58 protein-coding genes and 1 tRNA gene (2 of these 59 only partly in view) are annotated in these 55,725 nt (G+C 75.2%); 29 read left to right on the plus strand and 30 right to left on the minus strand.

The window, feature by feature from the left end:
- The 6 genes from MY526_RS10260 to MY526_RS10285 form a co-directional block, all read right to left on the minus strand.
- Positions 1-486: the 5' portion of a PEP/pyruvate-binding domain-containing protein gene (locus MY526_RS10260; RefSeq protein ID WP_436692506.1), read on the minus strand. 339 nt of this gene lie to the left of the window's left edge; 486 of the gene's 825 nt are visible here — the first part of the coding sequence; the start codon lies at positions 484-486; the stop codon falls past the left edge of the window.
- Positions 483-2,216 carry a PEP-utilizing enzyme gene (locus tag MY526_RS10265; protein ID WP_436703827.1) on the minus strand — a complete coding sequence of 578 codons (1,734 nt, stop codon included), beginning with the start codon at positions 2,214-2,216 and terminating at the stop codon, positions 483-485. Before MY526_RS10265 ends, MY526_RS10260 begins: the two co-directional genes overlap by 4 nt.
- Before the next feature lie 103 nt (positions 2,217-2,319).
- Entirely contained in the window at positions 2,320-2,793 is a 474-nt protein-coding gene (locus MY526_RS10270) for a general stress protein (protein WP_436692504.1), read from the minus strand.
- Between the two features lie 64 nt (positions 2,794-2,857).
- Entirely contained in the window at positions 2,858-3,778 is a 921-nt protein-coding gene (gene sepH / locus MY526_RS10275; protein ID WP_436703828.1) for a septation protein SepH, read from the minus strand.
- Positions 3,779-3,908: 130 nt separating this feature from the next.
- On the minus strand, positions 3,909-5,021 hold the full coding sequence (gene serC / locus MY526_RS10280) for a phosphoserine transaminase (RefSeq protein ID WP_436692502.1): 1,113 nt from the start codon (positions 5,019-5,021) through the stop codon (positions 3,909-3,911).
- A 99-nt stretch (positions 5,022-5,120) separates the two neighbouring features.
- Entirely contained in the window at positions 5,121-6,251 is a 1,131-nt protein-coding gene (locus MY526_RS10285; RefSeq protein ID WP_436692501.1) for a citrate synthase 2, read from the minus strand.
- 180 nt (positions 6,252-6,431) lie between these two features.
- Between MY526_RS10285 and pdxH the strand changes: the two genes are divergently transcribed.
- Both pdxH and MY526_RS10295 read left to right on the plus strand, forming a co-directional pair.
- A complete protein-coding gene (pdxH, locus tag MY526_RS10290; RefSeq protein ID WP_436692500.1) occupies positions 6,432-7,079 on the plus strand; it encodes a pyridoxamine 5'-phosphate oxidase in 648 nt (215 codons plus the stop codon).
- Positions 7,080-7,318: 239 nt separating this feature from the next.
- Positions 7,319-8,716, plus strand: coding sequence for an MFS transporter (locus MY526_RS10295; RefSeq protein WP_436692499.1), 1,398 nt, complete (start codon positions 7,319-7,321; stop codon positions 8,714-8,716).
- Between the two features lie 40 nt (positions 8,717-8,756).
- Here the strand turns inward: MY526_RS10295 and MY526_RS10300 are convergent, their stop codons facing one another.
- Entirely contained in the window at positions 8,757-9,431 is a 675-nt protein-coding gene (locus MY526_RS10300) for a UdgX family uracil-DNA binding protein (protein ID WP_436703829.1), read from the minus strand.
- 81 nt (positions 9,432-9,512) lie between these two features.
- Here MY526_RS10300 and MY526_RS10305 point away from each other — a divergent pair, with 81 nt between their 5' ends.
- From MY526_RS10305 to MY526_RS10320, 4 genes are all read left to right on the plus strand, one after another.
- Positions 9,513-10,430 (plus strand): ABC transporter ATP-binding protein, encoded by a 918-nt coding sequence (locus MY526_RS10305; RefSeq protein WP_436692497.1) that lies wholly within the window; start codon positions 9,513-9,515, stop codon positions 10,428-10,430.
- A complete protein-coding gene (locus MY526_RS10310) occupies positions 10,427-11,611 on the plus strand; it encodes an ABC transporter permease (RefSeq protein WP_436692496.1) in 1,185 nt (394 codons plus the stop codon). The genes MY526_RS10305 and MY526_RS10310 overlap by 4 nt, the downstream gene beginning before the upstream one ends.
- 39 nt (positions 11,612-11,650) lie before the next feature.
- On the plus strand, positions 11,651-12,628 hold the full coding sequence (locus tag MY526_RS10315; RefSeq protein ID WP_436692495.1) for a TIGR03557 family F420-dependent LLM class oxidoreductase: 978 nt from the start codon (positions 11,651-11,653) through the stop codon (positions 12,626-12,628).
- Positions 12,629-12,706: 78 nt separating this feature from the next.
- The gene (locus tag MY526_RS10320) at positions 12,707-13,564 is read left to right on the plus strand and encodes a tetratricopeptide repeat protein (protein WP_436703830.1); all 858 of its coding nucleotides are present in this window, start codon (positions 12,707-12,709) and stop codon (positions 13,562-13,564) included.
- Between the two features lie 29 nt (positions 13,565-13,593).
- On the opposite strand, the gene MY526_RS10325 is transcribed toward MY526_RS10320, so the two are convergent.
- Positions 13,594-14,523 (minus strand): SMP-30/gluconolactonase/LRE family protein, encoded by a 930-nt coding sequence (locus tag MY526_RS10325; protein WP_436692493.1) that lies wholly within the window; start codon positions 14,521-14,523, stop codon positions 13,594-13,596.
- Positions 14,524-14,580: 57 nt separating this feature from the next.
- On the opposite strand from MY526_RS10325, the gene ppc reads away from it, so the two are divergent.
- Entirely contained in the window at positions 14,581-17,388 is a 2,808-nt protein-coding gene (ppc, locus tag MY526_RS10330) for a phosphoenolpyruvate carboxylase (RefSeq protein WP_436703831.1), read from the plus strand.
- Entirely contained in the window at positions 17,381-18,490 is a 1,110-nt protein-coding gene (locus tag MY526_RS10335; protein WP_436703832.1) for an inositol monophosphatase family protein, read from the plus strand. Before ppc ends, MY526_RS10335 begins: the two co-directional genes overlap by 8 nt.
- 3 nt (positions 18,491-18,493) lie before the next feature.
- Here MY526_RS10335 and MY526_RS10340 read toward each other — a convergent pair whose 3' ends face one another.
- On the minus strand, positions 18,494-19,903 hold the full coding sequence (locus tag MY526_RS10340; protein ID WP_436703833.1) for an FAD-dependent oxidoreductase: 1,410 nt from the start codon (positions 19,901-19,903) through the stop codon (positions 18,494-18,496).
- Between the two features lie 73 nt (positions 19,904-19,976).
- Here MY526_RS10340 and MY526_RS10345 point away from each other — a divergent pair, with 73 nt between their 5' ends.
- Positions 19,977-20,288, plus strand: coding sequence for a putative quinol monooxygenase (locus tag MY526_RS10345; RefSeq protein WP_436703834.1), 312 nt, complete (start codon positions 19,977-19,979; stop codon positions 20,286-20,288).
- On the opposite strand, the gene MY526_RS10350 is transcribed toward MY526_RS10345, so the two are convergent.
- The 4 genes from MY526_RS10350 to MY526_RS10365 form a co-directional block, all read right to left on the minus strand.
- Positions 20,285-21,106 carry a hypothetical protein gene (locus MY526_RS10350; protein WP_436703835.1) on the minus strand — a complete coding sequence of 274 codons (822 nt, stop codon included), beginning with the start codon at positions 21,104-21,106 and terminating at the stop codon, positions 20,285-20,287. The two genes, MY526_RS10345 and MY526_RS10350, sit on opposite strands and share 4 nt — an antisense overlap.
- 63 nt (positions 21,107-21,169) lie before the next feature.
- Positions 21,170-21,979, minus strand: coding sequence for an Fpg/Nei family DNA glycosylase (locus MY526_RS10355; RefSeq protein ID WP_436703836.1), 810 nt, complete (start codon positions 21,977-21,979; stop codon positions 21,170-21,172).
- On the minus strand, positions 21,972-23,336 hold the full coding sequence (locus MY526_RS10360) for a cryptochrome/photolyase family protein (protein WP_436703837.1): 1,365 nt from the start codon (positions 23,334-23,336) through the stop codon (positions 21,972-21,974). The genes MY526_RS10355 and MY526_RS10360 overlap by 8 nt, the downstream gene beginning before the upstream one ends.
- A gap of 42 nt (positions 23,337-23,378) precedes the next feature.
- Positions 23,379-23,699, minus strand: coding sequence for a GNAT family N-acetyltransferase (locus MY526_RS10365; RefSeq protein WP_436703838.1), 321 nt, complete (start codon positions 23,697-23,699; stop codon positions 23,379-23,381).
- A 161-nt stretch (positions 23,700-23,860) separates the two neighbouring features.
- On the opposite strand from MY526_RS10365, the gene MY526_RS10370 reads away from it, so the two are divergent.
- A complete protein-coding gene (locus MY526_RS10370) occupies positions 23,861-24,613 on the plus strand; it encodes an amidohydrolase family protein (RefSeq protein WP_436703839.1) in 753 nt (250 codons plus the stop codon).
- A 16-nt stretch (positions 24,614-24,629) separates the two neighbouring features.
- Here MY526_RS10370 and MY526_RS10375 read toward each other — a convergent pair whose 3' ends face one another.
- The 3 genes from MY526_RS10375 to MY526_RS10385 all read right to left on the minus strand — a co-directional run bounded on the left by MY526_RS10375 (position 24,630) and on the right by MY526_RS10385 (position 27,310).
- The gene (locus tag MY526_RS10375; RefSeq protein WP_436692483.1) at positions 24,630-25,082 is read right to left on the minus strand and encodes a DUF5313 family protein; all 453 of its coding nucleotides are present in this window, start codon (positions 25,080-25,082) and stop codon (positions 24,630-24,632) included.
- Positions 25,083-25,201: 119 nt separating this feature from the next.
- A complete protein-coding gene (locus MY526_RS10380) occupies positions 25,202-25,732 on the minus strand; it encodes a MarR family winged helix-turn-helix transcriptional regulator (RefSeq protein ID WP_436703840.1) in 531 nt (176 codons plus the stop codon).
- Between the two features lie 213 nt (positions 25,733-25,945).
- Positions 25,946-27,310 (minus strand): sensor histidine kinase, encoded by a 1,365-nt coding sequence (locus tag MY526_RS10385; protein ID WP_436692481.1) that lies wholly within the window; start codon positions 27,308-27,310, stop codon positions 25,946-25,948.
- Between the two features lie 152 nt (positions 27,311-27,462).
- Here MY526_RS10385 and MY526_RS10390 point away from each other — a divergent pair, with 152 nt between their 5' ends.
- Positions 27,463-28,185 (plus strand): response regulator transcription factor, encoded by a 723-nt coding sequence (locus tag MY526_RS10390; RefSeq protein WP_436703841.1) that lies wholly within the window; start codon positions 27,463-27,465, stop codon positions 28,183-28,185.
- A 92-nt stretch (positions 28,186-28,277) separates the two neighbouring features.
- Here MY526_RS10390 and MY526_RS10395 read toward each other — a convergent pair whose 3' ends face one another.
- Positions 28,278-28,772, minus strand: a complete 495-nt coding sequence (locus MY526_RS10395; RefSeq protein WP_436703842.1) for a hypothetical protein — start codon at positions 28,770-28,772, stop codon at positions 28,278-28,280.
- Between the two features lie 213 nt (positions 28,773-28,985).
- On the opposite strand from MY526_RS10395, the gene MY526_RS10400 reads away from it, so the two are divergent.
- The 7 genes from MY526_RS10400 to MY526_RS10430 all read left to right on the plus strand — a co-directional run bounded on the left by MY526_RS10400 (position 28,986) and on the right by MY526_RS10430 (position 37,803).
- Entirely contained in the window at positions 28,986-30,149 is a 1,164-nt protein-coding gene (locus MY526_RS10400; RefSeq protein ID WP_436703843.1) for a heparan-alpha-glucosaminide N-acetyltransferase domain-containing protein, read from the plus strand.
- A gap of 278 nt (positions 30,150-30,427) precedes the next feature.
- Positions 30,428-30,955 carry a Chromate resistance protein ChrB gene (locus MY526_RS10405; protein WP_436703844.1) on the plus strand — a complete coding sequence of 176 codons (528 nt, stop codon included), beginning with the start codon at positions 30,428-30,430 and terminating at the stop codon, positions 30,953-30,955.
- Positions 30,952-31,383 (plus strand): chromate resistance protein ChrB domain-containing protein, encoded by a 432-nt coding sequence (locus MY526_RS10410; RefSeq protein WP_436692476.1) that lies wholly within the window; start codon positions 30,952-30,954, stop codon positions 31,381-31,383. The genes MY526_RS10405 and MY526_RS10410 overlap by 4 nt, the downstream gene beginning before the upstream one ends.
- A 169-nt stretch (positions 31,384-31,552) precedes the next feature.
- Positions 31,553-32,998 (plus strand): chromate efflux transporter, encoded by a 1,446-nt coding sequence (chrA, locus tag MY526_RS10415; RefSeq protein ID WP_436692475.1) that lies wholly within the window; start codon positions 31,553-31,555, stop codon positions 32,996-32,998.
- A 27-nt stretch (positions 32,999-33,025) separates the two neighbouring features.
- The gene (locus MY526_RS10420; RefSeq protein ID WP_436692474.1) at positions 33,026-33,991 is read left to right on the plus strand and encodes a phosphotransferase family protein; all 966 of its coding nucleotides are present in this window, start codon (positions 33,026-33,028) and stop codon (positions 33,989-33,991) included.
- Positions 33,992-34,054: 63 nt separating this feature from the next.
- A complete protein-coding gene (locus MY526_RS10425; RefSeq protein WP_436703845.1) occupies positions 34,055-35,944 on the plus strand; it encodes an ABC transporter ATP-binding protein in 1,890 nt (629 codons plus the stop codon).
- Positions 35,941-37,803: an ABC transporter ATP-binding protein gene (locus MY526_RS10430; RefSeq protein ID WP_436703846.1), complete on the plus strand. Its 1,863-nt coding sequence runs from the start codon at positions 35,941-35,943 to the stop codon at positions 37,801-37,803. The genes MY526_RS10425 and MY526_RS10430 overlap by 4 nt, the downstream gene beginning before the upstream one ends.
- A gap of 207 nt (positions 37,804-38,010) precedes the next feature.
- On the opposite strand, the gene MY526_RS10435 is transcribed toward MY526_RS10430, so the two are convergent.
- Positions 38,011-38,083, minus strand: a tRNA-Arg gene (locus MY526_RS10435).
- Positions 38,084-38,199: 116 nt separating this feature from the next.
- On the opposite strand from MY526_RS10435, the gene MY526_RS10440 reads away from it, so the two are divergent.
- Positions 38,200-38,565, plus strand: coding sequence for a hypothetical protein (locus MY526_RS10440; protein WP_436692471.1), 366 nt, complete (start codon positions 38,200-38,202; stop codon positions 38,563-38,565).
- Here the strand turns inward: MY526_RS10440 and MY526_RS10445 are convergent.
- On the minus strand, positions 38,498-39,349 hold the full coding sequence (locus tag MY526_RS10445) for an alpha/beta fold hydrolase (RefSeq protein WP_436703847.1): 852 nt from the start codon (positions 39,347-39,349) through the stop codon (positions 38,498-38,500). The genes MY526_RS10440 and MY526_RS10445 overlap by 68 nt on opposite strands.
- Before the next feature lie 404 nt (positions 39,350-39,753).
- On the opposite strand from MY526_RS10445, the gene MY526_RS10450 reads away from it, so the two are divergent.
- From MY526_RS10450 to MY526_RS10465, 4 genes are all read left to right on the plus strand, one after another.
- The gene (locus tag MY526_RS10450) at positions 39,754-40,200 is read left to right on the plus strand and encodes an SRPBCC family protein (RefSeq protein WP_436703848.1); all 447 of its coding nucleotides are present in this window, start codon (positions 39,754-39,756) and stop codon (positions 40,198-40,200) included.
- A gap of 76 nt (positions 40,201-40,276) precedes the next feature.
- Positions 40,277-41,146 carry an NAD-dependent protein deacetylase gene (locus MY526_RS10455; protein ID WP_436692467.1) on the plus strand — a complete coding sequence of 290 codons (870 nt, stop codon included), beginning with the start codon at positions 40,277-40,279 and terminating at the stop codon, positions 41,144-41,146.
- On the plus strand, positions 41,143-41,454 hold the full coding sequence (locus MY526_RS10460; protein ID WP_436692466.1) for a biopolymer transporter Tol: 312 nt from the start codon (positions 41,143-41,145) through the stop codon (positions 41,452-41,454). Before MY526_RS10455 ends, MY526_RS10460 begins: the two co-directional genes overlap by 4 nt.
- 39 nt (positions 41,455-41,493) lie before the next feature.
- Positions 41,494-42,405, plus strand: coding sequence for an MSMEG_6728 family protein (locus MY526_RS10465; RefSeq protein WP_436703849.1), 912 nt, complete (start codon positions 41,494-41,496; stop codon positions 42,403-42,405).
- 7 nt (positions 42,406-42,412) lie between these two features.
- On the opposite strand, the gene MY526_RS10470 is transcribed toward MY526_RS10465, so the two are convergent.
- The 3 genes from MY526_RS10470 to MY526_RS10480 are packed head-to-tail and all read right to left on the minus strand — an operon-like array spanning position 42,413 to position 44,045.
- A complete protein-coding gene (locus tag MY526_RS10470; RefSeq protein ID WP_436703850.1) occupies positions 42,413-43,261 on the minus strand; it encodes a phosphotransferase family protein in 849 nt (282 codons plus the stop codon).
- Positions 43,258-43,689, minus strand: coding sequence for a PaaI family thioesterase (locus tag MY526_RS10475; protein WP_436692463.1), 432 nt, complete (start codon positions 43,687-43,689; stop codon positions 43,258-43,260). The genes MY526_RS10470 and MY526_RS10475 overlap by 4 nt, the downstream gene beginning before the upstream one ends.
- Positions 43,686-44,045, minus strand: a complete 360-nt coding sequence (locus MY526_RS10480) for a VOC family protein (protein ID WP_436692462.1) — start codon at positions 44,043-44,045, stop codon at positions 43,686-43,688. Before MY526_RS10480 ends, MY526_RS10475 begins: the two co-directional genes overlap by 4 nt.
- Positions 44,046-44,134: 89 nt before the next feature.
- Between MY526_RS10480 and MY526_RS10485 the strand changes: the two genes are divergently transcribed.
- Positions 44,135-44,833 carry a YbaK/EbsC family protein gene (locus MY526_RS10485; RefSeq protein WP_436703851.1) on the plus strand — a complete coding sequence of 233 codons (699 nt, stop codon included), beginning with the start codon at positions 44,135-44,137 and terminating at the stop codon, positions 44,831-44,833.
- A gap of 4 nt (positions 44,834-44,837) precedes the next feature.
- Here the strand turns inward: MY526_RS10485 and mscL are convergent, their stop codons facing one another.
- The 3 genes from mscL to MY526_RS10500 form a co-directional block, all read right to left on the minus strand.
- Positions 44,838-45,287: a large conductance mechanosensitive channel protein MscL gene (gene mscL / locus MY526_RS10490; protein ID WP_436703852.1), complete on the minus strand. Its 450-nt coding sequence runs from the start codon at positions 45,285-45,287 to the stop codon at positions 44,838-44,840.
- 41 nt (positions 45,288-45,328) lie between these two features.
- Positions 45,329-45,946 carry a Flp pilus assembly protein CpaB gene (gene cpaB, locus MY526_RS10495; protein ID WP_436692459.1) on the minus strand — a complete coding sequence of 206 codons (618 nt, stop codon included), beginning with the start codon at positions 45,944-45,946 and terminating at the stop codon, positions 45,329-45,331.
- An 85-nt stretch (positions 45,947-46,031) separates the two neighbouring features.
- Positions 46,032-46,367: an FmdB family zinc ribbon protein gene (locus MY526_RS10500; protein ID WP_436703853.1), complete on the minus strand. Its 336-nt coding sequence runs from the start codon at positions 46,365-46,367 to the stop codon at positions 46,032-46,034.
- Between the two features lie 170 nt (positions 46,368-46,537).
- Between MY526_RS10500 and MY526_RS10505 the strand changes: the two genes are divergently transcribed.
- Complete coding sequence (locus MY526_RS10505; protein ID WP_436703854.1) at positions 46,538-47,275, plus strand: ankyrin repeat domain-containing protein; 738 nt, start codon at positions 46,538-46,540, stop codon at positions 47,273-47,275.
- Between the two features lie 17 nt (positions 47,276-47,292).
- Here the strand turns inward: MY526_RS10505 and MY526_RS10510 are convergent, their stop codons facing one another.
- The 3 genes from MY526_RS10510 to MY526_RS10520 all read right to left on the minus strand — a co-directional run bounded on the left by MY526_RS10510 (position 47,293) and on the right by MY526_RS10520 (position 50,678).
- Positions 47,293-49,680, minus strand: a complete 2,388-nt coding sequence (locus MY526_RS10510) for an ATP-binding cassette domain-containing protein (RefSeq protein ID WP_436692455.1) — start codon at positions 49,678-49,680, stop codon at positions 47,293-47,295.
- Positions 49,681-49,812: 132 nt separating this feature from the next.
- Complete coding sequence (locus tag MY526_RS10515; protein ID WP_436692454.1) at positions 49,813-50,223, minus strand: VOC family protein; 411 nt, start codon at positions 50,221-50,223, stop codon at positions 49,813-49,815.
- A 5-nt stretch (positions 50,224-50,228) separates the two neighbouring features.
- Positions 50,229-50,678 (minus strand): helix-turn-helix transcriptional regulator, encoded by a 450-nt coding sequence (locus tag MY526_RS10520; protein WP_436692453.1) that lies wholly within the window; start codon positions 50,676-50,678, stop codon positions 50,229-50,231.
- A gap of 142 nt (positions 50,679-50,820) precedes the next feature.
- On the opposite strand from MY526_RS10520, the gene MY526_RS10525 reads away from it, so the two are divergent.
- Genes MY526_RS10525 through MY526_RS10540 form a run of 4 tightly spaced genes read left to right on the plus strand, consistent with a single transcriptional unit; the run spans position 50,821 to position 53,917 of the window.
- Positions 50,821-51,756, plus strand: a complete 936-nt coding sequence (locus tag MY526_RS10525) for a hypothetical protein (protein ID WP_436703855.1) — start codon at positions 50,821-50,823, stop codon at positions 51,754-51,756.
- Between the two features lie 18 nt (positions 51,757-51,774).
- A complete protein-coding gene (locus tag MY526_RS10530; protein ID WP_436692451.1) occupies positions 51,775-52,368 on the plus strand; it encodes a DUF6714 family protein in 594 nt (197 codons plus the stop codon).
- A 35-nt stretch (positions 52,369-52,403) separates the two neighbouring features.
- A complete protein-coding gene (locus MY526_RS10535) occupies positions 52,404-52,895 on the plus strand; it encodes a MarR family winged helix-turn-helix transcriptional regulator (protein WP_436692450.1) in 492 nt (163 codons plus the stop codon).
- On the plus strand, positions 52,895-53,917 hold the full coding sequence (locus MY526_RS10540; protein ID WP_436703856.1) for an LLM class flavin-dependent oxidoreductase: 1,023 nt from the start codon (positions 52,895-52,897) through the stop codon (positions 53,915-53,917). The genes MY526_RS10535 and MY526_RS10540 overlap by 1 nt, the downstream gene beginning before the upstream one ends.
- Positions 53,918-53,962: 45 nt before the next feature.
- On the opposite strand, the gene MY526_RS10545 is transcribed toward MY526_RS10540, so the two are convergent.
- Both MY526_RS10545 and MY526_RS10550 read right to left on the minus strand, forming a co-directional pair.
- Positions 53,963-55,483: a carboxyl transferase domain-containing protein gene (locus tag MY526_RS10545; RefSeq protein WP_436692448.1), complete on the minus strand. Its 1,521-nt coding sequence runs from the start codon at positions 55,481-55,483 to the stop codon at positions 53,963-53,965.
- On the minus strand, positions 55,480-55,725 hold the 3' portion of the coding sequence (locus tag MY526_RS10550) for a CaiB/BaiF CoA transferase family protein (protein WP_436692447.1). 933 nt of this gene lie beyond the right edge of the window; 246 of the gene's 1,179 nt are visible here — the last part of the coding sequence; its start codon lies beyond the right edge, outside the window — the gene reads right to left on this strand; the stop codon is at positions 55,480-55,482. Before MY526_RS10550 ends, MY526_RS10545 begins: the two co-directional genes overlap by 4 nt.

The raw sequence follows: 55,725 nt of genomic DNA on the forward strand, positions 1-55,725 counted from the left end.
CAGCTCGTCGGCGCCGGTGACCGGGTGCCGGGAGAAGAGCACCCCGGCCGCCAGCGCGCTGACCTGCCGTTGCAGCACCACGCCGCACCGCGGGGTCGAGTCGTCGCCCCCCGCTCCGCGGTAGGCAAGTGCCGACGGCGACCGCGACGAGAGGGCGACGTCGGCGACCGCCCGGGCCACGGCGTCGGGCCGGACGACGTTGAGCACGGTCAGGTGCTGGCCGGCGAAACTGCGCCGCTCGCCGTCCTCGCCGACCACCGAGGACCGGACCGCCACCGGCCCGCCCTCCCGGGCGACCGTGCGGACGGCGTCCGCGACGGCCGCGGCGAGCCCGTCGCGGCCGGCGTCGGCGACCAGGTCGGCCGGCAGGGCCACGCCCGGCGGCACCGGCAGGCCGGCGCGGATCGCGGCCCCCAGCGCCGCCGCCTTGCCACCGTACGCGTCCTCGTCGTCCACCTCGGCCAGCGGCAGGCAGCCGGGGCTCACAGCACGGTGACGGTGCCGGTGGCCCCGTCGACGTGGACCCGGGCGCCGTCCGGGATGCGCACGGTCGCGTCCTGGCACCCGACGACCGCGGGGACGCCGAACTCGCGGGCCACGATCGCGGCGTGCGACAGCAGCCCGCCGCGGTCGGTGACGATCGCCCCGAGACGGGGGAGCACGAGGTTGAACGCCGGGCCGGTGGCGGCGGTGACCAGGACGTCGCCGGTCTGCACCCGGGCGAGCTCACCGCTGCCGGTCAGCACGCGGGCGGTGCCCTCGTAACTGCCGGCGCTCACACCGAGGCCGTGCACGGTCCGGTCGCCGGGGGGCTGCCCCGCGTCCCGCAGCATGGCGGTCAGCGCGAAGCCCACCGCCTCCTGCACCCGGGCCGCCTCGGGCGGGAGCCACCGGGCGGGCACCAGGCCGACGGGCGGCGGACCGAAGGCTGCGGGCACGTCGCGGTAGGTCGCCGTCCGCCGCCAGTGCACCCGGCGGGCCACCTCGTCCCGGGTCGGGCCGCGGCCGTCCAGCAGCAGCATGCGGAGCTCGTCCGGGGCGAGGTCGACCGCGTCGTCCGGCGCGTCGAGCGCCCCCCGCTCGTGCAGCCGGTGGCCGGCCTCGAGCACCGCCGCACGGGTGACGCTGCCCAGCAGGCGGTCGGCGTGGACGGTGCGCTCGTCGCGCAGCCGGTAGACCAGGCGGGCCTCGGCGAGCAGGTCGTCGAACTCGGCCCGCCACTCGGCGGGCACCGCGGCCCGGACCCGTGCGGTGATCTCGGCCGCGGCGTCGCCGGGTGCCTGCCGCCCGGACTCGAGCGCCGCGCGCACGCGGGCCAGCACCAGCTCCGGGGCCTCCAGCGAGCCGGGCTCCGCGACGGGGTCCTGGCCGTCGACCGGCAGCGCCGCCAGGGCGGCCAGGTAGCTGCCGGTGCGGCTCCCCACCGGCTCCGGCCAGCCGATCAGCCGGCTCAGCGCCTCCTCCGCCGGGAGCCACTCGTCGAGGACCGGCGCGGCCGCGGCGCCGTCCTCCCGGAGGGCGGCGACCAGGTCGTCCAGCTCCTCGGGCGCGCCCTCGGTCACCGGGCTGGCGCCGGCCAGGCAACCGAGCACGTCGGCCGGGGCCATGCCGGTCCAGCGCACGGTGTGCACCACGAGGTCGCCCACGGGCAGCAGCGCGGCGGCGTCGAAGCGGTGGTGCTGGAAGTAGGCCTCGGTCATGGCCTCCCCGCACCGGTCGACCAGGTGGCACAGGCCCGCGTCGTCGACGGTGCGCACGTTGACCTCGGCGAGCGCCTGGTGCAGCCCGCGCAGCGCCGGCTTCACCGCGGTGTCCCACTCGTGCAGGTCCGCCCGCCAGCGGCGCTCGGCGAGGGCGGCCCGCGCGGTCGCCATCCGCTCCCGCAGGACGGGGTCGTCGGCGAGCAGCCGGCGGAACTCCTCCTCCGTCGGGCGGTCGTCGGCGTCCGGCGGGGTGCCCAGCGTGCGCAACCGGTTGTAGAGGAAGCAGCCGACGAGGGCGACGTCGGTGGCCTCGATCAACGTGCCGTACCGGGCGTAGCCGGCGCGGAAGCCCTGCATGAACGCGTCCGGGAAGACGGCCGCGGTGAAGCGGCACAGGGGGCGGGGGAAGTGGCTGGAGTCCAGGAGCCAGGTCCCCGGTCCCGGAGGCGACCACCGGCGGTGCGGCGACGCCCCGGGCGGTGCCAGCCGGTGCCCGGACCGGACGTCGTCCATGTGACCTCCTGCAGCAGTGGGGCCGCGAAGGTATCGGTACGTTCCGTTTCCGGACAGTGCCGGAGTGCTCCTCGCCCGACCCCCCGACTGCGGGGGCGTGGCGTCAGCCGCGGAGGGCGAACCGGGCGAGCAGGGCGCGGGCGTCCTCGGCGCGGGCCGGGTTGCACATGACGTCGTAGCGGCCGGCGATGATCGCACTGGTGCTGGTGAAGTCGCGCCGCCCCCGGGTGGCCGCGTAGCCCATGACGCCGAAGAGCGCGCCGAACAGCAGGCCGAAGAGCAGCCCCAGGAGCACCGAGCCCAGCCAGTCGTCGCCGTCGACGGTGAAGATCCCGAGCAGCAGCCCGACGAACAGGCCCCACCACGCGCCGCCGGCCGCGCCCGCTGCCAGCGCCCGTCCCAGGGTGAGCCGCCCGGTCACCCGCTCGACCTGCTTGAGGTCCGAGCCGATGATCGTGACGTTCTCGACCGCGAACTTCTCGTCGGACAGGTAGTCGACGGCGGCCTGCGCCTGCTCGTAGCTGTCGTAGGACCCGACCTGCACGCCGCCGAGCGGCATGGACACCGATGCGGCCATGAGTACCTCCCACCCCGAGGGAGCGCCGGACACCTCCGGGCGTTCCCGCCGGTCAGCATAGGGGTCAGCGGTGCCGGCGGACCCCGAACACGATGTCCTCCCAGGCCGGGATGCGCGCCCGCGGGTCCTCGTCGTCGCCGCCCTCCCCGTCGCCGCCGGGGCGGCCGAGGACCACGGTGTCGTGCTCGGCGATGTCGTCGTCGAAGTCCACGGGAGGGTCGGTGCGGCGCTCGGCCGGCAGGACGTCGACCGGCGGTGCCGGGGTGGCGTCCTCGTCGTCGGCCGCCAGCCGGGAGGAGGCGGGGGCCGCCAGGCCGTCGTCGTCGGGGACGACGGCGACCGGCCGGCGGTACGCCGGCACCGGCCGCTCGCTGGGCACGTGCGGGACGACGCGGACCAGGCGGGTGCCCTCCGCGAAGTCGGTGGTGGCGGCGTCGACCGGGGTGACGGTGCGGGCCGGGAGGTCGTAGGCCCAGCGGGTGACGCCGGACTTGGCGCCGGCCTGCCACGCCGCGGTGACCTGCCAGCCGTCGGCGGAGCGGTGCGCGTCCCAGCGGACGGCGTCCAGGTCGGCGCCGAGCAGCCGCAGGCGCTCGGACATGAACTGCTGCAGCGGCACCGACGGCGTGCCCTCGGAGAGCCGCACCCGGGCCTCGCGGGCCTGCTCGGCGACCCGCTCGCGCTCCTGGAGGACGGGGTGGGCGAACCGCATGATCCGCTCGACCCGGATCCCGGAGGCCGCGGCGACCTGCTCGGGCGTCTCGCCGGCGCGGATGCGGGCCTGGATCACCCGCGGCGGGAGGCTGACGCCGATCTCCACGTCGATCTGGCCGAGCCGGCGGGCGTCGCCGCGGGCGGCAGCGCGGACCCGGTCGTCGATCGGCAGCTCGAAGCGCTCGCCCTCCTCACCGGACTCGGGGGTGTCCACGGTGAGGACGAGGCTCTGCCCGTCGTCGGAGAGTGCCACGAGGCGCAGCGTGCGCATGGGCGACCTCCTGGGGGCTGCACGTGTCGGACGGGGAGCCGGCTCGGGGGAGACAGCCCGGACGCGAGGCTATCCGCGGGCGGGGGAGCGGCTGCGCAGGCTGCCCGGCGTGGCGCGAACGGCCCCTCCCTCAGAGCTTCCCGACCACGTGGTCGATGCAGGCGGTGAGGGCGCTCACGTCGTCCGGGTCGACGGCGGGGAACATGCCCACGCGCAGCTGGTTGCGGCCGAGCTTCCGGTAGGGCTCGACGTCGACCACCCCGTTGGCCCGCAGCACCGTCGCCACCTGCGCGGCGTCCACCGAGTCGTCGAAGTCGACGGTCCCCACGACGTAGGACCGGTGGTCGGGGTCCTTGACGAACGGGGTCGCGTACGGCGACTGCTCGGCCCAGCCGTAGAGCCGGGACGAGGACTCCCGCGTGCGCGCCACGGCGCCCGAGAGCCCGCCGAGCGAGAGCAGCCAGCGGATCTGGTCGGCCAGCAGGAACAGCGTCCCGACCGCGGGGGTGTTGTAGGTCTGGTCCTTGCCGGAGTTGTCCACGGCGATCGACAGGTCCAGGAAACCCGGGATCCACCGCCCCGACGCCTTGATCTCGGCCACCCGCTCCAGCGCGTCCCCGGACATCAGCGCGATCCACAGCCCGCCGTCGGCGGCGAAGCACTTCTGCGGCGCGAAGTAGTAGACGTCGGTCTGCGAGACGTCGACCGGCAGCCCGCCGGCACCGCTGGTCGCGTCGATCAGCACCAGGGCGTCGTCCGTGCCGGACGGCCGCTGCACCGGGGCCATGACGCCGGTCGAGGTCTCGTTCTGCGCCCAGGCGTAGGCGTCGACGCCCTTGGCGGCCGTCGGCAGCGCCAGCGACCCCGGGTCGGCCTTCGCGACGACCGGGTCGGCGAGGAACGGCGCCTCGGCCACGCCGGAGGCGAACTTCGCGGAGAACTCCCCGTACGTGCCGTGCGCGCTGCGCTCCCGGATGAGGCCGATGATCGCCGCGTCCCAGAACGCGGTCGTCCCGCCGTTGCCGAGCACGACCTCGTACCCGTCGGGCAGGTCGAAGAGCTGGGTCAGCCCCTCGCGCACCTGCCGGACCAGGCCCTTCACCGGCGACTGTCGGTGCGAGGTCCCCATGAGCGAGGCGCCGCTGCTCGCCAGCGCCTCCAGCGCCTCGGGGCGGACCTTCGACGGGCCGCAGCCGAAGCGGCCGTCGGCAGGCAGGAGGTCGGCGGGGATGGTGATGCTCATCCGGGGGGACTGCCTTCTACGTGGGGTGGGGATGACGGGCGGCCTCCCTGCACGGGCCCGCCACGAGCGTGCGAGTGGCGGGGGCAGGGAGGCCCTCTCTCAGGCCGGCGTGGGCTGGTTGATGGCCTTGGTGGTGATGGTGTCGAAGCCCTCGACGTCCTCGGGCCGGCGCGCGTCCGGGCCGATGTAGCGCGCCGACGGGCGGACCAGCCGGCCGGTCTTCTTCTGCTCGAGGATGTGCGCGCACCACCCGGCGGTGCGGGCGCAGGTGAACATCGAGGTGAACATGTGGCTGGGCACCTCGGCGAAGTCGAGGACGATCGCCGCCCAGAACTCCACGTTGGTCTCGATCGGCCGGTCGGGACGGCGCTCGCGCAGCTCCGTCAGCGCGGCCTGCTCCAGGGCCAGCGCGGCCTGGAACCGCGGTGCGCCCAGCTCCTCGGCGGCGCGGCGCAGCACCCGGGCGCGGGGATCCTCGGCGCGGTAGACGCGGTGGCCGAAGCCCATCAGCCGCTCGCCCCGGTCGAGCAGGTCCTTCACGTACCGCTCGGCACTGTCGGACTGCTCGACGCCGTCGAGCATGTGCAGCACGCGGGACGGCGCACCGCCGTGCAGCGGCCCGGACATCGCGCCGATCGCCCCGGACAGGGCGGCCGCCACGTCGGCGCCGGTGGAGGCGATGACCCGGGCGGTGAACGTCGAGGCGTTCATGCCGTGCTCGGCGGCCGACGTCCAGTAGGCGTCGACGGCGGCGACGTGGCGGGGGTCGGGCTCGCCGCGCCAGCGGACCATGAACCGCTCGACGATGGTCGAGGCCTCGTCGATCCGCTTCTGCGGCACCGCGGGGATGCCGATGCCGCGGGCGGACTGGGCGACGTAGGACAGCGCCATGACGGCGGCCCGCGCCAGCTCCTCCCGCGCCTCGTCGGGGTCGATGTCCAGCAGCGGCTTGTAGCCCCAGATCGGGGTGAGCATCGCCAGCGCGGCCTGCACGTCGACGCGCACGTCGCCGGTGTGCACCGGGATCGGGAACGGCTCGGCCGGCGGCAGGCCGGGGCCGAACTTGCCGTCGACCAGGAGCGCCCAGACGTTGCCGAAGGTGACCTTGCCGACCAGGTCCTCGATGTCGACGCCGCGGTACCGGAGCGCCCCGCCGTCCTTGTCGGGTTCGGCGATCTCGGTCTCGAAGGCGATGACACCCTCCAGGCCGGGTACGAAGTCGTCGGCCATCTCGCATGCTCCTCTGCGCGCGGGACTCGTGCGTCCGTGGGAACGGCGCACGACTGCGACCAGACCCTAGGCCGTGCGAACGGGCCCGGAACAGCCGGGGCGGGGGAGGACGGCCCGCCCCGGCAGGGGGTTCGACGGCGGGGTCGCACCGCCGTCGGTGGCCGGTGACAGCATGGGTTCGTGCCCGACCTCTCCCGCATGCGCAGGGACTACGACCAGGAGGGTCTCCGGGAGGAGGACCTCGCCCCCAGCTGGGTCGAGCAGTTCGACCGCTGGTTCGGCGACGCCGTGGCGGCCGAGCTCCCGGAGCCCAACGCCGCGGTGGTCGCCACCGCCGACGCCGACGGCGCCCCGGACGCCCGCATCGTGCTCGTCAAGGGCTACGACGAGTACGGCTTCGTCTTCGGCACCAGCTACGCCTCGGCCAAGGGCGCCCAGCTCGCGGTCAACCCCCGGGCGGCGCTGGTCTTCCCCTGGCACGCCCTCCAGCGCCAGGTGCGGGTGGCCGGCCGGGTCGAGCGGGTGGGCGCCGCGGCGTCCGACGACCTGTGGGACCCCCGCCCGCGCGGTGCCCAGCTGGCGGCCGCGGCCTCGGTGCAGTCGACCGTCGTCGACTCGCGCGAGGAGCTGGTGGAGCGGCTGCGCCGGCTCGACGCCGGGACGCCGGAGGGCGGGGTGCCCCGGCCGGAGGCGTGGGGCGGCTACCGCGTGGTCCCCGACCGGGTCGAGTTCTGGCAGGGCGGCGTCGACCGGCTGCACGACCGGCTGCGGTTCGTGCGGGATGACGAGGAGGGTGGCGGCTGGATCGTCCAGCGGCTCGCTCCGTGAGCGGACAGGGGCGTGAGCATCGCAGCGAGGAACGAGCGAGGAGCGGAGCGCCCTGCGGGAGCGAACGGGGGGCCTGGTGAGCGCACAGGGGCGTGAGCATCGCAGCGAGGAACGAGCGAGGAGCGGAGCGCCCTGCGGGAGCGAACGGGGGGCCTGGTGAGCGCACAGGGGCGTGAGCATCGCAGCGGGCGCCGGCGAGCGAGGAGCGGAGCGCGCCGCGGGAGCGAGCCGGTGACCCGATGACTTCACCCGTCGACCCCGTCGAGGGTGGCGGCCCGGTCGAGGAGCCGGTGCCGGTGCCGGCGAGGCCCCAGCGCGCCTGGGCCATCGACACCACCCCGCTGCGCAACCCGGACTACCGGCGGCTGTTCTGGGGCGTGGCGGCGACCATGCTCGGCCAGCAGATGACGCTGGTCGCCGTCCCGTACCAGGTCTTCACCCTCACCGGCTCCTCGCTGCTGGTCGGCGTCACCTCGATCGTGGCGCTGGTCCCGCTCATCGTCTTCGGCCTGCTCGGTGGCGCCATCGCCGACTCCATGGACCGGCGCCGCCTCATGCTGGTCACCGGGGTCGGCTCCGCGGTGACCAGCGCGCTGCTCGCCGTCCAGGCGCTGCTGCCCGGCGGCGGGAACCTCTGGCTCCTGTGGGTCCTCACCGCCTGCGTCTCCGGCTTCAGCGCCGTCAACCAGCCGACCCGCAGCGCCGTCATCCCGGCCATCGTCGGCGCCGAGGGGGTGCCGGCGGCCAACGCGCTGGCGATGACGGTGCGGCAGGTGGGGGTCATCGTCGGGCCGCTGCTGGCCGGCGTCCTCATCGCCGTCGGCGACCTGTTCATCACCTACACCGTGGACGCGCTCGGCTTCGTCGTCGCCGTGCTGCTGCTGCGCGGCCTGCCGACGCTGCTCCCCGGCCGGGACGCCGGGCCGCTGCGGCTCGGCGCCGCACTGCGCGGCGTGTGGGAGGGCTTCGGCTTCCTGCGCACCCAGCCGGTGCTCCTGATGACCTTCGTCGTCGACATCATCGCGATGTGCTTCGCCTGGCCGCAGGCGGTGTTCCCCGAGCTGTCGGAGGGGCGGTACGCGGACTCGCCCAACAGCCTGGGCTGGCTGTACGCCGGGATCTCGATCGGCGCGCTGGTCATGGGGCTGACCTCGGGGTGGGTGTCGCGGGTCGACCGGCAGGGCGTCGTCGTGCTCGGCGCGATCGTCGTGTGGGGCCTGGCGATCATCGGCTTCGGCGTCGCGCCGTCGCTGTGGCTCGCCGTGCTGTGCCTGGCGGTGGCCGGGGCCGGCGACATGGTCAGCGCGGTGCTCCGGTCCTCGATGCTCCAGTTGGCCGCCCCCGAGGAGATGCGCGGCCGGATGCAGGGCGTCTTCCTCGTCGTCGTCGCGGGCGGGCCCCGGCTCGGGGACCTGCGGGCGGGCGCGATCGCCAGTGCGGCCTCGGTCAGCGCGGCGATGGTGTCCGGCGGCGTCGTGGTCGTCGTCGCGATGGCCGTCGTCGCGGTCGCCGTGCCGTCGTTCTGGCACTTCCGGGCGTCCCGGGCGGCCTACGCGGGCACGGCGGCGGGCGAGCCCCGGCCGGCCTCGCCCGCCCCCGAGAGTGGCGACGACCGGCCGGGGCACCCCGAATCATGACCGGATACGGACCGTTTCGCTTTCCCGGGGGGTGCCGGGCTCAGGCCAGCGCGTGCGCGACCACCCGGAGGTCGGCGACGAGGGCGTCGTAGGCGGCGTCGCGGGCCTCGTCCGGCGTCCGCAGGATCGCCGAGGGGTGCGTGGTGGCCAGCATCCACGTCTGGTGCGGGGCGTCCTCGTCGTCGTCGGCCGGGTCGGCGGCGGCCTCGGTGCCGGGCGGGGTCCACGGGACGAGCCGGCCGCGGTCCTTGGTGATCCGGAAGGACGGCGAGATCAGCGCCTTGGCCGCGGTGGCCCCGAGGCAGACCACGACCTCGGGCTGGAGGACGGCGAACTCCGCCTCCAGCCACGGCCGGCAGGCGCGCAGGTGCTCGGGACCCGGCGTCTGGTGGATCCGCCGCTTGCCCTTCTGCGTGAAGCGGAAGTGCTTGACGGCGTTGGTGACGTAGGCGTCGCGGCGGTCGATGCCGGCGTCGCCCAGTGCCTTGTCCAGCAGCCGGCCGGCCGGGCCGACGAACGGCTCGCCCTTGCGGTCCTCCTGGTCGCCGGGCTGCTCACCGACGAACACGATGCGGGCGGTCGGCGGGCCCTCGCCGAACACCGTCTGGGTGGTGCCCTGCCACAGCTCGCACGCCGTGCACCCGGCCGCGGCGGCGCGCAGCCCGTCCAGCCCGACCCCGGACGGCGGCTGTGCCGGGACGTTCTCCTCGCTCATGACCCGATGACACCCCAGTCGCGTGCGCGGCGCGACCTCGGCCGACCGATACGGTCGAGGAGCGGATCGGACGGAGGAACGGTGCTGGAGTTCGAGGGGCTGTACAAGACCTACGGGTCGAACCAGGTGCTCGAGGGGGTGACGTTCACGGTCGCGCCCGGGTCGATGTTCGGCTTCTGCGGCGCCAACGGGGCCGGCAAGACCACGACCATGCGGATCGCGCTGGGGCTGGCCCGCGCCGACGCCGGGGAGGTCCGCTGGCAGGGCCGTCCGCTCGACCAGGAGGTGCGGCGGCGGGTCGGCTACATGCCGGAGGAGCGCGGCCTCTACCCGAAGATGAAGGTCGGCGAGCAGCTGGCCTACTTCGCGCGGCTGCACGGTCTCGACGCCGCCGCGGCCCGCCGCGCCGCCGAGCACTGGGCCGAGCGGCTGGGCCTCGGCGCCCGCCGCGGCGACCAGGTGGAGAAGCTGTCGCTGGGCAACCAGCAGCGCGTGCAGCTCGCCGCCGCGCTCGTCAGCCGGCCCGAGGTGCTCATCCTCGACGAGCCGTTCTCGGGCCTGGACCCGGTCGGCGTGGACTCCCTGGCGGAGGCGCTGCTGGAGCAGGTCCGCGACGGCGTCCCGGTCGTGTTCTCCAGCCACCAGCTCGACCTGGTCGAGCGGCTGTGCGACTCCGTCGGCATCCTCGCCCGCGGCCACATGGTCGCCACCGGGACGGTCGCCGAGCTGCGCCGCCGGGAGGCCGGCCGGCTGCTGCGGGTCGTCGTCCCCGACGCGCCCGCGGGCTGGCCGGCCCTCCTGCCCGGCGTGCGGGTCGTCTCGCAGCAGGCCGGCGACACCCTGCTGGAGCTCGACGGCGGGACCGACGACCAGGCGGTGCTGGCCGCGGCGCTGCGCACCGGCCGGGTCACCCACTTCGCCTGGCGCGAACCGACCCTCGTCGAGCTCTTCCGCGAGGCCGTCGCCGACCCGGCTCCGCGCGAGCAGGTGGCGGCATGAGCGAGCCGGGGAACCCGGGCAGCGCGGCCCTCGTCCGGCTGGTCGCCGGCCGGGAGATCTCCAGCCGCATCCGGGACAAGAACTTCATCATCAGCTCGATCGTCATCGTCGTCCTCCTGCTGGGCCTGATGGCCTTCCAGGTCGCGGTCAACTCCGGCGGGGACGAGGGCCGGCTGGGGATCGTCGGCGACGCGAGCCGGCTCGGGCCCGCCGTCCAGGAGCAGGCGGCGACCGTCGGCGTCGCCGTCGAGGTCGTCGAGTACGCCGACGAGGCGACGGCCCACGCCGCGGTCGAGGACGAGGAGGTCGACGGCGCGCTGGTGGACGGTGCGGGGGCGAACCCCGAGCTGATCGTGCGCGAGCGCGACGCGACGATGGAGGCAGTCGTCAGCGGCGCGGTCACCGGGGTGGCGATCTCCGACCGGCTGCTCGAGGCGGGTGTCGACCTGCAGCAACTGCCCCAGGTCGCGGTGACGCCGCTGGCGGACGCCGAGGACGACGGCCAGCGGATCGTCGTGGCGGTCATCGGGGTCGCCGTCCTGTACGGCCTGCTCATCCTCTTCGCCCAGTTCGTCGCTCAGGGCGTCGTGGAGGAGAAGTCCAGCCGCGTGGTGGAGCTGCTGCTGGCCACCATGCGCCCGTGGCAGCTGCTCGCCGGGAAGATCCTGGGCCTCGGCGTCCTGGGGCTCGGGCAGATCGTCGTGATCGGCGTCGTCGGGGTGTCCGCCGCGCTGGCCTTCGACGTGGTCGCGGTGCCCGGCGAGCTGATCAGCACGGTGCTCACGGTCGTCGCCTGGTTCGTGTTGGGGTACGCGTTCTACGCCTCCGTGTTCGCCGTCGCGGCCTCCCTGGTCAGCCGGCAGGAGGACCTCGGCAGCGTGCTGACGCCGACGTCGCTCCTGCTCGTGGTCGGCTTCGTCGTCGCCTTCCAGGCCGCCGGCGACCCCACCAGCACGCTGGCCACGGTCGCCTCCTACGTGCCCGGGCTGTCGCCGCTGGTCATGCCGGTGCGGCAGGCCGCCGGGGAGGCCGCACTGTGGGAGGTGGCGCTGGCCGTCGTCCTCATGCTCGTGGCGATCGCGCTCATCGTGCGGCTCGGCGGGCGGGTGTACGCGGGGGCGCTGCTGCGCACCACCGGCAAGGTCAAGCTGCGGGAGGCGCTGCGCGCCGAGCGCGTGTGAACCGGTTGGGCGCAACCGGGCCCGGGTAGCCGCCGCCGCATGGCGATGCAGCTGGGCTACACGATGATGACCGAGCAGGCGGGGCCGAAGGACCTGGTCGCCCACGTGGTGGGCGCCGAGGAGGTCGGCTTCGACTTCGCGGTCAGCAGCGACCACTACTTCCCCTGGCTCGACGAGATGGGCCACGCGCCGCACGCGTGGACCGTCCTGGGCGCCGCCGCGCAGGCCACCAGCCGCATCCCGCTCATGACCTACGTGACCTGCCCGTCGTTCCGGTACCACCCGGCGGTCGTCGCGCAGAAGGCGGCGACGCTGCAGTTGCTCTCCGACGGCCGGTTCACCCTCGGCCTGGGCTCCGGCGAGAACCTCAACGAGCACGTCGTCGGTGCCGGCTGGCCGCCGGCCGACGTCCGCCAGGAGATGCTGGTCGAGGCGATCCAGATCATCAGCGACCTCTTCGACGGCGGGTACTGCAACATCCGGGGCGAGCACTTCGACGTCGAGTCGGCCAAGCTCTGGGACCTCCCCGAGCAGCGGGTGCCGATCGGCGTCGCCGTCTCCGGCGCACAGTCCTGCCAGATCGCCGGCGAGCTCGCCGACGCGATGATCGCCGTCGAGCCGAACGCCGAGCTCGGGGAGCAGTTCGACGCCGCCGGCGGGGCCGGCAAGCCCCGGATCGGGCAGATGCCGGTCTGCTACGACGCCGACCGGGACGCCGCCGTCACCCGCGCGCACACCCTGTTCCGCTGGTTCGGCCTCGGCTGGAAGGTCAACGCCGAGCTGCCGGACACCCCGGCGTTCGACTCGGCCAGCCAGTTCGTGCGGGAGGAGGACGTCGCGGCGAGCATCCCGTGCGGGGACGACGTCGACGCGGTGCTCGAGGCGGCGAGGGCCTATGCCGACGCCGGGTTCACCCACCTCGCGCTGGTGCAGATCGGTGGCGGGCACCAGGAGCCGTTCCTCCGCTGGAGCCAGGAGGAGCTGGTGCCCGCCTGGCGGGAGGCCTTCGGCGGGTGAGCCGGGGCACCTCCTCCTCGGGGTGAGACGCCACGGTCGGGGGACGACGCCGCCGCCGGCCGCCCTGATGATCACCGCATGGGGAAGGACCTGGACGGGCGCCTCCGGCGGCTGCGCGCCTGCCGGGACGCCGACGTGATCATCGAGCTGGGCTGCGACCTGGCCGATGCCGGGCGCGACCGGGACGCCGAACGCTGCTTCCGCCGCGCCGCCGAGCTGGGGGCTGCCCTGGGCTGGTTCAACCTGGGCAACAGCTTGGCTGCCCGCGGGCGGGTCGAGGAGGCCGTCGAGGCCTACGAGCAGGCCCTGGTCGGCGGCGAGGCCGACGCGTGGGTCAACCTCGGCCTGGTCCTCGAGGAGATCGGGGACCTGGCCGGCGCGATGCGCGCCTACCGCGGCGCCGGCCAGGCCGGCGACTCCGAGGGCGGGCTGCAGCTGGCCTTCCTCCTGCGCGAGCAGGGCGAGCACCAGCAGGCCCTGGCGGTGGCCGAGGAGGTGGCCGCGACCGGGGACGCCGGTGCCGCGGCCGTCGTCGCGTGCTGGCGGTGGGCGGCGACCGGCGACCTCGATCTGGAGGCCGACCTGCGGGCCGGGGCGGACCACTATCCCGGCGCCCGCACCGCGCTGGCCGCGCTGCTGCGCGCGACGGACCGGGTGGCCGAGGCCCGGTTCGCCCTCGAGCGGGGCGCCAAGCGGGGCGAGGCCCAGGCCTGGCTGCCGCTGGGCAACTTCTACGTCGAGGAGCTGTGCGACGTCGAGGCGGCCGAGGAGGCCTACCGCGCCGGCATCGCCGCCGGGGACAGCTACTGCCACCACAACCTGGCCGTGCTGCTCGCCGAGCGGGGCGACCACGACGGCGCGGTGGAGCACTTCCGGCTCGGCGCGGCCGACGGCGACGACCTGGCCGCGCGGGCGCTGCGCGACCTCGAGGGCTGAAGAGCGTCGGTTTCCGCGGAAACCGACGGCTACACCACCTGGCGGACTCCACCCAGCGGGCCGCGGTAGGGGAACGCCGCGGGTCCGGTGGGCCCCGGCCGGGCGGTGAACAGCCGGCCGGCGTCGGGCTGGGCCGCCCGCGCGGCGTCGTCCATGCCCTCGGTGGAGGTGCTGACCACCAGCAGGTCCCGGCCCGGGCCGGCGAACGCGCAGCTCGACGTCTGGGCCACCGGCACCTCGACGACGGCCAGCAGCTCGCCGTCCGGTGACCAGCGGCGGACCTGGCCGCCACCCCACAGCGCCGTCCAGAGGCAGCCGTCGTCGTCGACGGTCAGGCCGTCGGCGACGCCCTCGTCGCCGGAGAACTCCAGCAGCACCCGGCCGTTGGCGAACGTGCCGGCGGACACGTCGTAGTCGAAGGCGTGCACGACGCCGGGGCCGGAGTCGGCCAGGTAGACGGTGCGGTCGTCGGGGGACCAGCCGATGCCGTTGGAGACGGTGAGCCCGTCGAGCACGGTGGTCACCGTGCCGTCGACGTCCAGCCGGTACAGCGTCCCGCCGCCGGGCCGCTGGTCGAAGGCCATGGTGCCGGCGAAGAACCGGCCGGCGCGGTCGCAGGCGGCGTCGTTCATCCGCGTGCCGCCGCTCGCCTCGGTGCCGCCCTCGCCGGCGAGGGTCACCAGCACCCGCGCCGTCCCGTCGCCGGCCAGGTGGGTGAAGCCGCCGCCCGCGGCCAGCAGCCAGCCTCCGGCGGTCGCGGGGGCGACGGCGCCCACGGTGTCGCCGCCGGGGTGCACGGCCGTCTCGGTGAGGGTGCCGTCGGCGGCGACCGTGGCCCGGCGGACCAGGCCCGCGGCGATGTCCACCCACAGCAGCTCGGCGCGGTCGGCGTCCCACCGCGGGCCCTCCCCGTGGCGGGCGGGGGAGAGGTCGGCGGCGACGGCCCGGAGACGGTCCACGACGGGAGGATCTCCCCAGGACACCCGCTCGTCACACCCGCCCCCGATACTGCCCCCGTGTCGGAAGCCACTGTCGACGTCGCCGACCTGCGCCACCACGGAGGGGCGGAGGGGGATGCCACCGCTGCCACCGACGCCCCGCTCCGCGAGGACATCCGGCTCCTGGGCCGCGTCCTGGGGGAGGTGATCGGCGAGCAGTCGGGCGAGGACGTGCTGGCGCTGGTGGAGTCCACCCGGGTGGAGGCCTTCCGCGTCCGCCGCTCGGAGGTCGACCGCGCCGAGCTGGCCGCCCGGCTCGGCGATCTCGACGTCCGCTCCACCAACCACGTCATCCGCGCGTTCAGTCACTTCTCGCTGCTGGCCAACCTCGCCGAGGACATCCACCACCAGCGGCGCCGCCGCATCCACCGGCGCGAGGGCTCGCCCCCGCAGAAGGGCAGCCTGGCGGCCACCCTGGGGCTGCTGGACGCCGCGCGGCTCGACCCGGACGTCGTCGCGCGCGAGCTCGCCGGCGCGCTGGTCTGCCCGGTCGTCACCGCCCACCCCACCGAGGTCCGGCGCCGCACGGTCTTCCGCGTGCAGCGCCAGGTCACCGAGCTGATCCGCCGCCGCGACCGCTCCGCCCCCGGCGAGGTGGAGGAGGCCGAGTGGTCGGCCGAGCTGCACCGGGCGGTGCTCACCCTCTGGCAGACGGCGCTGCTGCGGCTGTCCCGGCTGCGGCTGGCCGACGAGATCGACGAGGCGCTGCGCTACTACGAGCTGTCCCTGTTCGAGGTGGTCCCGGCGATCAACGCCGAGCTGCGCCGGGCGCTGCGCGAGCGCTGGCCGCACGCCGGGCTGCTCCCGCGGCCCATGCTGCTGCCCGGCTCCTGGATCGGCGGCGACCGCGACGGCAACCCGTTCGTCACCGCCGACGCCGTCCGCCGGGCCAGCACCCGGCAGGCCGAGACCGCGCTGGCCCACCACCTCGGTGAGCTGCTGGCGCTGCACGACGAGCTGTCCATGTCCGACCGGCTGATCACCCCCACGCCGGAGCTGGCGCACCTGGCCGAGGCCTCCCGCGACGACTCGCCGTTCCGCGCCGACGAGTCCTACCGGCGCGCGCTGCACGGCATCCACGCCCGGCTGGCCGCCACCGCCCAGCGGGTGCTCGGGTTCGTCCCGGGCCGCCCGCCGCACCACGAGCTCGAGCCCTACGACGGCCCCGACGAGCTGCTCGCCGACCTGGCGACGGTCGACACGTCGCTGCGCCGGCACGGGGCCGACGCGCTCGCCGACGACCGGCTGGCCCGCCTGCGCGACGCCGTCGAGGTCTTCGGGTTCCACCTCTGCGGGCTGGACATGCGGCAGAACTCGGCGGTCCACGAGGAGGTGCTCGGCGAGCTGCTCGCCTGGGCCGGCGTCTGCCCCGACTACGCCGCCCTCGACGAGGACGACCGGGTGGCCCTGCTGGTCGGCGAGCTGCGGATGCGCCGCCCGCTGGTCCGGCACGGGGCGGAGCTGTCCGAGCTGGCCCGCGGGGAGCTCGACCTGCTGGAGGCCGCGGCCGGGCAGGTGCGGGAGCTCGGGCCGCGGGCGATCCCGAACTACGTGATCAGCATGTGCGAGTCGGTGAGCGACGTCCTCGAGGTCGCCGTCCTGCTCAAGGAGGTCGGGCTGCTCGACCCCGACGGCGAGGACGGCCCGACCTGCCCGGTCGGCATCTCGCCGCTGTTCGAGACGATCGCTGACCTCCAGCGCGCCGCGCAGACGATGTCCGCCGTCCTCGGCGAGCCGCTCTACCGCACGCTCGTGGCCAACCGGGGCGACGTGCAGGAGGTCATGCTCGGCTACTCCGACAGCAACAAGGACGGCGGCTACCTCGCCGCCAACTGGGCGCTGTACCGGGCCGAGCTGGCGCTGGTCGAGGTGGCCCGGACCGAGGGCATCCGGCTGCGGCTGTTCCACGGCCGCGGCGGCACCGTCGGGCGCGGCGGCGGGCCCAGCTACGACGCCATCCGCGCCCAGCCGCCGGGTGCGGTCGCGGGCGCGCTGCGGATCACCGAGCAGGGCGAGGTCATCGCCGCCAAGTACGCCGACCCGGACCTCGCCCGGCGCAACCTGGAGGCGGTGGTCGCGGCCACCCTGGAGTCGACCCTGCTCGACGTCGAGGGCCTGGGGGAGGACGCCGAACCGGCCTACGCCCTGCTCGACGACCTCGCCGCCCGCGCGCAGCAGGCCTACCGGGCGCTGGTGCACGAGACGCCGGGCTTCGTCGACTGGTTCCGCGCGGCGACGCCGATCGGCGAGCTGGCCGAGCTGAACATCGGCAGCCGGCCGCCGTCGCGCAAGGCCGGCGACTCGATCGCCGACCTGCGCGCCATCCCGTGGGTGTTCAGCTGGTCGCAGAGCCGCATCATGCTGCCCGGCTGGTACGGCACCGGCACCGCGCTGGAGAGCTGGGTGGACGGCGACGACGCGAAGCTGGCCCGGCTGCAGGAGCTGCACCGGCGCTGGCCGTTCCTGCGCACCATGCTGTCGAACATGGGGATGGTCCTGGCCAAGACCGATCTCGGGCTGGCCGCCCGCTACGCCGAGCTGGTGCCCGACGAGGAGCTGCGGCACCGGGTGTTCGACCAGATCACCGCCGAGCACGAGCGCAGCTGCCGGATGCTGCTGGCGGTCACCGGCGACGACCGGCTGCTGGCGGACAACCCGTCGCTGGCGCGGTCGATCCGCAACCGGTTCCCCTACCTGGAGCCGCTGCACCACCTGCAGGTCGAGATGCTGCGACGGCGTCGCGGCGGGGACGACGACGAGCTGGTGCGGCGCAACATCCAGCTGACCATCAACGGCATCGCCACGGCCCTGCGCAACAGTGGCTGAGCCGCGGCTGGAGTGGCGGGCCGACCCGGGACCGCTCGACCTGCGGGTGGCGACCCGGGCGGACGAGGTGCGCTCGGCGGCCGAGTCCCTCGGCGTCGCGCCGGCCGCCCTCGCCACCACGCTCGTCGACCCCGCCCGGCGGCTGCTGGTCGACGACCGGGGCAGCGTCGCGCTGCTGCGCCGCGAGTGGGGGGAGGACGGCGCCGCGGAGGCGGTGCTCGTGCGCCGGACCGGCGCACGGATCACCCAGCCCCGCGTCCTCGCCGTCGCGGCCGGCTGGGGCTGCGAGCGGGTGCGCGACCGGGTGCGCGACGACGTCCTCCCCGTTCCCCTGCCACCGGTGGAGGCGCCGCTCGCCGACCGCTTCCTGCACCTGGCCGCGCTGGCCGCCACTCGCGTCGAGGTCGCCGCCGCGCTGGCCCGGGACGCCGGCACCGACCGGGTCAAGGACGACGGCAGCCCGTCGCTGGCCGCCGACGAGGCCGCGCACGCCGCCGCCGCGGAGGTGCTCGCCCCGCTGGGCGTTCCCCTGCTCAGCGAGGAGCGCCACGACCGGCCGGTCGCCGACGACGCGCCGTGGATCGTGCTGGACCCGCTGGACGGCACCGGCAACTTCCGGGCCGGGCTGCCGCCGTGGGCGTTCTCGGCCGCCCTCGTCCGCGGCGGCCGCGCCGTCGCCGGGATCGTGGCCGACCTGTCGAGCGGCCGCCGCTGGGAGGGAGCGCTCGGCGCCGGCGCCCGCCGCGACGGCGTGCCCGTCCGGCCCCGGACGGGTGGCACGGTCGTCGTCCCCACGGCTCCGCCGGGCGGGAGCGTTCCCGTGCCGGCGGCCGCGCGGCGGATCCGGGTCACCGGCTGCACCGCGGTCGACCTGTGCCTGGTCGCCGACGGGTCGGCCGCGGCCTGGCACGACCTGGACCGCAGTGGCACGCACGTGCACGACGTCGCCGGGGGGCTGGCCGTGCTCGCCGCGGCCGGCGGGGTGGCGCTCGCCCCCGACGGCGGGCCGCTGCTGCTCCGGCCGGACACCGAGACCCTGATCCGGCTGGTCGCCGCCGCGGACGTCCGGACGGCGCGGGAGCTGCTGGTCGCCGCCGGGTGAGGCTCAGCGGGCCCGGGCGGCCGCCTCCTTGACCGCCGCCAGCAGCGACTCCCACTCGTGCAGCGTCGTCCGGGCCCGGCCGCGGGTGGCCCCGAGGGCGACCTCGGCCGCGTCGATCGCCCGCCAGTCCTCCAGCAGGACCGGGTCGGCGCCGTTGGCCCGGAGCTCGGACACCAGGTCGTCGCCCCCGCCGCGGCCCGGCCGGAGGACCCCGGCGGCGACGTCCTCGAGCAGCGCGGCGACCGTCTCCCGGGCGTCGTGCTTGTTGGTGCCGACGACGCCGGTCGGCCCCCGCTTGATCCAGCCGGCCACGTACTCGCCGGGCGCGCGCTGCCCGTCGCGCAGCACCCGCCCTCCCTCGTTGGGCACGGTGCCGCGCCGCTCGTCGAGCGGCAGGTGCGGCAGCCCGCTGCCGCGGTAGCCGACCGAGCGCACCACCAGGTCGGCGGGGAGGACCTCCAGCTCACCGGTGCCCGACGCGCGGCCCTCGGCGTCGACGACGGTGCGCTCGACCTCGACGCCGGTCACCCGCTCCTCGCCGACCAGCCGCACCGGACGGGTGTAGAAGCGCAGCCGCAGCGGGGTCCGGCCCGGTTCGAGCGTGTGCCCGGCCCACTCGCGCAGCACGGCGAGGTTGCGGCTGACCACGCGGTCGGCGGCGGCCCGCTCCTCGGCGGCGGGGTCGAGCTCCAGGTCGGCGGGGTCGACCAGCACGGTGGCCTGCGCCAGCTCGTCGAGCTCGCGCAGCTCCTGGGTGGTGAACGTGGCGTGTGCCGGGCCGCGGCGGCCGAGGACGGTGACCGACCCCACCGGCGCGGCGGCCAGGGCGTCGAGCACGTGCTGGGGCATGTCGGTCGGCTCGAGTTCGGCCGGCGTGCGGGCCAGCACGCGGGCGACGTCGAGCGCCACGTTGCCGACGCCGACCACCACGACCGACCGCGCCCCGGCGAGCGCCGCCTCCACCCGCGCGCGGTCGGCGTCGGGGTGGCCGGTGTACCAGGCGACCAGGTCGGTCGCGGCCAGGCTGCCCGGCAGCTCCTCCCCGGGGATGGCCAGGTGCCGGTCCAGCGCCGCGCCGTAGGTGTAGACGACGGCGTCGACGGTGCGGGCCAGGTCGGCGCAGTCGAGGTCCCGCCCGACCTCGACGTTGCCGACGAACCGCACCGACGGGTGGTCCAGCGCCCGGTGCAGGGTGTCGCGGATGGCCCGCATCTTCGGGTGGTCGGGGGCGATGCCGTGCCGCACCAGGCCGAACGGCGTGGGCAGCCGGTCCAGCAGGTCGACGGCCACCGGCACGTCGTCCTGGCGGGTCAGCGCCTCGGCGGCGTAGATGCCGGCCGGACCCGCGCCGACGACGGCCACCCGCAGGGGTGGCACGGAGGACGGGGGACCGGGGTCTTCCTCGACCGACACGACAGGCATCCTGACCCGCGCGGGCGGGAATGCACCAGGCATAGGCCCGTCCCCTCGATCCCAGGAGCAGCCCGTGGCCGTCGTCGTCGTCGCGACCATCACCCCCCAGCCCGAGCACGCCGCCGCCGTTCGCGAGGCGGTGCTGGCGGCGATCCCGCAGGTGCACGGCGAGTCCGGCTGCCGGCGCTACGCGCTGCACGAGGGGCAGGACGGCCGGCTGGTGATGATCGAGCAGTGGGACAGCCCCGAGGACCTGGCCGCGCACGGCAAGGGGGACCCGTTCGCCGAGCTCAGCCAGGCGCTGGACGGCAAGCTCGCCGGCGCGCCGGACCTGCAGGTGCTGACCGCCCTCCCGGCCGGGGACGGGGCGAAGGGCGCGCTCTAGTCGCAGGGGTGGTTGTGGTCCAGCCGGTCCTCGACGTACTGGGCCATGACCACCTCGCCGCCGCCCACCAGCGGCGCCCGGCGGCAGGTCGCCCGGGCGCCGGCCGGCGTGCCGCCGCCGGCCAGCCAGCTGTCCAGGCCGTACAGGGCGCTGTCCCGCGGGACGTCGCCGATGATCCGGCCCCACTGCTGCGCGGTGGAGTAGAGCCCGACCTCCGCGCCGCGGCTGCCGAGGTAGGCGGCCATGCCCTCCAGTGCCGCGCGGTTGCGGGCCCGGGCCGCCGGGGAGCCGTACTGCCAGGTGTTCATGGTCTCGACGTCGAGCCACCAGCGGTGCGCGGCCGGGTCGGGGTCGACGCCGGCCCGCTCCGCGGCAGGGGCGAAGAACGCCTCGACGTCGAGGTAGGCGCGCAGCCAGCCGTACCGCCACGAGCACGCCTCGTCGTTGGCGCCGTCGCAGTGCCCGTACGGGCTGTCGCCGGCCAGCGGCCAGGTGTGCACGAGGTCGAGCACCTGGCCGGGGTTGGCGGTGTTGACGTAGAGCTGCAGCGCGGGCTGGCCGCGCACCGCGCCGGTGGCCTCGGCCGCCCACGCGAGCTGCTCGGTCAGGCACGGGTTGGGCCGGGTGGCCCGCCCGCCGTTCACCCCGACGATGCCGAACGCGGGGCGGTCGGGGAGCGGGACGTGGCACTGCGGGTGGGAGACGTCGTAGCCGACCACCGGGGGATCGTCGTCCGCGGCCGAGGCGGCCGGGACCCCGACCAGGAGGCAGACGCAGGAGAGCACGGCGACCACCAGGGCGCGCAGCGTGCTCGACATCCGATCACGATATCCGCGGCGAGGGGTCAGGTCACTCACCCCGAGGGGGCAGCCCCGCCGCGGTCACGCGGCCTGGCAGACCGGGCACCAGTAGAGGTTGCGGGCCACCATCTCCTGCGTCCTGACCTGCGTGCCGCAGACCCGGCAGGGCAGCCCGGTGCGCCGGTAGACGTAGTGCGCGTCCTCCCGCACCACCGCGCCGCGCCGGCGGGTGCGGTGCTCCGGCCGGGTGGTGACGATCCGGCCCATCCGCACGCCGGCGCGCATGAGCACCACGAGGTCGGACCACATCCGCGCCCACAGGTCCGCGTCGACCTCCCGGCCAGGGCGGAACGGGGAGACGCCGTGCCGGAACAGCAGCTCCGCGCGGTACACGTTGCCGACGCCGGCGAGCACCGACTGGTCCATGAGCAGCGCGCCGATCGCGGTGCGGCTGCCGGCGACGCGCCGGTGGGCGCGGGTCCCGTCGGTCCGGGGCCGCAGCGGGTCGGGGCCGAGCCGGGTGAGGATCCGGTCGACCTCGGGTCCGGGAAGCACCTCGCAGGCGGTCGCGCCGCGCAGGTCGGTCCAGACGCCGAGGCCGTCGGGCCCGTCCCCGACCCAGCGCATCCGCAGCGCGCCCCGCGGCGCGGGCGGGACGCCGGTGCCCGAGGTGTAGCTGCCGTAGAGACCGAGGTGCACGTGCAGCGTGTCGGCGCCGAAGCAGGCGAACAGGTGCTTGCCGTGGGAGACCACCTCGTCGAGCACCCGACCGTCCAGCAGCGCCGCGCCCGCGGCGAAGCGGCCCTGCGGGCTGGTCACGTGCACCGGGCGGCCGGCGAAGGCGAGTGACTGGTCGCGGGCCAGCCGGAACAGGGTGTGCCCCTCAGGCACGGCGCACCTGCTCGTAGCGGTCGAGGGCCACCCGGCGCTCCTCGGCGTGGTCGACGATCGGCAGGGGGTACCCGGGCGGGACGCCGTCGGGCGCCAGCCACGGCTCGTGCACGAACCGCGCCGGGACGTCGCGCAGCTCGGGCACCCACCGCCGGACGTACCCGCCGTCGGGGTCGAACTGCTTCCCCTGCCGGGTCGGGTTGAAGACGCGGTGGTAGGGGGAGGCGTCCGTGCCGGTGCCGGCGACCCACTGCCAGCCGTGGTTGTTGCTGGCGAGGTCACCGTCGACCAGGTGGGCGAGGAAGTGCCGGGCGCCGCGCCACCAGTCGACGTGCAGGTCCTTGAGGAGGAACGAGGCCACGACCATGCGGACCCGGTTGTGCACCCACGCCTCGCCCAGGAGTTGCCGCATCCCGGCGTCGACGATCGGGTAGCCGGTGCGGCCCGCGGCCCAGGCGGCGAAGCGCTCGTCGGCGTCCGGGCCGGTGTCGTAGGTCATCGTGCGCATGCGCCCGTCGAAGGCCTCCCGGTGCGTCTCCGGCCGGTGCCACAGCACGTCGGCGTAGAACTCGCGCCAGGCCAGCTCGGTGACGTAGCCCGCGGCCGACGGCCCCTCCTCGTGCGCCAGGTCGGCCAGCAGGGTCCGCGGGTGGGTGCAGCCGTACTTCAGGTACGCCGACATCCGGCTGGTGCCCTCGGTGCCCGGGGTGTTCCGGGTCTCGCCGTAACCGGTCAGCCGCTCGTCGCGGAACCGGCGCCAGGCCGCGGCGGCGGCGGCCTCGCCGGCCGGGGGCAGGCGGACGCCGTCCAGTTGCGGCGCGTCGGGCCGCTCGTCGGACCGGACGCCGGTGCACCACCGGACCGCCCGCGGCCGCGGTGCCGGATCGCGCCAACCGTGCGCCCGCCAGGCCCGGGCGAAGGGCGAGAACACCCGGAACGGCGTCCCGTCGCCCTTCGTGACCCGGCCGGGCGTCACCGCGTACGGCGAGCCGGTGCGCACGAGGGGCACCGCGCCCAGCGCGCGCTCCACGTCGGCGTCGCGCCGCCGTCCGTAGGGACCCGCGTCGGCCGAGACGTGCACGCTGGTGGCGCCGACCTCCTGGACCAGTTCGGGGACGACTCGCGCCGGGTCCCCGGAGCGCAGCACCAGGGCACCGTCGAGGGACGCGTCGAGGTCGGCGAGGCAGTCGAGCAGGAACCGGCGGCGCGGCCCTCCGGCCGGGTCCCACAGCCGCGGGTCGACGACGAACAGCGGCAGGACGGCGCCGTCGGGACCGGCGGCGTCGCGGGCCGCCAGCAGCGCCGGGTGGTCGGCCAGCCGCAGGTCGCGGCGGAACCACAGCAGCGCGATGGGCACCCGCGCCAGGGTAGGCAGCGCGGACGGGATCTGCAGATCAGGTCAGCGGTCGGCGGTCTCCAGACCGAAGTGCGGCCGGTCGGCCTCGGCGACCAGGTCGACCTCTTCGGGGTGCTGCTGGATGTAGTGACGGACGAACGAGCAGTAGGGGAGCACGTGCACGCCGCGCTCGCGGGCGGCGGCGAGGACGCCGGCGACGAGGATCTTGCCGATGCCGCGTCCACCGACGGAGGGGTCCACCTCGGTGTGCGGCAGCGCCATGGTGCCGTTCTCGACGTGGTAACTCGCCAGGCCGACGACCCGGCCGTCGAGCAGGACCTCGAACCGCCCCCGATCGGGGACGTCGACCACACTCGTCTCCATGCTGGTGTGCCACCTCCGCTCGCCCGGCGTCGTTGCCGGGTTCGACATGCGTACTGAGACGGTAACGCCTCGGAGCCCCCGGGGGTTTCGCCGCGCCGGGTGACACCCACGGGGTGGACGCGGTCCGGGACCCCGCCGCACCGAGTCGAGAGGAGCTCCCCGTGCCGACCCGGCGCCCGTTCTTCGACGCCCACTTCCACGTCGTCGACCACCGGTTCCCGCTGTACGAGAACGACGGTTTCCTGCCCGATCCCTTCCCCGTCGAGCGGTACCTGGAGCGCACCGCCGCACTGGGCGTCGTCGGCGGTGCCGTCGTCTCGGGGTCGTTCCAGCGCTTCGACCAGGGCTGTCTGCTCGACGCCCTCGCCCGGCTCGGCCCCGGCTTCGTCGGCGTTGCGCAGATCCCGCACGACCTGCCCGACGCCGACGTCGTCGACCTCGCGCGGCGCGGGGTGCGAGGGGTGCGGTTCAACCTGCGCCGCGGCGGGTCCGCGGGCAGAGAGCACCTGGACCGGCTGGCCCGCCGCGTCCACGACCTGGCCGGCCTGCACACCGAGCTCTACGTCGACGCCCGTGACCTGGCCGACCTGGTGGACACCCTCGCGGCGCTGCCCGCGGTGAGCATCGACCACCTGGGTCTGCACGCCGACGGCCTGCCGCACCTGGTCGCGCTCGTCGAGCGCGGCGTGCGGGTCAAGGCGACGGGCTTCGGCCGTGTCGACCTCGACGTCGCCGCGGCCGTCCGCGCCGCGCTGGCGGCCGACCCGACCGCGCTGATGGCCGGCTCGGACCTGCCGTCCACCCGCGCCCGGCGTCCGTTCGCCGACTCCGACCTCGATCTGCTGGCGGACGTCGCCGGGGAGCACGTCGACGCGGTGCTGCACGACAACGCGGCGGCCTTCTACCGGGTGTGAGGGCTCTCGGCGGGGGTCAGCGCCCGGCCCGGTCCCGGTAGCGGGCGGCGCGCCGGGCCGCGGCGGCCCGCCGGCGCTCGCTCTCGCGCTGCTCCCGGCCCTGGGCGGCGCGCTCGCGGTGCACGGTGGCGGTGCCCGCCGGGTAGCCGGCCTTCACGACCCGGGTCTCGGTGCTCTCCGGCATGTAGGCCAGGGAGTAGAACAGTGCCAGGGCCAGCCCGCCGCCGGCGCACGCGGCGCGCAGCCCCCACGAGGCCGGCAGCAGCGTCATGATCAGGGCGATCGGGACGGCGAGCTGGACCAGCATGCGGCCGATGTGGCGCAGCCACCAGGTGCCGGTGGTGGTGTCGTGCAGCACCCAACCGCGGTGGCGCCCGGGCAGCGAGCCGCCGAAGGCGTACCAGAGCCACCGGTGCGGCGCCGGACGGATGACGGGCTCGGCCGGCGTGCCGCTCTCGGGGTCTGTCACGACGGTTCGCTCCTGGTGGTCGACGGTCACGTCTCCATGGTGCCCCGAACAGTTGGTGGGCGAAAGGTTGGGGTACCAAGTGTCAGCAGGCTAACAACTGCCGTCCGTTGCGCCGGGCCTCAGGCGACGGTGGCCCGCGGCACCTCGTCCTCCCGCGGGTCCTCGTCCCGTGCTGGCGCCGTCAGTGCGCGCTGGGAGGCGGCGATCACCTGGGTGAGCGCTCCGTGCAGCGCCATCAACTCCTCGACCGGCATGCCGAGACGCTCGACGATGCCGGTGGGGATGGCCTCGGCCTGGGCGCGCAGGGCCCTGCCGGCGTCGGTCAGCGCCAGCGCCAGGTTGCGCTGGTCCCTCGGATTCCGCTCCCGGCGCAGCAGGCCGGCCGCCTCCAGCCGCTTGAGCAGCGGCGAGAGCGTGCCGGGGTCCAGTTGCAGCAGGTGCGACAGCTCCTTGACCGACAGCGAGCCGTGCTGCCACAGCGCCAGCATCACCAGGTACTGCGGGTGGGTCAGCCCCAGCGGCTCGAGCACCGGCCGGTAGACCGCGACCACGTTGCGGGCCGCCACCGAGAGGGCGAAGCACACCTGCCGCTCCAGGGCGAGGGTGTCCTCGGGGTCGAGCGGTGCGTCGGGCACTTGATCGGTCGTCACCGCCCCAGCCTAGATCCCGTGGCGTCCCAAGCATTGGGCCGCCAACGACCCCGTCGGTCAGCACCGGCTGGTGGCCCCGAGGATTCGAACCTCCGACACGGTTCAGGAGAGCGTTCCATGGGCGATCGGCTGCTGTCGGCAGCTTGTGAACATCCGGCTTGACCTGCGGTTCTGGCCTGTGGCGACGTTGATCGTCGATGGTCTTGGTTGGACCTAGGCGATCATCCCGCCGCTCCTGGAGACGTCGGTGGCTCCCGGCTCCCGGTCCGGGACGGCCACGGGCGCCGTCGGGAGGAGGAGGGTGAACACCGGCGGTGAGGGGCGGGTCAGCTCCAGCCGGCCCTGCTCGGCCTCGGCGAGACGGCGGGCGAGGGCGAGACCGATGCCGTGACCGTCGCGCCGGTCGGCCCGCCCGGAGAAGACGGTGTCCTCGGGCGCCAGGGGGCCCGGGCCCTCGTCGGAGACGTCGATGGCCACCGCGCCGGCGGCCTCCCGCACGGACACCGTGACCGTCCCGGCGCCGTGGGAGGTGGCGTTGTCCACGAGGACGCCGAGTACTTGCCGTACCGCGGCGGCCGAGCCGCGCGCCGCCGGGGCGTCGGGGTCGCTGCGGACTTCCAGGTCGCGGCCGTGCAGAGCGAGGCGTGCGCCCCACTCCGGGGAGAGCTCGCCGAGGAGCGCGTCCAGGTCCAGGGGACCGGTTTGTCCGGCCTGCCCGGCGCGGGCGAGGGTGAGCAGCTCGTCGATGATGGCCTCGAGGCGGTCGGCGTCGGCGAGGCTGGCGGCGATCGCCGGCCGGGGGTCCTGGTCGCGCTGTTCCAGCGCGGCTTCCAGGCGGAGCCGCAGCCCGGCCAGCGGGGTGCGCAGCTGGTGGGAGGCGTCGGCGGAGAACGCGCGCTCGCGGGCGAGCAGGTCGTCGAGGCGGGCGGCGGTGGTGTCCAGCGCGGTCCCCACCGAGTCGATCTCGGCGATGCCGCCCTTGCGGCTGCGGACGCTGAAGTCGCCGTCGCCGAGCCGGCGGGCGCTGTCCTCCAGGTCCTCCAGCGGACGTGCCAGCCGGCCGGCCTGACGGCGCCCCACCATCCAGGCGATGGTCACCGCCACCGCCGCCAGCCCCGCCATGCCCGCCCAGACGAGGGCGACCTGTCCGAGTACGGCGCTGCGCGGGGTGGCGACCAGGACCGCGCCGATCACCTCGTCGGAGTGGGTCACAGGCGCGGCGGCGAGGAGGAGGTCGCCACGGGCTCGGGCGCGCACCCCGCCGTCCAGAGCCCGGGACAGGAGGCGGCCGTGCTCACCGGGGATCGATCCGGCCAGCCGGTCGCCGTCCTCGTCGAACACGGCCGCGTCGATGTCGTCGCCGCGGTCCCCGACGTCGGAGAGGTCGTCGGGGTCGATGGTGTCGCCGTCGTCCACGTCGTCGGCGACGTCGATGGCGACGTCCGTGGCGACCCTCACCAGGTGGACCCGCTCCTGCTGGATCGCGTACCGGTGAACGGCGACGGCCAGCGGGACACCGAAGAGACAGATGGCCAGGACGGAGGCCACGACGGCCACGCCGATGATCCGAGTGCGCACGAGCGTCTCCGTTCTGCTGCCGCCATCGGCCCCGCTCGTCGATTGCCAGGATGTCTCCCCGGCGGGCCGATGTCACCGCGTTCGTGTGCGGGGCTCCCCGCAGCGGTGAAGCGGGCGCCCGGGCTGGCCTCGGGGGGTGCCACGATGTCGCGGTGACCGGCCGGATCCTCCTCGTCGAGGACGACCCGACGATCGGCGAGGTGCTGACCTCGAGCCTGCGCAGCCACGCCTACGAGGTCTCCTGGGCGCGAACCGGCACCGACGGGCTGGCCCGCGCGGGGGCAGGCGACGTCGACCTGGTGCTGCTGGACCTGGGACTGCCCGACCTGGACGGGGTGGAGGTGTGCCGGCAGCTGAGAAGGCTCCAGCCCGGGTGCGTCCTGGTCATGGTGACCGCGCGCTCGGCGGAGATGGACGTCGTCGTCGGGCTGGAAGCCGGTGCCGACGACTACCTGGTCAAGCCGGTCCGCCTGGCCGAGTTCCATGCGCGGATCCGCGCGCACCTGCGTCGAGGCGAAGCGATCCCGGCCGCAGCGACCGTGTTCGCGGTCGGAGACCTCATCGTCGACGTCCCCCGCCACACGGTGACGATCGCGGGACGGCAACTGCACCTGCGGCCCAAGGAGTTCGACCTGCTGGCCAGCCTGGCCGCACGACCCGAGGTCGCGCACAGCCGCGGTCAGTTGATGTCCGACGTCTGGGACGAGAACTGGTTCGGCTCCACCAAGACCCTCGACGTCCACGTCGCCGCGCTGCGACGACGGATCCACGAAGCCGCCGGTCCCGGTGTCCTCGTCCCGCGCATCGTCACCGTGCGCGGGCACGGATACCGGCTCGAGCTGCCCGCACCCGACGACGCCGGCCCATCCGCCTAGCCGGCATCGCTGAGGACGCGTGCCCCCAGGTGCCCGCCGGGCGACGCCGCGGCCGTTACCGACTCGCCGCAGCGCCGCCATGGATGTCCGGATCAGTTCATGCTGACGGTCCCCCATGCCAGGGAACCGGTAGCGGTGAGGGTGCTGGAGTCCGGCCACGGCAGCAGTCGCGGCCGAGCTGTTCCCCGGACACCGGACCGGGCCGGAGCGATCTCCCAGACGCCGACCTCGACGACGGTGTCCAGGCTGGATCGGGAATCGGCCCAGCCGCCCAGGCGCCGAGCGGTGATCGAGGTCCTGGCGTGGTCGTCGGTCAGGACCGCGTGCAGCAGTCGGACGATGGTGTCGAGGTCCTGGTGGCGCCGGGGGTCGGTGTTCGACGTGTGCACTTCCACCCTGAGCAGCTGGCTCCCGGACGGCGCGAACGGGGACTCGTCGACGCTCCAGGTGAGGACGATGAAGCACGGTGCCGTTGTCGTACCGTGCCCGGAGCACCTCTGCTCGAGGCGGTCGTCGTGGTTCGCCAGCAGCGTGCTCAGCACCGCGTTCCGGGCGATCAGGCCGCCCACCACGAGACGAAGATCCATCGCCGCCGTCCTCGGGCTCGCTGGGCGTCGGAGGCTCCGCTCGACCAGCGGGGGCAGTCGACACCGGTGCGTCCGCCGCACCACCTGGTCGATCGAAGCCGGTTCTGACTCTAGGCGGCACGGTGCAAGCGACAGGTCAGGACAGTGCAAGAACTTGGCAAACGGCCGTGACGAGCGGTTCCACCGGCCCTGGCCCTCCTACGGTGCCCCGTCATGAGCACCGCCGTGCGCCGAGACCAGGCCCGACAGCTCCCGTCCGCACAGCAGAAGCGGCGGCTTCGCTCGGATCGGGTGGCCGGTCTCGATGTAGCTCGTGCGCTGGCCGTCTTCGGGATGTTCGGTGCCCACGTCGGAGTCGTCGCGGACGACGTGGGGTCATCACCCTCCACATGGCTTGGCGTGGTGAACGGCCGGTCGTCGATCCTCTTCGCGGTCCTGGCGGGCGTCTCGGTGGCCCTGTTGTCCGGCCGGACCGTCCCGGCCGGCGGGGACGAGCTGGTCCGCGCCCGGATGCGGATCCTCGTCCGTGCGGCGTGGGTGTTCGCCATCGGCGGCGTCCTCGAAGCGCTCGGCACCGACATCGACATCATCCTCGGCGTGTACGCCGTGCTCTTCGTCCTCGCCTTGCCGTTCCTGCGGTGCTCGCCCCGGCAGCTGCTGGTGGCCGCCGGGGTGCTGGCCGTGGTGACACCGCCTGTTGACCTGGTGCTCGCGCAGCTCGCCGAGGCGACGGGCTCCTACGACACGCCGTTCGTCTGGCTGGCCGTCACCGGGCCCTATCCGGCGCTGATCTGGTGGGCCTTCATCCTCGTCGGCCTGGCCGTGGGGCGCTCGGACCTGGCCTCCGCGCGGGCCCGGGCGACGCTCGTGGCCACCGGCGCCGGCCTGGCCGTGCTCGGCTACGGCGGCGGCTGGGTGACCACGCAGTGGTTTGCGGGCGGGACGCCGGTGGACGGCGACGGCTTCTCGGAACGCCCCGATGCGTGGGACCCGGTCTGGTTGACCGGGGCCGTCCCCCACAGCGGAACGACCTTCGAGATCGTCGGCTCTGTCGGGTTCGCGCTCATCGTCATCGGCGTGTGCCTGGTCGTCGCCGAGCTCCTGCCCAGGGTGAGCTACCCGCTCGCCTCGGTGGGCGCGATGGCGCTGACTGTGTACACCGGCCAGGTCGTCGCGGTGTGGCTCATCGGCACGCTCGACTACGACGACAACGGCGCGTGGGCCACCTACATCCTGGTGAGCCTCGTGGTCGCCACTGCCTGGAGGGTGCTGCTGGGGAGAGGACCGCTCGAACGACTGCTGACCTGGAACTCCACCCTGGCAGCAGGCCGAGCGAACAGGTGCGCCGCACGCGATCCGGCACCGTCCGCATCCTGACCGTCCGGCCGCCCGGCGGGTCGGGGCGCGTGCCCCGGGTCCGGAGTCGGAGCACGGCGCGAGTCAGTAGGGGAGCCGCACCACAGCCGAGCGGATGCTGGCGAGCGCCACACCGCCGTCAGTCGCCGGCTGGCTTACGGTGCGGAGGGTCCGGCACACAGGATGACCAGGGTGGAACGGAAGCGCCGGCCGTTCGGACGTGACCGCACACCCTGCGGCAGGGCCCCGCTCCTCCATCATCGCTGGACGCTGCAATGCAACCATGGTTGCATTGCAGCGTGCTCACGCCGTTGCCCGCTCAGCCTGGTCCGGGCGAGTGGGTGCTGCTCTCCTACCGGCTGCCCCGCGAGCCGTCGGGTCCGCGGACCACGGTGTGGCGGCGGCTGAAGCGGCTCGGCGTGGCGCAGCTGTCCGACGGCCTGGTGGCGCTGCCCGCCGACGCCCGCACCCGTGAGTCCCTCGAGTGGCTGGCCGACGACGTCCTCGCCGCGGACGGGACCGCGGGGCTGTGGGTGGCCCGACCGGCGACGCTGGCGCAGGAGCGGGCACTGGCCGCCGGCATGGCCGCTGCCCGGGCCGAGGAGTACCGGTCGCTGACCGAGCAGAGCCGCGAGGCCGCCGACGGCGACTCCACCGAGCGGACCCGGGCGCTGCGCCGGCTGCGGGCGGAGTGGCGGGCGATCAACCGGCGGGACTTCTTCCCACCGCCGGAGCGTGAGGCCGCCGCGGTGGCGCTGCGCGACCTGGCCGAGGCCGCCGCCGAGGACGGGTCGCCGGTCGCCGAGGTGACGGAGGCGGCGCCGTGAGGTGGGCGACCAGGGCCGGGGTGCACATCGACCGCGCGGCCTGCGCCTGGCTGATCCGCCGCTTCCTCGATCCAGCCGCCGAGTTCGTCTTCGTGTCGGACCCGGCCGAGGTCCCGGCTGACGCCACGCCGTTCGACATGCGCGGTGTCGAACTGGGCCACCACGGCGGGGACTGCTCGTTCGAGACGATCCTGCGCCGCCACGATCTCACCGATCCGGTGCTGTGGCGGATCGCCGAGATCGTGCACGAGGCCGACCTCGACGACGGGCGCTTCGACGCCCCGGAGGCACCCGGTCTCGACGTGGTGCTGCGTGGGCTGTCGATGACCGGGAGCGACGAGCACACGCTCGCCGTCTCCGGCCCGGTCTTCGACGGGCTCTACGAGTTCCACCGCCGTCGTCTGCTGCTCGGCCGTGAGCCGGCCTGATCCCGTCGCCCGGAGGACCGCCATGCGCACCATCGCCGACTCGCACGACCGCTCCTGTCCGCCGCACGGCTGAGCCCCGGCCTCGGCCGATCTCACCCGACCCACCCACGCGCCCGGCGCCGCCGGACTGCGCCCCTCCCTTGCCCGAGACCGACCGACGAGGACGTCCATGACCCGCGAGGCCCCGCACCCGCCGGACACCGCACCCGCCACTCGCACGCCGGATCCGGCTGCCGAACCGGAGCCGGTCGGAGCGCAGGAGCAGACCGCCATCCCCTTCCGTACCGCGGTGCGGACCTGGTTCCTCATCTCGCTGCAGACCTTCGGCGGACCGGCCGGCCAGATCGCGGTCATGCAGCGCGCCCTGGTCGACGAGAAGCGGTGGATCGGCCAGCGCCGGTTCCTGCACGCGCTGAACTACTGCACCTTGTTGCCCGGCCCGGAGGCGCAGCAGCTGGCCACGTACGTCGGCTGGCTGCTGCACGGCACCCGCGGAGGGCTCGTCGCCGGCGGTCTGTTCGTGCTGCCCGGCGTCGTCGCGCTGCTGGCGCTCTCGGCGATCTACGTCGCCTTCGGCACGACGACCGCGATCACCGCGCTCTTCGCCGGGCTGGCCGCGGCAGTGCTCGCGATCGTCGTGCAGGCCGTCATCCGGGTGGCCAAGAAGGCGCTGGACAGCCGCGCCCTGGTCGTGATCGCGGTGGCGTCCTTCGTCGCCCTCGCGTTGTTCGGCGTGCCCTTCCCGATCGTGGTCGCACTCGCCGGTATCGCCGGCTGGGCCCTCGGCCGCTGGCGACCGTCCGCGCTGCCGCGCAAGAAGGCCGCCGAGGGCCCCGAGGCCGGCCCGCCGCCGGTCATCTCCGACGACGTGCTGCACCACGTGGCCCCCACCGCCGGGCGCACCCTGAAGGTGCTGCTGGTCGGGCTGCTCGTCTGGGGAGTGCCCGTCGCGGTGGTCGCCCTGCTGACCGGCGCGGGCAGCGTGTTCACCCAGCAGGGCCTGTTCTTCTCCGGCGCCGCCGTGGTCACCTTCGGCGGCGCTTACGCGGTGCTGGCCTACGTCGCCCAGCAGGCCGTCGAGGTCTACGGCTGGCTGGGCCCGCGGGAGATGGTCCGCGGCCTGGCGCTGGCCGAGACCACGCCGGGCCCGCTGATCATGGTCGTGCAGTTCGTCGCGTTCCTCGGCGCCTACCGCAACCCCGGCGACCTCGACCCCTGGGTGGCCGCGGTCCTCGCCTCCCTGCTCGTCACCTGGGTGACCTTCGTGCCCAGCTTCCTGTTCGTCCTGCTCGGCGCCCCGTACATGGAGCGGCTGCGCGGCAACCGGTCGCTGTCGGCGGCCTTGAGCGGCATCACCGCCGCCGTCGTCGGCGTCATCGCCAACCTCGGCGTCTACTTCGCCGTCCACACGCTCTTCAGTGAGACCGTCGACGTCGACCGCGGACCGCTGTCGCTCGAGCTGCCCGACGTGACCACGCTGCGACCGGTGCCCCTGGTCATCGCGCTGGTGGCCGCGGTGCTGCTGTTCCGCGTCAAGTGGTCGGTGCTGCGCACCCTCGGCGTCTGCGCCGTCCTCGGCCTCGCCGCCGGCCTCGCCGGCCTGCCCCTCACCTGACGCCGGCAGCGCAACGAGGAGGACCTCATGGGACGCGCCGACGTGTACAGCCAACCGGAGGCGCCGGACCCGGTGCTCCCGAGCGAGCTGGTCCGAGAGCTGGCTGGGCCGCACCTGCCGTCTGGCGTGCAGCTCGACGGCGGGATGCAGGTGGACGAGTCCGGCGGGGAAGCGCGGGTCTACCTGTTCGACCGGTCCGATGCCGCCGGTGGTGTGGTGGTGAAGACGCAGCGGCCGCACCGGCTCCGTCCGCGCACCAGCCTGCGGAAGGAGGCCGCGCTGCTCGAGGCGCTGACCGGGCCCCTCGCCGGACGGATCCCGGACCTGTACGGCTACGACAGGGTCGCCACCGCCGATGGTCCGGTCGAGTTCATCGTGATGAGCCGGGTGCCGGGCCGGCCCGTGGGACTCCGCCCCCTCCCGCCCGTCGCCCGCCAAGGGCTCCTCCGGGCGGTCGCTGGCGTGTTGCGCGTCGTGCACGCCCTGGATGCGACACAGCTGCAGGTCGACGGGATCCTGCCCACCGTCGAGGGGGGAGCGGGCCATCGGGCGCGCCTCGAGGCGAACTTCGCCGACCTCGTCGAGCGGCTGGAGCAGCAACGGGACCGGTGGCCGCTGGAGGTGCCGCCCGCCCGGGTGGCCGAGCTCGCCGTGGCGGCGCTGCCGGAGCGGCTCGACCAGCCGTCGGTGCCCCTGCACTCCAACCCGGGGCTCACGCACGTGTTCACCGGCCCGGCCGGCGACTTCACCGGGCTCATCGACTTCGGGGACGCGTACGCCGCTCATCCGGCTCTCGACCTGCGGTCCTGGCCCGACCCCGAGGACCGGCTGCTGCTCCGCGAGGCCTACCTCGACGGTCGGCCGGCCGGCGTGGAGTGGAACGCGGTGTGGACCACCGTGATGGTCCTGGCCGACATGGCGGCCTTGACGGGGCCGACGATGCACGCCGCCCCTGCCCTTGCCGCGCTCATGGACCGGCTCGAGCAGCTCTGAGCCCAGGCCGTGCCCATGGTCCACCCGACACCGTCCACCCCCCAGCCTGCCGCAGAGGCCCGGGTGCCTCTCGGCATGTGGACGGCGATGCGCCCCTACGCGCGCCAGGTCGCCGGGCTGTTGACCATCGGCTCGCTGTGCGGCGTGCTGATGAACACCGCCGTCGTCCTGCCCGCAATCCTGCTCGGCCACGCGGTGGACACGGTGCTGGAACACGACCGCGGCGAGGTCGACGGCGGCGCCGTGACCCGCGCCGTCCTGCTCCTGATCGCCGGCACCCTGGCCACCGAGGTGCCCCGGATCGGCAAGCGGTACTGGCTCGGCGTGTGCCGGAACCGGATCAAGGCGAACGTGCGGGCCGACGCCGTCGGCGGAGTCCTGTCCTGGCCGGCCGACCGGCTGCACCGGACCTCGGTCGGCGAGGTCATGGGCCGCGTCGTCGGCGACGTGGAGGTGCTGGGCCGCGGCGTGGGGGAGGTGATCGTGGAGACCTGGGACACGCTGCTGTTCTCGCTCGCCTTGGCGGTCGCCATCCTGATCTACGACCCCACCCTGGGGCTGCTGGCGCTCGCTCCCGTTCCGGTCGCACTCGCCCTGGCGAAGGCGGTCGGCACGCGGGTCAGCCGCCGCACGCTGCGGGCCCGGGAGGCCAACGCCGCGGTGACCTCGTTCGCCCAGGAGGGGTTGACCGGCCTGCGAGCGCTGCGGGCATCGGGCCGGGGCGGCGCCTACGCCGCCCGACTGCGGGCACTGGCCGACGAGCAGGCCGGCGCCGAGCTCGCCGCGGGCCGCCTGGAAGCGGTCCTGGCGCCCGTCTACACGCTCCTGGTCACCAGCGGCGTCCTGGCGATCATCGGGCTCGGCGGTCATCGGGTCGTGGGCGGTGAGTTGAGCGTCGGCGACCTGGTCGCCCTGCTCGGGCTCTTCGGCCGGTTCACCGGCCGGGCGTTCCGGATCCCGCAGATGGTCAACCGGGTGCAGGCGGCCGACGCGGCCTACAGCCGGCTCGCTCCGCTGCTGGCCGCCCCGCCGGCGCTCGCCGCGGAGCCCCGTCGGTCGAGTTGGCACAGCGACCGGATCGCCGGGCTGCCCGACGAGGACCGGGTCACGACCCCGCCCGCCGTGCCCTCTCCCCGCCGCGGGCCGGCCCAGGTGAGCCTGCAGCAGGTGGCCTTCACCTATCCCGGTGCCGGCACGCCGGCGCTGCGCGGCGTCACGCTCGACGTCGCGCCCGGGGACCTGGTCGCCGTGACCGGCGCGGTCGGGTCGGGCAAGTCTGCGCTGGCCCGCGTGGTGGCCGGCCTGTACCCGCCCGACAGCGGGCAGGTGCGGGTGGACGGCGCGGACCCGCACGCCTGGCAGCCGGATGACCGCACCGTCCTCGGCTACCTGCCGCAGGGCCATCCGGTGTTCTCCGGAACCGTCGCCGACAACGTGCTGCTCCCCGATCCCGGTCGACCCGGCGACCACTCGCGGCTCGAGGAGGCGCTCGCCGTTGCCGCGCTGGAGGAGGAGGTCGCCGCCATGCCGTCCGGGACCGGTACCGGCATCGGGGAGCTGGGCGTGCAGGTGTCGGGTGGGCAACGGCAGCGGATCGCGTTGGCCCGCAGTCTCGCCGCGCCCGTCGTCCGTCCTCGGTTGCTGGTGCTGGACGACCCGTTCTCCGCCCTGGACCTCCGGACCGAGGCCCGCATCGTCGGCGCACTGCGCGCCGCCGTCGGTCCGGACGCCCCGGTCGAGCGCCGGGCCACGGTGCTGCTGTTCTCCACCCGGCTGGCCTCCTTCCCCCGCGCCGACCTCGTCGTCGTCCTCGACGGGGGACAGATCGCCGAGCAGGGCGGCCACGAGGCGCTGATCGGCGCCGGCGGCCTCTACGCGCGGATCTTCCGGGCCCAGCGGCAGGCCGCGCAGCCCCCGGTGATGGCCGGGACCGCTTCGGACCGTGGCCGGTGACCGCCCGCATCGCCGGCCGTCCGCAGCAGGTCCGGCTGAGTCGTCACCTGCGGTCCCTGGTCCGGCCGTGGCGGGCGCGGCTGCTGGCGGTCGGCGTGCTGGTGCTCGCCGCCGCCGTGCTCGAACTGGCGCCGCCGCTGGTGGTGCGCCACGTCATCGACGACAGCCTGGTCCGCGGCGACACCGGGGGACTGGGCACCGCCGCTGTCCTGTACCTGGCTGCGTCGACGGCGGTCACCGCGCTCAGCGCCGGGTACGGCTACCTCGCGGCCACCGTCGCGCAGCGCAGCCTCGCCGAACTCCGGACGCGGCTGTTCTCCCATCTGCTCGCGCTGCCGACCGGCTATCACGACCACACCCCGGTCGGGGACTCGATCTCCCGGACCACCGCCGACATCGACGCCATCGACGATCTCTTCTCCTCCTCGGTCGCGACCCTCTTCGGCCAAGTCGTCCGGCTGCTCACCGTGGCCGTGGCCATGACCGTCCTCAGCCCGGTCCTGGCCGCTGCGGCGGCCCTGGTCATCCCGCCGCTGCTGCTCGTCACCAACGTGCTGCGCCGCCACGTCCGGGACGCCGAGCGCGCCTCCCGGATCGCGGTCGGCGGAGTGAACGCCCGTCTCGCCGAGGACCTCTCCGGTATCGAGGTCATCCGCGCCTTCGGCCGCCAGCGCAGCTTCGCCGACCGCGTCCGCCGCGCACTGCGGACCTGGCTGCACGCGGGCAACCGCTCCGTGCTGTTCAACGCCTTCTACGCCCCCGTGCTCGGAGTGCTCGCCGCGGTCGTGACCGCGCTGCTGCTCTGGCTCGGCGGCCGCGACGCCCTCGGCACGTTCGGCGTCACGGTCGGCACGCTGACGGCGTTCGTGCTGCTGTTCGCCCGCTTCTTCACCCCGCTGGTCACCCTCGGCGACGAGTGGCAAACCGTGCAGGGGGCACTGGCCGGCGCCGAGCGGGTCTTCGCCGTCCTGGAGCTGCCCACCGACACCGGCCGTCTCACCGACCCGGCCGGGCCCGCGGTGCGCGCGAGCCCCCCGGCGGCTGCGGCATCGAGCGCGCCCGGCACAACGTGCCCCAGCACCCGGCCGGTCGTCGAGCTGAACGACGTCACCTTCGGCTACCTGCCCGGACGGCCGGTCCTGCACCGGATCAGCCTCGCCGTCCACCCCGGTCGGCACGTCGCGATCGTGGGGCGGACCGGCGCCGGCAAGTCGAGCATCTTGTCGCTGCTGGTCGGGCTGCACACGCCGTGGACCGGGCAGGTCACCCTCGCCGGTGCCGACCCCTCGGCCCTGGACGACGGCACCCGCCGAGCCCTGCTCGGCTACGTACCGCAGACTGTCGCCCTGTTCAGCGGCACAGTCACCGACAACATCACCCTCGGCGCCCCGGACCTGACCGCCGACCAGGTCCGCCACGCGGCCCGCACGGCCGGTGCCGACTCGTTCATCGAGGCCCTGCCGGACGGGTACGACGCCTTGCTCTCGGACACCGGCCGCGGCCGCGGCCTCCAGCTCTCCGCCGGCCAGCGCCAGCTGATCGCTCTGGCCCGCGCGCTGGTGACCGAGCCCGCGGTGCTGCTCCTCGACGAGGCCACCTCCGTCGTCGACGGCGCCAGCGACGCGGCGTTCCGCGACGCGCTGCACGACCGCGTCCTGTTCCGCGGCACCGCCGTGCTGACGGTCGCCCACCGGCTGGCCACCGCCCGCGACGCCGACCACGTCCTCGTCGTCGCCGGAGGCCAGATCGTGGAGCAGGGCGATCCCGCCACGCTGCTCGCCACGGACAGCCGGTTCGCCGGCCTCGCCGCCCTGGAGCAGGCCGGGTGGGACTGGCAGCACGAACCTGATGCGCCCTGACCCGATGAGGCAGGAGCCCGCGCGCCCCGCCCGACAGGGCCAGGGTCACGGCCAGGGGTTGCTGTAGCCCAGTCCGGTTCGCGGGGCCTTCTCCGCGTTGGCCCTCGGCGATCACTGCCCGCATCGCCCGAGAGCGCTGCTCAGCCACGCTCAACTCCCTCATCGAGGGAGCGTCGAGGATCAGCCGAAACAACACATGTCCAGTTGTGGCCCCGAGAGGATTCGAACCTCCGACACACGGTTTAGGAAACCGTTGCTCTATCCCCTGAGCTACGGGGCCGCGGGAACCGGCGGGGATCGCCGGGACGCCGGGGCCATCCTGGCACGTCGCCGTCGGGATCCGGTCGGCGCGCCGCGGAGGCCGCCGTCCGGCCCGCGGCTGACTACCGTCGGGGCATGGTGGTGCTGCTGGCCGAGCTCACCCTGCTGGTGCTGGTCACCGGACTGCTGGTCTACGCCCTGGGTGTGTGGTCCGCGCGCCCGGCCGGCCAGGCCCGACTGCCGGTCCGCCGGCGTGCCGAGCTGGCCGCGGCCGTCGCGCAGGCCGGGTGGTCCCCGGCGCACGACGAGGTGGACGGCGTCACCCGGGTCCTGCTGCGGCGGTCCTACACCGGCCTCGACGGGTTGCCGGTCGTGCTGGAGGAGCGGGTGCTCGAGACCTTCCCGGCGGCCGACCCGGCGTGGGAGACGCTGTTCACCGAGTCGATGTCACGCGCACGGTTCCGCTGCTCCTACCTGAACGCCGAGGAACGACCGGGCTGACCGCCCGCTGTGCCGTCTGCTCGACCAGGCGGGCGATCGTGCGGGGCCGGTCGGACTGCGGCGCGTGCCCGGCCCACAGGAGCGGGGAGAAGCGCGAGCCCGGCACCAGCGGCAGGTAGCGCACCGTCTGCCCGGAGGCCACCCAGTCGGCCACGCCCTGGACGAGGGTGACCGGGCAGTCGATCCGGCCCAGCCCCCGGGGGACGTCGAGCATCAGGGCCCACACCACGGTGCGCATGAAGTCGCGGGAGTCGGCGAACCCCTCGCGGGCGCCGATCGTCTCCTCGGGCGAGGTCGTCCACGGGGTGGCCTTGAGCGGAGCCAGCACGGCGGCCCGGCCCACCGCGGAGCGTGACAGCGGGTCGATCAGCGGGGCCACCGTCCGCATGAGGACCCGGGACACGGCCATCCCGGCGCCCTGGTAGAGCCGCTCGGGGAGCAGGTTGAGTCCCGACGGCGCGATGGCGACCACCGATGCCGCCCGGCCGCGCCGGGCCAGCTCCAGGGCGACCCGCGCGCCGAGCGAGTTGCCGAGGACGTGCACCCGGCCGACGCCCTCGGCGTCCAGGGTGCGCTCGACCGCGTCGGTGATGGCCGGGACCGTGGGCCGATCGGGCAGCGCGGGGGAGTGGCCGATCCCCGGCAGGTCGACGTTCAGGACGTCGAAGCGCTCGGTCAGCAGCGGCAGGACGGCGGTGAAGTCGCGGCGGGAGCTCCCCAGGCCGTGGAGCAGCAGCAGCGGCTCACCCGAGCCGGAGCGGTCGACGTGCAGCGAGGTGGTCACGTGTCTGGGCTACCCGTGGGTAGCAGCCCGCAGGCCATGAGCCTGGTCACCCGCCCGGTCCTGGCGACGATCTGTGGAGGGCGGTCCACCCTGTGGACGGCGCCACCGAACTGGTCGGAGGTCTCCCCGACGGTGACCTCCCGACCCGAGGAGGACGCCATGGAGATCCGCAGCACCACCGACCTCGAGCAGCACCACCGACCTCGAGCAGCACCTGGCCCGGACGGCGAGGCGCTCACCGGCCCGGCACCCGCCGACGCTCCGGCCGGACCGGCAGGAGCCCGGGGAGACGGCGAACCGGGCCGGCCGGCCTGTGCCGGGGTGAGCGCGCGGTCGTCGCAGCCGTGCGCCAACGGGGAGCCCTGGCGGCGGACCCGGTGGTGACGGGCGGGCAGGATGGGCGCATGGGACAGGTCGTCGCCACCGCCGAACGCGTCGTCGGGGCACCAGCGGACCGGGTGCGGTCCGCCCTCGCCGACTACACCGAGACCCGCCGCCGGGTGCTGCCGGAGCAGTTCAGCGACTACCGGGTCGAGGCCGGCGGCCAGGGCGAGGGCACCCGCGTCGCCTGGCGGTTCGCCGCCACCTCCAAGCGGGTCCGCGAGCAGCTGGTCGAGGTGACGCAGCCCGACACCGACACGCTGGTGGAGACCGACACCCGGTCGTCGATGGTGACCACCTGGACGGTCCGGCCGGCCGACTCCGGCGCGACCACCGTCCGGGTGCGGACCACCTGGAACGGGGCGGGGGGCGTCGGCGGGTTCTTCGAGCGGGCCTTCGCCCCCAAGGGCCTGCGCCGGGTGTACGAGGACCTCCTGGGCCGGCTGGAGCGGGAGCTGTCGGCGTCCTGAGTCGACGGGCCGTGCGTCGGCGCGGGGTCCCGGCCGGCCGGCGGCGCGCGGAGCGATCGCGGGGGACGATGGCCGGGTGACCGCACTGCCCGTCGTCGAGGAGCCGCCGGCCGTCGACCCGGACGACCTGGCCGACCTCGCCGCGCTGGTGGGCGACGGGGACGTCGTCGTCCTGTCGGGGGCGGGGCTGTCCACCGACTCCGGCATCCCCGACTACCGCGGAGCCACCGGGTCGCTGCGCCGGCACACGCCGATGACCTACCAGACCTTCCTGCGGGATCCCCGCGGGCGGCACCGGTACTGGGCGCGCAGCTTCGTCGGGTGGCGGCAGATCCGGGCCGCCCGGCCCAACGCCGGGCACCGCGCGGTCGCCGACCTGCAGCGCGCCGGGCTGGTCTCGGGCGTCGTCACACAGAACGTCGACGGGCTGCACCAGGCCGCCGGGGCGTGCGACGTCGTCGAGCTGCACGGCGGCCTGGACCGGACGATCTGCCTGGCCTGCGGCGACGTCGCCGACCGCGCCGCCCTCGACGAGCGGCTCCGGGCGGCCAACCCCGACTTCGGCCCGCACGTCGACGAGGTGAACCCCGACGGGGACGCCGAGCTGCCCGACGAGCTGCTCGACGGGTTCGTCATGGTGGACTGCCTGGCCTGCGGCCGGGGCCCGCTCAAGCCCGACGTCGTCTTCTTCGGCGAGACGGTGCCCCGGAACCGGGTCGACACCTGCTTCGCCATGGTCGAGGACGCCGGCGCGCTGCTCGTGCTGGGCTCCTCGCTGACGGTCATGAGCGGCTACCGCTTCGTGCTGCGGGCGGAGAAGCTGGGCATCCCGGTCGGGCTGGTCAACCTCGGCCCCACCCGCGGCGACGCGAAGGTGGACGTGCGCATCGACGCCCCGCTGGGGGCGGTGCTGCCCGAGCTGGCCCGGAGCCTCGGCGCCGCGTGAGCCGCGAGGTCGGCCGCACCGACGACGACCGCTGGATCGTCGTCGACGGCCGGCGGTGGCGGACCGCGGACCCGGCGCTGCCCGAGGACGTGCGGGCCCGCCTGCTGCACCACCTGGGGCAGGCACGCGCCGCCGTCCGCACCGCCGGCCGGCTCGGGGACGACGCCGCCCTCGCGGCCGCCCGCGCCCGGGTGCAGCAGGCGAAGACCGGCCTCGGGGAGCGCGGCCCGGCCTGGTGGGACCAGGACGACGACGCCCGCCGCGCACGGTGGGAGGCGGCGCTGTCCGCCCTCGAGTCCGGCGGCTGACCAGGCGCGCGGCCCCGCCCTCGGCGAGGATCGGAGCCGATGCAGACCTTCCTGCCCGTCGCCGACTTCGAGGAGAGCGCCCGGCTGCTGGACTCGCCCCGCCTCGGCAAGCAGCGGGTCGAGACGCTCCAGGTGCTGCGCGCCCTGGAGCTGCCCGACTACGGCTGGGCCTCGCACCCGGTCGTGCGGATGTGGCGCGGCCGGACACCGGCGCTGGTCGCCTACGGGCTGGCCATGGTCCGGGTGTGGCGGGACCGCGGGTTCGCCGACAGCACGCACACGCTCATCGCGGAGTTCGCGCCCGACGTCGTCGGCGCCGACCAGCACCAGCTCGCGCGGGCCGGCCTGCTGCCCTCCTGGGTGGGCGACAAGGCGCTGCACCTGTCCCACCGGTCGAACCTGCTGGCCAAGGAGCCGGACTACTACCGGCCACGGTTCACCCCGGTCTTCGGCCCGGAGCCCGACGACCTGCCCTACGTCTGGCCGGAGCCGGACGACGTCCCGCCGGTCGCCCCGCCGGACGGGGTGCGGGTCTGGGTGGCGCGTCCCCGGTCGCACAACGAGCTCGGCGCCTGCCTCGCGGCCGGCGTCGTCGGGCTGGGCACCCAGTCCGGCATCGACGTCGACGCCACCGGGCTGACCCCGGCCGAGCTGCGCACCCTGTCGAAGGAGATCTCCGGCCGCCGCCCGGCCAAGGACCTGCGGCAGCTGTCGGCGTTCCTGGACGAGGTTCGCCCCGGTGACCGGGTCGGGCTGCCGATCGAGCACGGCGTCGGCCTGCTGCTCGGCGAGGTCGTGGGGGAGTACCGGTTCGCCGGCCGGGAGCTGCTGCCGCACCGGCGGCCGGCCCGGTGGGAGCGCGTGGTGCCGCGGTCGGCGGCCCGCCCCCCGGCGACGCTGCAGGACCCGCGGGCGCTGTTCACGGTCGTCCTCGATCCGGCCGCCGTCTGACGGGGCGTCAGCCCAGGACCGCGGCGAGCCGCTCCCGTGCCGCCGGGCGCCGCCGCGGGTGACCGGTCGCGGCGACAACGGACCAGGCGGCCGCGTGCAGCCGGCGCAGCTCCAGCCACGGGGCCAGCTCGGCGTCGCTCGGGGCGTCCGGGAGGGCGTCGAGGGCGGCCCGCCCGTCCAGGCGGGAGGTGGACCGCAGGCAGGCCAGGTCCCAGGCGCGCGGGCCGGGGCAGGTGTCCTCCAGGTCGGTCCACAGCCGGCCCCACGGGGTGGTCAGCAGGTTGCCGGGGTGGGCGTCGCCGTGCCGCTGGCCGGCCACGCCGTCCAGCCGCGGGCGGAGGTCGTCCAGCCGGGCGGCCAGCCGGTCCAGCCGCGCCGGCTCGACGCCCCAGGTGGCGCCCCGCTCGACGAAGGCGGCGAGGTCGTCGAGCGGGGTGTCCAGCGGCCGGCCGGCCGGTGCGAGCTCGCCCAGCGACCCCTCCAGCTCCTCCAGCGCCCCGGCGACCTCGGCCGGCGTCACCGCCTCGGGCAGCACCGGCACGTGCGCCCAGAACGAGAGCACCGTGCCCTCGTGCTCGTGCGGACCGGGCGGCAGCAGGTCGCTCGGCGGCACGACCGGTGCGCCGGCCGCGGCCAGGGCGCCGGCCACCGCGACCTCGCGGCCGAGGTGCCGGGCGACGTCGGGGCGCAGCAGCCGGGTCAGCGTGGCCACCCGGGCGACCACCGGCGCCGGCGCGAGGTGCACGACGACGTTGATGCCGTCCTGCAGCACGCGGGCGTCCTCGCACCCCACCCCGTGGGCGGCGCTCACCGCCCGGGCGGCGGCGACCGCGCGGGCGACCCGCGCCCGGCTCACGCGCCGGGCAGCGGCACGTTCTGCAGCCGCACCTGGCCGCGGGCGACGAGCTTGCCGTCGTCGGACCGGGTGAGCAGCACCTGCCAGAGCTGCTGGGTCCGCCCCTGCTGGACCGGCTCCGCGACGACGTCGAGCCGCCCGGTGGTCATGCTGCGGATGAAGTCGGTGTTGTTGTTGACCCCGACGGCGAACTGGCCGCGGTCGACCACCGCCGCGCTCGCACCGATGCTCGCCGCCGACTCGATGACCGTGCAGTAGACCCCGCCGTGCACGACACCCCACGGTGTGTGCTGGTCCGGGCCCAGCTCCACCACACCGGTCACCCGGGTGCCGCTGACGTCCCGGGGCTCGAAGCCGGACGCCGCGGGGAACCGGCTGGTCGAGGCGAGGTCGACGGCGGGCAGGCCGGTGCCGTCCGCGCTGCTCACGCGTCCCACACCAGGCAGAAGGGGTGGCCGGCGGGGTCGGCGTAGACGCGGAAGTCGCCCCCGCCGCCGGGCAGTCTCCGGGCGCCGAGCGCGAGCACCTCCGGCTCGGCCGCCTCCACGTCGGCCACCCGGACGTCGAGGTGGAACTGCTGGGGCCGGTCCGGATCCGGCCAGTCGGGCGGCTGGAGGTCCGGCGCCTGCTGGAAGGCCAGCCGGTGGCCCTGCCCGGAGACGACCACCCAGTCGTCGCCCGGGCCGCCCTTGCTGACCTCCAACCCGAGCAGCTGGGCGTAGAAGGTGGCGAGGGCGTGGGCATCGGGTGCGTCGATGACGACGGAGTGCAGCTGGCCGATCATGAGCCCATCCTCGCGGGCCATCGCGTACCCGACCAGCGCAGGCCCGGCCCGGTCCCGCCCGCACCCGGCCAGGAGGCAGGATCGGCCGGGTGACCCCGCACCCGGCCGCCCCGCAGCTCGGCTCCCTCACCTGGATCCCGGCCACCGACCGGCCTGACCTGCTGGCCGCCCCGGTCGCCGCCGCGCTGGGCGCCCTCACCGGGCCGGCCTGGCTGGCGGAGATCGACGACGAACTGGCCGACACCGCCGCGTTCACCGAGGCCTACGGGGTGCCGATGGAGTCCTCCGCCAACTGCGTGGTGGTCGCCGCCCGCCGTGCCGGCCAGACCATGTTGGCGGCCTGCCTGGTGCCGGCGGCCACCCGCGCGGACGTCAACGGACTGGTGCGGCGGCACCTGGGGGCGCGCAAGGCCTCGTTCGCGCCCCAGGACGTCGCGGTGGCCGAGAGCGGGATGGCCTACGGCGGCATCACCCCCATCGGGCTGCCGCCGTCCTGGCCGGTGCTGGTGGACCCGGCGGTCGTCGCCGCGGACCTCGTGGTGATCGGGAGCGGCACCCGCGGCAGCAAGCTGGCGGTCGCGGGCGCGGTGCTGGCCGCGCTGCCGTCGGCGGTCGTCCTCGAGGGGCTGGGCCGGCTGCCGGTCGAGCCGCCCCCTCCCGCGGCCGGCGGCCCGGTCGAACGGGCGCCGGACGACCGCGACGTCGGCTGGGGGGAGCGACCCGAGGAGCGCGCCGGCGACGACCGCCGCTACCTGGAGGACCGCCCTCCGCACTGGGGCAGCGACTGAGGTCTCACAGCCGCCAGGGCAGCGTCGCGGTGCCCGGGCCCGACGGGTCGGGACCGGGGCCGGCGCCCTGCTGCGCGCGCAGCAGATCGCGGATCTCGACGAGCAGCTCCACCTGCGTCGGCTCGGCCGGACCGGCCTCCTCGCCGCGCTTGCGCCGCTCGATGATCGCCTTCACCGGCAGCACGACGAGGAAGTAGACGATCGCGGCGGTGAGCGCGAACGTGATCACCTGGCTCACGAAGGCGCCCCAGGCGAAGGTCTGGCCGTTCACCTCGACGGAGCCGCCCAGTTCGCCGCCCCCGCCCACCAGCCCGATCAGCGGGGTGAGGAACGAGTCGGCGAAGGCATTGACCACGGCGGTGAAGGCCGCGCCGATCACCACCGCGACCGCGAGGTCGACGACGTTGCCGCGCAGCAGGAAGTCCTTGAAGCCCTTCATCATGGGCTCATCCACCCACGGCCCGGCTCCCTCCCGGTCAACCGGCTCGCGGCGCGTCACGGCGGCGGGAGGCTGAGCGTCAGTGTCGCGGTCGTGGAGGCGGCGGCCAGGAGCGCGGCGGTGGCGCCGTCGACGGCGAGCAGCAGCAGCCCCTCGCCGGCGTCGTCCGGCCCGGGGGCGGCGAGCACGAGCGCGCCGGCGGCGACCACCTCGGCCCGCGCGGCGTCCGGCGCCGTCGCCAGCACGTCGACCCGGTCGCCGGGGCGGACCAGGGCGCTGACCACGACGTCGGCCGGGCGCACCGGCGCGGCCACCTGGCCGGCCGCCAGCTGGGCGGTGAGGCCGGCGCCCACCAGCCGGGCGTCGGTGACCGGTTCCCCGGCCCGGAGGCCGCCGGCGAGGGCCTGGCCGACGAGTGCCGTGGGGTCCGGCGTCGTCCCGGCCGGCCGCAGGGCGGTGGGGTAGCGGGCCACGGCGAGGTCGCCGGTGGCGAGCACGGCGCCGGGTGGCAGGTCGGCGGCGGCGACGACGACCGGCGCGGTCTCCGGCTCGCCGGGCCCTGCGGGCGGCGCCGCGGGGCGCAGCGCCAGCACCAGCGCGGTGGCGGCGAGCAGGCCGGCGAGGACCTGGCGGCCGGTGTGGAGGAGGGAGCGGGGGCGGCGGAGGCGGATCACGCGCCCACGCTGGCGGCCGGCAGCCGCCCGCGGGCCGGCGACCGCCGATCTGTGGAGGGACCGCGGGCCTGTGGACCCGCGGGGCTCAGCTCGCGGCGGCCTTGCCGGCCGTCGCGCCGGACGTCGAGGAGCTGCTCGACGACGACGAGGAGGACGACGAGCTGGTGGCGGCCGCGGCGGTCTCCTTCTTCGCGCCGTTGGACGACGAGCCGCCCGCCGACTCGCCGGCCGACGAGCTGGACCGGCTGTCGGTGCGGTAGAAGCCCGAGCCCTTGAAGACGACACCCACCGAGCCGTAGATCTTGCGCACCGGGCTCTCGCACTGCGGGCACTCGGTCACCGGGGCGTCGGTGAAGGACTGCACGACCTCGAACTCGTGCTTGCCGTCGGCGTTGGTGCAGGCGTACTGGTAGGTGGGCACGGTGGGAGCGCTCCTCGTGGGGACGGGCCGGGCTGGCACTCTCACCCGGCGACTGCCAATGATGCGCGCTCGAACGGCGTCCGTCCACGTGCCGCCGGCATGTGTGACCCGTGCGTCGCACGGGGACCGGCTCTCGACGCCGCTCGAGCGCACCCGGACGGAGGCCGCCGATGGACTCGCTGCCCGGTGACGACCCGGTGGCCGTCGCGCTCGTCGGCGCCGTCCGCGAGGGGGACCTGCCCGCCCTGCGCCGGCTGCTGGCCGAGCACCCGGGGCTGGCCACGGTGCGGGTGGCCGGCCGGGACGGCTGCGCGCGGACGCCGCTGCACGTGGCCTGCGACTGGCCCGGGTACTTCCCGAACGGGCCGGCCGTCGTGCGGCTGCTGCTGGCCGCCGGCGCCGACCCGGACGCACGGGTGACCGGGGCCGGGCACGCGGAGACCCCGCTGCACTGGGCGGCCAGCAGCGACGACGCCGACGTCGCCGAGGTGCTCATCGACGGGGGCGCCGACCTGGCGGCCACCGGCGCGTCCATCGCCGGCGGCACCCCCCTCGACGACGCCGTCGGGTACGGCTGCTGGCACACGGCGCGGCTGCTCGTCGCCCGGGGCGCCCCGGTCGAGAAGCTGTGGCACGCCGCCGCCCTGGGGCTGGCGGGGCGCGTCGAGGAGCTGGTCGACGGCCCGCCGGCCGCGACGCAGGCGCAGCTGGACGAGGCGTTCTGGCAGGCCTGCCACGGCGGGCAGCGGCGGGTCGCGGAGTTGCTGCTGGCCCGCGGGGCCCGCCTCGACGCGGTGCCCGGCTACACCGACCGGACACCGCTGGCCATCGCCGGCGCCCTCGACACCCGCCGGGAGTCCCTGGTCACCTGGTTGCGCGACCAGGGCGCCGGGTCCGGCGACGGCTGAGGGCGGCCCGGCCCCGGTCAGCTCCCGACGTAGGCCGCGAGGTGCTCGCCGGTGAGGGTGGAGCGGCCGGCGACGAGGTCGGCGGGCGTGCCCTCGAAGACGACCCGGCCGCCGTCGTGGCCGGCGCCGGGGCCGAGATCGATGATCCAGTCGGCGTGCGCCATGACCGCCTGGTGGTGCTCGATGACGATCACCGACTTGCCCGAGTCGACGAGCCGGTCGAGCAGCCGGAGCAGCTGCTCGACGTCGGCGAGGTGCAGGCCGGTGGTCGGCTCGTCGAGGACGTAGACGCCGCCCTTCTCGGCCATGCGGGTGGCCAGCTTCAGCCGCTGCCGCTCGCCGCCGGACAGCGTGGTGAGCGGCTGGCCGATGGCGAGGTAGCCGAGCCCGACGTCGGCGAGCCGGTCGAGGATGGCGTGCGCCGCCGGCGTGCGGGCCTCGCCGGAGCCGAAGAACTCCTCGGCCTCGGTCACCGACATGGCGAGCACCTCGGCGATGTTCCGGCCGCCGAGGGTGTACTCCAGCACCTCGGCCTGGAACCGCTTCCCCTCGCAGTCCTCGCAGGTGGACTCGACGGTGGCCATGACGCCCAGCTCGGTGTAGATCACGCCGGCGCCGTTGCAGGTGGGGCAGGCGCCCTCGGAGTTGGAGCTGAACAGTGCCGGCTTGACGCCGTTGGCCTTGGCGAACGCCTTGCGGATCGGCTCGAGCAGGCCGGTGTAGGTCGCCGGGTTGCTCCGTCGCGACCCGCGGATCGCCCCCTGGTCGACCACCACCACGCCCTCGCGGGCGGCGACCGAGCCGTGGACCAGCGAGCTCTTGCCGGAGCCGGCCACGCCGGTGAGCACGACCAGGACCCCGAGCGGCACGTCGACGTCGACGTCGCGCAGGTTGTGGGTGGCGGCGCCGCGGACCTCCAGCGCCCCCTTCGGCGTCCGCACCGACGGCTTGAGCGCGGCCCGGTCGTCCAGGTGTCGCCCGGTCAGCGTGCCGCTGGTGCGGAGCTCCGCCACGGTGCCCTGGAAGACCACCTCGCCGCCGCCGGTGCCGGCGCCCGGGCCGAGGTCGACGACGTGGTCGGCGATCGCGATCGCCTCCGGCTTGTGCTCGACGACCAGCACCGTGTTGCCCTTGTCGCGCAGCTGCAGCAGCAGCTCGTTCATCCGCGCGATGTCGTGCGGGTGCAGCCCGATCGTCGGCTCGTCGAAGACGTAGGTGACGTCGGTGAGCGACGAGCCGAGGTGGCGGATCATCTTGGTGCGCTGCGCCTCGCCGCCGGACAGGGTGCCGGCCGGCCGGTCGAGCGAGAGGTAGCCCAGCCCGATCCGCGCGAACGAGTCGAGCAGGTGCTGCAACCCGGCGAGCAGCGGCGCCACCGACGGCTCGTCGAGGCCCCGGATCCAGCCGGCGAGGTCGCTGATCTGCATCGCGCAGACGTCGGCGATGCTCTTGCCCTCGATCTTCGACGAGCGGGCCTCCGGGGCCAGCCGGGTGCCGTCGCACTCGGGGCAGGTGGTGAACGTGATCGCCCGCTCCACGAACGCCCGGACGTGTGGCTGCATGGCGTCGACGTCCTTGGAGAGCATCGACTTCTGGATCTTGGGGATGACCCCCTCGTAGGTGAGGTTGACGCCCTCGACCTTGATCTTGGTCGGCTCGCCGTAGAGCAGCGTGTGCAGCTCCTTCTTGGTGTACTGGCCGATCGGCTTGTCCATGGGCAGCCCGGCGCCGCTGAAGATCCGGCCGTACCAGCCGTCCATGCTGTAGCCCGGGACGGTCAGCGCGCCCTCGGCGAGCGACTTGGTGTCGTCGTACAGCGCGGTCAGGTCGAAGTCGGTGACCGCGCCCATGCCCTCGCACCGCGGGCACATGCCGCCGAGGCGGGTGAAGGTCGCCTTCTCGGCCTTGGTCTTGGCCCCGCGCTCGACGGTGATCGCACCGCTGGCGCGCACCGTGGGGATGTTGAACGAGTACGCGTTGGGCGGGCCGATGTGCGGCCGGCCGAGCCGGCTGAACAGGATGCGCAGCATCGCGTTGGCGTCGGTGGCGGTGCCGACGGTGGAGCGCGGGTTGGCGCCCATCCGCTCCTGGTCGACGATGATCGCCGTCGTCAGGCCCTCCAGCAGATCGACCTCCGGCCGCGCCAGCGTCGGCATGAAGCCCTGCACGAAGGCGCTGTAGGTCTCGTTGATCAGCCGCTGCGACTCGGCGGCGATCGTGTCGAACACCAGCGAGCTCTTGCCCGAGCCGGAGACACCGGTGAAGACCGTCAGCCGGCGTTTCGGCAGGTCGACGCTGACGTCCTTGAGGTTGTTCACGCGTGCGCCGTGCACGCGGATCAGGTCGTGGGCGTCGGCGACGTGCGGCGCGGGCGCCTCCGAGTCCGTGCTGGTGGCGGTGCTCATCGTGTCTCCATCCGTCGGGGCGGTCGCGGCGCCGGTCTGCTGTCTACCTGATCGGCCGGGTCGGCAGGACCGGTGCTGCGCCGGACCGGGTGACGTGGACCCGGACACCGTCCACGTCACCCGCCGCCGGGCTCACTGCAGCTGCTGGATCCGGATCATGTTGCCCGCGGGATCGCGGAAGGCGCAGTCGCGGACGCCGTACGGCTGGTCGGTGGGCTCCTGGACGACCTCCGCGCCGCTGCCCTCCAGCTTCGCGAAGGTGCCGTCGAGGTCTTCGGTGGCCAGGTTGACGCCGAAGTAGCTGCCCTTGGCCATGAGCTCGAGGATGGTGCGCTGCTCGTCGTCGGTGAGGCCCGGGGTGGCGGTCGGCGGGTGCAGGACGATGGCTGTGTCGGGCTGGCCGGGCGGGCCGACGGTGATCCACCGCATCCCGCCGTAGCCCACGTCGAGGCGGACCTCGAAGCCGAGGGTGTCGCGGAAGAAGGCGAGGGATGCGTCCGGGTCGCTGTGCGGGAGGAAGCTCGAGTGGATGGTGATGTCCATGGCCGTCACGCTAGGGACGGCTCGGGGGCCGGTGCTTCTCGATTCCTGACCGGTCTGGTCACCTGTTTCGCCACGCACGACGGCATCCCCGCCGTCGCCTGCGCCGCCTCGCGCCGGTAGACGCTGGGCGGCACACCGACCAGCTCGGTGAAGCGGGTGCTGAAGGTGCCCAGCGACGAGCAGCCGACGGCGAAGCAGACCTCGGTCACGCTGAGGTCGCCACGACGCAGCAGTGCCATCGCCCGCTCGATGCGCCGCGTCATCAGGTAGGCGTAGGGCGACTCGCCGAAGGCGGCCCGGAACTCACGGCTGAGGTGCCCGGCCGACACGTGCGCGCCGCGGGCGAGCGCCTCGACGTCCAGCGGCTGGGCGTACTCCCGGTCGATGCGGTCGCGGACCCGGCGCAGCCGCGCGAGGTCGCGCAGGTGCTGGTCCAGGGCCGGTCCGCTGGTCACCTGCGCGATCGTGCCACGCCGCGCGCGCCTCGCGGAGTGGCAGCGGGGCTTGTCGGCCCCGCCCGTCGGGGCCAGGATCCACGTGGGACTACCGACGGGGCGACGGATGAACACGCGGCAGTTGGACCAGACCGCACGCGCCGTGGTGCACGCACGCACCCGGCGCCCACCCTCGGCGGCGAGCCCCAGCGGCCCGCCGTCGGTGCTCGGCCTCCACCGTGCGGCCGGCAACCAGGCGGTGGCGCGGCAGCTGGCCGGGTCGGGCCGGCCGGCCGCGCACGCGGTGCGGGGAGCGCCGACCGTGCAGCGCTGCGGTCCCGTGGCCTGCGACTGCTCCCCCGAGCAGCGCGCCGCACACGCCGCCGAGGGGACGGCGCGCACCGGGGCCGGTGCCGTGGCCACGGCGGACACCGCGAGGGGGACTCCCGCCACCGCCGGGGACGGCACGGTTCCCGAGGGGGTCACCCTGCAACGGGTGGCCGCGCCGGGCACAGCCCTCCAGCGACTGCCGGGGGACGGGATGATGCCGCCGGGGGACTGCTCCTGGGCCAAGTACATCCCCCTCCGGCTGTCGGTCACCTCCGCCAAGGCGGTCGTCAGCGGGCTCGGAGCCTGCACGGCGGGGGACAGCTGCCACCTGCTCGCCGCGAAGATCGCGGCCATCAGCGCGGAGATCGCCGCCCGCGTGGCAGTCGCCTACACCTGCTTCCGCGGCGGCGACACCGGACACCAGACCCAGCTGCAGGCCAAGGTCAACATGCTGAACCGGTGTTACCGGTTCTTCCAGGGATCGAACTGCCCGCAGCGCCTGGTCGAGGCGATGGCGGCGGTCGTCGCGGCGGCTCGGGCGGCGATCGAGGCCACGATCGTGGCCGCTGCCGCGGCCGTCGTCATCGCGGCGGTGGTCGCCCTCGTCGTGGCCGTGATCGCCCTCGCGGAGGCCATCGCGGCGGCGATCGCGGCGGCGGCTGCCGCGGCGGCGGAGGCGGCGCTGGTCGCGTCGGCCGCGGCGGCGGTGATCGTCCTGCTGGTCGCGCTCCGGGACGCGCTGTCGTCCGGCGGCTCCACCTCCGCCTGAGCGGCATCGGCAGCCCCCATGACGCCCGGGTCCCGGTTCCTCGACGCCTTCGCCGCGCGCCTCCGCCCCGCGCCGGGACAGCTCGTGCGCCCGCGGAGCGGGGAGGACGGCGACCGGGTGCGGGAGGTGCTGGCCGGCCGGACGGTGTCGGAGGTGACGGTCGAGGACCTCCGCGAGGTCCTCGAGGGCAACCTCTGGGCGCTGACGCCGGCGGCGTTCCGGTACTACCTGCCGGCGTTCATGGACCTCGCGCTCACCCACTACGCGTCGATCAGCGTCTTCGCCTCCGAGCTCGTCGACGCCCTCACCGAGCCGTCCCGGGACGACGTCGTCGCGTCGCTCGACCGGCTGGGCGGGCTCCCGAGCGGGGTGGCGCCGGTGGACCCGGCGGCGGTGGAACTCCTACGGGAACAGCAACTGGGGTGGTTCGACTCGGGACAGCCGATGGCGCTGTTCCGCGACCGTGTCGACGGCCTGACGCCCGACGAGGGCAGCGCGGTCCTGACGTTCCTGGAGGTGTTCCGGGACGAGCACGGACAGGACTTCCCCTTCGGCGAGCTCGACGTCGCCATCGACCGGCACTGGGCGGCGTATCGCCCGGACCGACACTGACGAAGCGGGCCCGTTCCACCAGTAGCGTGCTGGTCGTGGCTCAGGAGTGGCTCGACGAGCAGCAGCAGCGGACGTGGCGTGTCTGGCTGACGGTCGCCGAGGTGCTGCCCCGCGTGCTCGACGCCCAGTTGCAGCGCGATGCCGGCATCACCCACGCCGCCTACGTCGTCCTGGCGATGCTGTCGGAGGCGCCCGGGCGCAGCCGGCGGATGAGCGACCTGGCCCGGCGGGCCAACCAGTCGCAGAGCCGGCTGTCGCACACCGTCGCCCGGCTGGAGGAGCGCGGCTGGGTGCGCCGGGAGCGCTCGGCGGAGGACGGCCGCGGCAACGTCGCCGTCCTCACCGACGAGGGCTGGGACGTCGTCCGCGCGGTCGCGCCCGGCCACGTCCAGGCGGTCCGGGCCGCCCTCTTCGACCCGTTGACCGACGAGCAGACGACGGCGCTCGGCGACGTGCTCGAGGTCGTCCTGGAGAAGCTCGACCCCGATCACAGCCTGCGCGTCGAGCACGGCGCCGACGCCGGCTGATGGACGCCGGGCCGCTGCCCCTGTCGGTGCTCGAGCTGGCCACCGTCGGCTCGGGGCAGACCACCGCCGACGCCCTCGCGGCCACCACGCGGGTCGCCCGGGCGGCCGACCGGCTGGGCTTCCGCCGGATCTGGGTCGCCGAGCACCACAACATGCCGGCCGTGGCGAGCACCAACCCGCCCGTGCTCATCGCCCACCTGGCCGCGGTCACCGAGCGGATCCGGGTCGGCTCCGGCGGCGTGATGCTGCCCAACCACGCGCCGCTGGTCGTGGCCGAGCAGTTCGCGCTGCTCGAGGCGCTGCACCCCGGCCGGGTCGACCTCGGCATCGGCCGCGCGCCGGGCACCGACCAGCAGACCGCGCTCGCCCTGCGCCGCGATCCGGCGGCCCTGTCGGCCGAGGACTTCCCGCAGCACCTCATCGACCTGCTCGGCCTCTTCGGGGACCCGCGCGTGGAGGGCGGCCTGGCCGAGCGGTTCCGGGCCACTCCCGCGGCCGCGTCCGTACCGCAGGTGGTGCTGCTGGGCTCCAGCGGCTTCTCCGCCCAGCTGGCCGGTCACCTGGGGCTGCCGTTCGCCTTCGCCCACCACTTCGGCGGGGCGAACGTGCTGACCGCCGTCGGGCTCTACCGCGACACCTTCCGGCCCTCACCGGTGCTGGAGCAGCCGTACACCATCGTGACGGCGAACGCGCTCGCCGCCGACACCGAGGAGGAGGCCCGCCGGCTCGCGCTGCCCGGGAAGCTCATGCGGCTGGCGATCCGCACCAACCGGCTGCGCCCGGTGCCCACCCTCGAGGAGGCCGAGCGCGACCCGGAGCGGGCGGCGGCGGAGGAGATGTCGAGCAACGCCGTGGTGGGGGATCCCGGGACCGTCGTCGCGCAGCTGCGCCTTCTGGCCGCCGACACCCGGGCCGACGAGCTGATGCTGTCGGCGTCCACCCACGGGGTGGTGGAGCGGCTGCGCAGCCTGGAGCTGGTGGCCGCGTCGTGGGGACTGTCCGGGGTCGCTCACGACAGGTGACGCGGGAAGGACGACGGGTCGTCGGTCCACGCGTGGGACCCGGGCTCAGCGGCCCAGGTGCCGGTAACGGTGCAGCCGGCTGCGGAACCGCTCGCCGTCGTCCCTGCCGAGCAGGTCGGCCAGCTCCTCGCCCAGCACCCGGCCCAGCCGGCGGCAGAACTCCACCGGCTCGTCGGCGGCGTCGGGCCGCTCGGGCACCACGCGGTCGACGATCCCGGCCCGCCACAGGTCGGTGGCCCGCACCCCCTGCGACGCGGCCATCTCGCCGGCGCGGTCGACGGTCCGGTGCACGATCGCCGAGGCGCCCTCCGGCGGCAGCGGGCCGAGCCAGCCGTTGGCCGCGGCCAGCACCCGGTCGGCCGGCACCAGCGCCAGCGCGCCGCCGCCGGTGCCCTGGCCGAGCAGCACCGCCAGCGTCGGCGCCTTGAGCATCACCAGGTCCTGCAGGCAGCGGGCGATCTCGGCGGCCAGCCCGCCCTCCTCGGCCTCCTTGGACAGCGCCGCGCCGGGGGTGTCGATCAGCGTGACCAGCGGCAGCCGCAGCTCGGCCGCCAGCCGCATCCCGCGGCGGGCCTCGCGCAGCGCGGCCGGCCCGAGCGGCGCGGTCAGCGACTGGCCGCGCCGGTCCTGTCCGAGGACGACGCACGGTGCCCCGCCGAAGCGGGCCAGCGCCAGCAGCAGGCCGGGGTCCTTCTCGCCGGCGCCGGTGCCGGACAGCCCGACGATGTCGGTCGCCGCCGTCCGCAGCAGCCGCCGGACGCCGGGCCGTTCCTCCCGACGTGACGCGGTGACGACGTCCCACGCGCTGCGGCCGTCCTCGGGATCGTCGGTGTCGCGGCCGTCCTCGGGGCGGGGCCGCTCGGCGTCGCGGACGTCGTGGTGCCAGGTCTGCCGCGCGGCGAGCACCCGCAGCGCCCGGTCGGCGACGTCGGCGATCTCCTCGTGCGGCACGACCGCGTCGATCAGCCCGTGCGCGGCCAGGTTCTCGGCGGTCTGCACGCCCTCGGGGAACCGCTCGCCGTACAGGGCCTCGTAGACCCGGGCGCCCAGGAACCCGACGGAGGCGCCGGGCTCGGCGATCGTCACGTGCCCGGTGGAGCCCCACGACGCCAGGACGCCGCCGAACGTCGGGTGCCGCAGGTAGACCAGGTAGGGGAGGCCGGCCTCCTTGTGCCGGGCGATGGCCGCGGTGATCCCGATCATCTGCAGGAACGCGACCGTGCCCTCCTGCATGCGGGTGCCGCCGGAGACCGGCGCGGCCAGCAGCGGCAGCCCCTCCTCGGTGGCCCGCTCGACGGCGGCGATCAGCCGCTCGGCGGCGGCGATCCCGATGGAGCCGGCCAGGAAGCCGAACTCCCCGGCGATGACCGCCACCCGGCGGCCGCGCAGCCGCCCCTCCCCGGTGATGATCGCCTCGTCCTGGCGGGACTTCTCCGCCGCGCGGGCCAGCTCGGCGGCGTACTCGGGGGAGACCTCGCCGACGGTGATGGGCGAGTCCCACGTCTTCCAGGAGCCATCGTCGAGGACGAGGTCCCGCAGCGCGCGGGCATCCAGCGGCCGCGTCACCGCCGCAGCCAGGCGCGGATCGCCTCGTTCGACGAGCCGAGCACCGGCGGGGCGGCGTGGTCGCGGCGGGTGGTCTCGGTCTCGCCGTCCGGACCGGGGGCGAAGAACCGCAGCGGCGGGCCGGGGAGCTGCAGGGGGCCCAGCGTCTGGTGCTCGACGTCTACGAGCAGGCCCTGGGACAGCGTCTGGTCCCAGGTGTAGACCTCGTCGATCGTGCGGACCTTGCCGGCGGGGATCCCGGC

The sequence above is a fragment of the Geodermatophilus sp. CPCC 205761 genome, assembly GCF_051383655.1.
Classification (GTDB): Bacteria; Actinomycetota; Actinomycetes; order Mycobacteriales; family Geodermatophilaceae; genus Geodermatophilus.

What these genes read in the sequence shown, in the direction of transcription:
- MY526_RS10265 (WP_436703827.1), bottom strand. Translation starts at nt 2,216, where the DNA reads ATGGACGACGTCCGGTCCGGGCACCGGCTGGCACCGCCCGGGGCGTCG.
- MY526_RS10270 (WP_436692504.1), bottom strand. Translation starts at nt 2,793, where the DNA reads ATGGCCGCATCGGTGTCCATGCCGCTCGGCGGCGTGCAGGTCGGGTCC.
- sepH (WP_436703828.1), bottom strand. Translation starts at nt 3,778, where the DNA reads ATGCGCACGCTGCGCCTCGTGGCACTCTCCGACGACGGGCAGAGCCTC.
- serC (WP_436692502.1), bottom strand. Translation starts at nt 5,021, where the DNA reads ATGAGCATCACCATCCCCGCCGACCTCCTGCCTGCCGACGGCCGCTTC.
- MY526_RS10285 (WP_436692501.1), bottom strand. Translation starts at nt 6,251, where the DNA reads ATGGCCGACGACTTCGTACCCGGCCTGGAGGGTGTCATCGCCTTCGAG.
- MY526_RS10295 (WP_436692499.1), top strand. Translation starts at nt 7,319, where the DNA reads ATGACTTCACCCGTCGACCCCGTCGAGGGTGGCGGCCCGGTCGAGGAG.
- MY526_RS10300 (WP_436703829.1), bottom strand. Translation starts at nt 9,431, where the DNA reads ATGAGCGAGGAGAACGTCCCGGCACAGCCGCCGTCCGGGGTCGGGCTG.
- MY526_RS10310 (WP_436692496.1), top strand. Translation starts at nt 10,427, where the DNA reads ATGAGCGAGCCGGGGAACCCGGGCAGCGCGGCCCTCGTCCGGCTGGTC.
- MY526_RS10315 (WP_436692495.1), top strand. Translation starts at nt 11,651, where the DNA reads ATGGCGATGCAGCTGGGCTACACGATGATGACCGAGCAGGCGGGGCCG.
- MY526_RS10320 (WP_436703830.1), top strand. Translation starts at nt 12,707, where the DNA reads ATGGGGAAGGACCTGGACGGGCGCCTCCGGCGGCTGCGCGCCTGCCGG.
- MY526_RS10350 (WP_436703835.1), bottom strand. Translation starts at nt 21,106, where the DNA reads ATGTCGAGCACGCTGCGCGCCCTGGTGGTCGCCGTGCTCTCCTGCGTC.
- MY526_RS10365 (WP_436703838.1), bottom strand. Translation starts at nt 23,699, where the DNA reads ATGGAGACGAGTGTGGTCGACGTCCCCGATCGGGGGCGGTTCGAGGTC.
- MY526_RS10395 (WP_436703842.1), bottom strand. Translation starts at nt 28,772, where the DNA reads ATGGATCTTCGTCTCGTGGTGGGCGGCCTGATCGCCCGGAACGCGGTG.
- MY526_RS10400 (WP_436703843.1), top strand. Translation starts at nt 28,986, where the DNA reads ATGAGCACCGCCGTGCGCCGAGACCAGGCCCGACAGCTCCCGTCCGCA.
- chrA (WP_436692475.1), top strand. Translation starts at nt 31,553, where the DNA reads ATGACCCGCGAGGCCCCGCACCCGCCGGACACCGCACCCGCCACTCGC.
- MY526_RS10420 (WP_436692474.1), top strand. Translation starts at nt 33,026, where the DNA reads ATGGGACGCGCCGACGTGTACAGCCAACCGGAGGCGCCGGACCCGGTG.
- MY526_RS10440 (WP_436692471.1), top strand. Translation starts at nt 38,200, where the DNA reads ATGGTGGTGCTGCTGGCCGAGCTCACCCTGCTGGTGCTGGTCACCGGA.
- MY526_RS10450 (WP_436703848.1), top strand. Translation starts at nt 39,754, where the DNA reads ATGGGACAGGTCGTCGCCACCGCCGAACGCGTCGTCGGGGCACCAGCG.
- MY526_RS10465 (WP_436703849.1), top strand. Translation starts at nt 41,494, where the DNA reads ATGCAGACCTTCCTGCCCGTCGCCGACTTCGAGGAGAGCGCCCGGCTG.
- MY526_RS10480 (WP_436692462.1), bottom strand. Translation starts at nt 44,045, where the DNA reads ATGATCGGCCAGCTGCACTCCGTCGTCATCGACGCACCCGATGCCCAC.
- MY526_RS10505 (WP_436703854.1), top strand. Translation starts at nt 46,538, where the DNA reads ATGGACTCGCTGCCCGGTGACGACCCGGTGGCCGTCGCGCTCGTCGGC.
- MY526_RS10510 (WP_436692455.1), bottom strand. Translation starts at nt 49,680, where the DNA reads ATGAGCACCGCCACCAGCACGGACTCGGAGGCGCCCGCGCCGCACGTC.
- MY526_RS10515 (WP_436692454.1), bottom strand. Translation starts at nt 50,223, where the DNA reads ATGGACATCACCATCCACTCGAGCTTCCTCCCGCACAGCGACCCGGAC.
- MY526_RS10530 (WP_436692451.1), top strand. Translation starts at nt 51,775, where the DNA reads ATGACGCCCGGGTCCCGGTTCCTCGACGCCTTCGCCGCGCGCCTCCGC.
- MY526_RS10540 (WP_436703856.1), top strand. Translation starts at nt 52,895, where the DNA reads ATGGACGCCGGGCCGCTGCCCCTGTCGGTGCTCGAGCTGGCCACCGTC.